This is a genomic window from Empedobacter sp. R750 (genome assembly GCF_030324345.1).
Classification (GTDB): Bacteria; Bacteroidota; Bacteroidia; order Flavobacteriales; family Weeksellaceae; genus Empedobacter; species Empedobacter falsenii_C.
The window spans coordinates 52,014-109,684 of record NZ_JACAGF010000004.1; the positions used below are offsets into that span (position 1 = coordinate 52,014).

A 57,671-nucleotide genomic window follows, 5' to 3' on the forward strand; every position below is an offset into this window, starting at 1 on the left:
TGGTGATTGTAGCTCAGTTGGTTAGAGCGCCGGATTGTGGTTCCGGAGGTCGTGGGTTCGAGACCCATCATTCACCCTAGAACTTTAGAATTAGTTTTAAAAGAAATTCAAACCAAATGGTGATTGTAGCTCAGTTGGTTAGAGCGCCGGATTGTGGTTCCGGAGGTCGTGGGTTCGAGACCCATCATTCACCCAGATTAAATCTCAATTTCAGTAGAAATTGAGATTTTTTTTATTTAATAATTTAATGTTATTTTTATTAAAATCTTAATAATTTACATGATATTATTCTCTATTTTATTATTAATAGTAGTTCCTGTACTCTTTTTTATCTATTATGCAATTGAAGATTATAGAGATGGAAATAAAGAGAAACTATACATTTTTCTAATTCTTTCTTCTCTATTATTAATATTTATATTATTCTTATATAATGTAGATGATAGTCCTAAAGACGGAGATAACACTGAACTTACAACATCATTTTCTCCAACCAAAGAAGAAATCTACAAAATACAATTTGGTAATTTTCCAGACTCTACAAATATAAAAGTATTAGAAGCTCATTATTGGGAGTCTGCACATTGGTCTTATGAATACAAAACATTTTTAAAATTAAACGTAAAAAAAGAATGGATAGATAAACAAATTGTAAAAAAACAATTAAAAATCTATTCCAAAAAAAGACCCATTACCAGAACTAAACAATCCACCAAATTGGTTCACCCCTTCTAAAAATCATATAATATATTTATCAGCTCAAAGAGGTCAATCAAATTATAGAATTTATTATGACTCAATTTCAAAAGAAGTTTTATATTTTGATATGCAACTATAAATAAATGCTTATTCAAAATGAAAAAAATATAAATTTTATTATGAATATTTTTATATCAACAATTTATATTCACTAAAAATCAATTTAAAGCACTTCATAACATTCAAAATCAAATAAAAATAATAAAAATTCATATTTGGTATATTTTTTTCTATAAATAGCATTATAATTTACTAACTATGGATTTGCATTCAGGCTTACCTTTTTGGATTGTTAAAAATGAATTTTTTGATCTTTACAATCCGCTAAGAGAAAATTATAAAATAGATGTTGCTATTATAGGATCTGGAATTACAGGATCGTTGGTGGCACATGAATTATGTGAGGCAGGAATTTCTTGCGCTATTTTTGATAAACGTACTATTGGAACGGGGAGCTCGAGTGCTTCTACTGCTCAATTGCAGTATGAGATTGATACTCCTCTTTGCGATCTTGTAAAAAAAGTTCCCGAAAAAATTGCTGTAGATGCCTATTTCAATTGCTTACAATCTATAACTGATATCGAAAATATTTTAAAGAAAACAAAAGTTGACGCTGATTTTGTTCGCGTTCCAACCGTTTTTTTGGCTAGTAACAAACAAGGCGTTGAACTATTAGATCGTGAATATGAAATCAGAACCGAAGTTGGTTTACCTGTAAATTATTTAGATGCAAAACAACTAAAAGAGTATCAAAATATTGACGGGATTGCAGCTCTACAAAACGATACTTCTGCAATGATGGATGCCTACAAAGGAGCAATAAATTTATTAAAATATCATCAGAAAAAAAATGATCTCAAATTATTTACGCATACCAAAATTGAGCAAATTCAAGAAGTGAAAGACGGCTGCGAATTAATATCTGAACACAATCATCTTATAAAATGTAAATACGTTATCATAGCTACAGGTTTTGAAGCTGGACAATTCTTACCGAAAAAAGTAATGTCTCTACTTTCTACTTACGCAATTATTTCTCAACCTATTGATAAAAAAATGATTTGGCCGCATCGCAGTTTAATTTGGGAAACTGCCGAACCATATCTTTATATGCGAACAACTTTGGATAATCGTTTGATTGTTGGAGGTGAAGATGAAGAGTTTTATGATCCGATAAAAAGAGATGATTTACTTCGGAATAAAATCAAAAATTTAGAAAGAAAGTTCAAAAATTTATATCCGGATATTGAATTTATTACAGAAATGGCATGGTGCGGAACGTTTAGCTCAACTGAAGACGGATTACCATATATGGGACCGTGGAAAAAAGGAGAAAAAAAATTATTTGCACTTGGCTATGGTGGAAATGGAATTACATTCTCTATGGTTGCGGCTCAAGTTTTGCGTAACATTATTTTAGGAAAAAATGAACCTCGATTGGAAACTTTTGGCTTTGATCGTCCTCAAAAATAAACTGTAATGAAATTGCTTTCTACCAACGAAAATGGAATTTATTGTGCACAAGGCAATTTTTATATCGATCCTTGGAAGCCAGTAAAACACGCTTTGATTACGCACGCACATGCTGATCATGCACGTTGGGGAAATCAAAAATATTTATGTCACACCTATACAGAACCTATTTTACGATTACTATTGGGAGAAAATTTGAATATTCAAACCATTGATTATTATAAAGAAATAAATATTAATGGTGTGAAAGTTTCATTTCATCCAGCTGGTCATGTGATTGGATCAGCTCAAATTCGATTAGAATACAAAGGTGAAATTTGGGTGGTCACAGGTGATTATAAATTATATGATGATGGAATATCTACTCCTTACGAGCCAGTGAAATGTCATCATTTTATAACTGAATCAACATTTGGGTTGCCTATTTATCAATTCGACTCGCCTTTAAAAGTTTTTAAAGAAATCGAAGATTGGTGGAAAGAAAATCAAGCACAAGATTTAAATACAATTGTGATGTGTTATTCATTGGGTAAAGCACAATCTATTTTAAATTCTATCGATCAATCCATTGGCGATATTTATGTGCATCCAGCTGTTTATAATATTAATCTAGCTTTTGAAAAAGTTGGATTCTATTTTAATGCACAACCAATTTTTCAAGAAACTGATAAATCTTTGATTAAAAATAGTTTAATTATTTGTCCTCCTGCAACGGATGGTTCTGCTTGGCAAAAAAAATTAGGGCCTTCAAAAAAATCGTTTTGTAGTGGTTGGATGCAAGTGCGTGGCGCTCGTCGAAGACGTGGTGTTGATAAAGGTTTTGTTTTTTCGGATCATTGTGATTTTCAAAGTTTAAATCAAGCCATTAAAAATTCAGAAGCAGAAAATATTTATGTTACGCATGGTTATGAAATTCAGTTTACCAAATGGATTAATGAAGGATTAGGTTTGAATGGTCAAGTTTTACATACATTGTTTAATGATAATGATGAGGAAGAATGAGAAAATTTGCCGAATTATTTGATGCCTTAGATAGCACAACCAAAACAAATGCTAAAGTAGAAGCTTTAACAACTTACTTTCAAGAAACTAATCAAGAAGATTTGCTATTTTCTATTGCTTTATTAATAGGATTAAAGCCTAAAAGAGCTTTTAAAACGACACACTTGCGCGAATGGTGTTCCGAACTTTCAGGAATTCCATTGTGGTTGGTAGAAGATTCTTATTACGTCGTTGGAGATCTAGCTGAAACATTAGCATTATTAATTCCTACACAACATAATCAATCTGAAAACAAATCTTTAAAAGAATATTTTCAAGAATTAACTGAGGCTAAAAATTGGGAAATTGAAGAACAAAAGAGTTATGTGTTACATCATTGGAATAATTTAAGCGGTACTGATTTATTTATCTTCAATAAATTAATTACAGGAAATCTGCGTGTTGGCGTATCAAAAACTCTAGTCGTTCGTGCTTTAGCAAAAGTGCTTAATGAAGAAACATCAACTATTTCACATTTAATCATTGGTAAATGGAATCCATTGGAAATTACATTTGATTCTTTATTTAATCAAAATGCGATTGAATCTAAAACACACCTTCCCTACCCTTTTTATTTGGCTTATCCTGTAGAAGATTCTTTTTTCGAAACAGAAAATATTAAAGATTTTATTTTAGAGAAAAAACTAGATGGAATTCGAGGTCAAATAATCGTTCGAGATGAGCAAATTTACATTTGGTCACGTGGTGAAGATGTTTTAACGGACAAGTTTCCTGAATTTGATTTACTAAAAAATCAATTGTCAAATGGAACTGTTATCGATGGAGAGATTATTCCTTGGAAAAATGATAAGCCTTTACCTTTTAGTGTAATGCAAACCAGAATCGGTCGTAAAAATGTAACGAAGAAATATTTAGAAGAAGCGCCATTGATTATGGTGTGTTATGATTTATTAGAAGATAAAGAAATTGATATTCGACAACAACCTTTACAAGAAAGAAAAAATCGTTTAATCGAAATTTTATCCGAAATCAATTCACCACTCTTATTACTTTCTGAAGAAATGCATTTTTCTGATTGGCAAGAAGCCTTGAAATTCCGAAATGAAGCAAGAAATTATCATGCTGAAGGCTTAATGATTAAACGATCAAATTCTCCCTATGAAGTTGGACGAAAAAAAGGAAATTGGTACAAATGGAAATCGGATCCTTTGAGTATTGATGCCGTATTATTATATGCACAAAGTGGTTCAGGACGACGATCTAATTTATTTACGGATTATACGTTTGCCGTTTGGGATGGTGATCAATTGGTCCCTTTTGCAAAAGCATATTCTGGATTAACAGATTTAGAAATCAATAAAGTCGATCGTTGGGTGAAACGTAATACTCTAGAGAAATTTGGTCCTGTTCGAAGTGTAAAACCTGAATTAGTTTTTGAAATTGCTTTTGAAGGTATTGCACAAAGTACACGACATAAATCTGGCGTAGCGGTTCGTTTTCCACGAATTGCTCGTTGGCGCGAAGATAAAAGTGTAAACGAAGCCAATACATTAGATGATTTGAATGACATTTTAAATAAATACGGAAATTAATGAACAGTTTTGCCGATGTTTTTTACCATAATCAGAATTGGAAACCTCATCCATTTCAGAAACAAACTTGGAAAGCCATCAAGAATGGAGAATCAGGTTTATTAAACGCACCTACGGGTTACGGTAAAACATTTGCGATTTGGTTCGGAATTTTAGATTATTATTATAACAAAAGTGTAAAAAAGAAATCTAATCGGAAAGGTTTACACACCCTTTGGATTACACCTTTGCGTGCCTTATCAAAAGAAATTTATTTGGCAACAAATCGTGTTTCAGATGAATTAGAGTTAGATTATCGAATCGAATTACGAACTGGAGATACAACGACTTCTGCTCGTCAAAAACAAATTAAAAATTCGCCCGAAGCTTTAATTACAACACCAGAAAGTGTTCATTTGTTATTAGCGACAAAGAATTGGAGAAAATTTTTCGAAAATTTAGAATTTATTGTTGTTGATGAATGGCACGACTTATTAGGTTCTAAACGTGGTGTAATGATGGAATTAGCCATTCAAACACTTCGCGAATTAAATCCAAATCTTAAAATTTGGGGAATTTCTGCAACGATTGGAAATTTAGAACAAGCCAAAGAAATTTTAATTCCACACCAAGAATCAACTTTAATTAAATCAAACATCAAAAAGAAAATAGAAGTCAAAACTATTTTTCCAGATAATGTTGAAAAATACCCATCTGCAGGTCATTTAGGAATTAGATTAATCAATAAAGTTATTCCGATTATTTTAGAACATCAATCCACATTATTGTTTACTAATACACGTTCTCAAGCAGAAATTTGGTATCAAAAATTAATTGAACATCATCCTGATTTTGCAGGACAAATTGCTTTGCATCATGGTTCTTTAAGTGATGAACTTCGATTTTGGGTAGAAGATGCTCTACACAAAGGAATTTTGAAAGCTGTAGTTTGTACTTCTAGTTTAGATTTGGGAGTAGATTTTCGTGCTGTTGATTGTGTCATTCAAATTGGTTCTGCAAAAGGAATTGCTCGATTTCTCCAACGCGCGGGACGATCAGGTCATCGACCTGGTGAAACTTCAAAAATCTATTTTCTTCCTACGCATTCTTTGGAAATTATGGAAGGATCATCCATCAAATATGCCATTCAAAATCAATTTATAGAAGAACGTATTCCCTACATAAGAAGTTTTGATTTATTGATACAATACATGATGACTTTGGCTGTTGGTGAAGGTTTGAATGTCAAATTATTGTACAATCAAATCTTACAAACACATGCTTATCAAAGTGTTTCTTATGAAGAATATATGCAATGTTTGGCTTTATTAACCCATGGAGGAAAGTCTTTAACTGCCTATGATGAGTTTCATAAATTAATTAAAGATGAAGAAGATGGATTATACAAACCGGCTTCACGAAAAATAGCAATGCAACATCGTTTATCGATCGGAGCAATTGTATCTAATCTAATGATGAAAGTTAAATTATTTAGCGGAAAATATTTAGGATCAGTAGAAGAAAGCTTCATAAGTAGATTAAAGGAAGGCGAAGCATTTTGGTTTTCTGGCAGACCTTTAGAAGTTCAACAAATAAAATACAACGAAGTTATTGTCAAACCTTCAAAAAAGAAAAAAGGAACTATTCCGTCTTGGATGGGTGGACGATTCGGAATATCGCAAAACTATGGAGAAGCAATTCGTCATATGTTTGATGAAGTGGATAAGGGAATTTCAAGAAAATATGAAGAATTACGATTTTTACATCCATTGTTTGTAGAACAAAAAAATAAATCTTATTTACCTAAAGAGAATGAATTATTGGTAGAATATATTCATACAAAACATGGCTATCATTTATTGGTTTATCCTTACGAAGGAAAATTGGTTCACGAAGGAATGGCAGCAATTATTGCATATCGAATCAGTCAAATACAACCTATGACATTTAGTATTTCGTCCAATGATTATGGATTTGAATTGTTAAGTGATCAAGAATTTCCAATCGAAGATTATTTATTTGAATTGTTTGAAGTAAAAAATCTGAGTGAAGATATTGCGCAAGGCGTTAATTTGGAAGAAATGGCAAGAAGAAAATTTAGAGATATTGCAAGTATTTCTGGCTTGATATTTAATGGTTATCCTGGTAAATCGATGAAAACAAAACATCTTCAAGCAAATGCATCTTTATTTTTTAGTGTTTTTCAGGATTATGAACCCGAGAATTTATTGTACCGACAAGCTTATGATGAAGTCTACGATTTTCAACTAGAAAGAGGTAGAATGCAACAAGCTTTTGAACGAATTGAAAGTCATGAAATAATTTTAAGAAAACCTTCAAAATTAACTCCGTTTGCATTTCCTATCTTTGCAGAATCATTCCGAGAACGTTACTCGAATGAAGATTGGGAAACAAGATTAAAAAGATTAAAAGACGATTTGACTAATGTATAATCCGTTTGAATGGAGTTATCATTCGACTAAAATTCATTTTTTACCACAAAAGTTAATGCTTTTACCAGAACACAAAACCTTGGTTATTGCAGATTGGCATTTGGGAAAAATAGAGCATTTCAGAAAAAATGGAGCATTTTTACCACAGGTTACAAGTCAAAAAGAGTATAGGTTAATTCAAGAATTAATTAATCAATTCAACTTAAAACGTATCATACTTTTAGGCGATTTATTCCATAGTGAACTAAATAACGATTGGTTTGATTTTGTCGAATTTCTTCAAATAAATTATCAAATTGAATTTATTTTAACCAAAGGCAATCATGATATTTTACCTAAAGCTTTTTACCATTTAGAAAATCTATTTGTTGTAAAATTCTATCAGATTGAAGATTTAATTTTTACACATGAAAAGTCAAAAATTGAACCTCATCAATTAAATATCATTGGTCATCATCACCCTGGAATTGCTATAAAAGGAAGAGCTAGACAATCTTATCGTTTGCCTTGTTTTTATTTAGAAAATAATATTCTAATTATGCCTGCATTTGGTGAAATGACTGGTTTGTACATTTATGAAAAAACAAATCAAAACCATATTTTTCCAATTTTAGGTCAAGAAATCATCGAATATAATCCTTAAATTTACATTACGTAAAAATTCATTTAATGAAAAAATCAATAATATTGGGATCTATTGCTTTAACATCAATATTGATGTCTTGTTCTACGCAAAAAACAGCAGCAGAAACAGCTCAAACCTCAACAGAAGTGACAAAAGAATATGCATATCAATCATACGCAAAGGTTCCGTTAACAACAGATATTTCGCATTTGACACAAAACGAAAAAGAAATTTTACGTTTAATGTTCAAGACAGCTGATATTATGGATGATTTATTTTGGCAACAAGCTTATGGAGCTAAAATAGATTTGATGGACGAAACGAAAGGTGAAGCCAAAGAATATGCAAAAATAAACTATGGTCCTTGGGATAGATTGAATAACGAAGCGCCTTTTATAAACGGTATTGGAGCAAAACCTGCTGGTGCAACTTTCTATCCTATTGATATGACGAAAGAGGAATTTGAACAAGCAAATATTAAAGATGGTAAATCGCCCTACTCTATTATTCGTCGTAATCGCGAAGGAAAATTATATTCGATTCCATACAACGAAAACTTTAAAAATCAATTATCAAAAGCCGCTGAATATTTGACAAAAGCTTCTGAATTAGCAGAAGATGCTGGACTTAAAAAATATTTAAAATTACGCGCTGCAGCTTTGATGAGCGATGATTTCTATGCAAGTGATTTAGCTTGGATGGACATGAAAAATGCAAACATTGATATGGTTGTTGGTCCGATCGAAAATTATGAAGATCAATTATTTGGATACAAAACTTCATATTCTGCATATATTTTAGTAAAAGATATTGAATGGTCGAAGAAATTGGCAAAATTTGTTCAATATTTACCAGAATTACAGAAGAATTTACCTGTTTCTGCAAACTACAAAAAAGAAGTTCCTGGAACTGATTCTGATCTTAATGCCTATGATGTTGTGTATTATGCGGGAGATTGTAACGCTGCCGGAAAAACAATTGCGATTAATTTGCCAAATGATGAAAAAGTTCAACTGGAAAAAGGAACGCGTCGTTTGCAATTAAAAAATGCTATGAAAGCAAAATTTGATAAAATTCTAGCGCCTATTGCAACTGCTTTGATTGATGAAAGCCAACGGAAAAACATCAAATTTGATGCATTCTTTTCTAATGTTATGTTTCACGAAGTGGCGCATGGTTTAGGAATCAAAAATACGGTGAATGGAAAAGGTTCTGTTCGTGATGCTTTGAAAGAAGCTAATTCTGCTTTAGAAGAAGGAAAAGCTGATATTCTTGGTTTGTATATGGTCAATCAATTATTAAAAAAAGGTGAATTGACAGGAACACAAGAAGATTATTTTGTTACTTTCTTGGCTGGAATTTTACGTTCAGTTCGTTTTGGGGCGAGTTCTGCTCATGGGCAAGCGAATATGATTGCGTTCAACTATTTTGCTGAAAATGGTGCTTTCGAAAAAACTCCAAATGGTCGTTACAAAGTAAATGTTGCTAAAATGGAAAAAGCAATGAATGGTTTATCAGAATTAATTTTGACACTTCAAGGAAATGGAGATTATGATGGTGTAAAAAAATTATATGCTGATAAAGGAATTATTCACGACGATTTACAAAAAGATTTAGATGTCTTGAAAACTAAAAATATTCCAGTTGATGTTGTTTTCGAACAAGGTCCTAAAATGTTGGGATTGTAAAAAAAATGATATTAAACAAAAAAGCGAACCAATTGGTTCGCTTTTTTGTTTATCATCTATTTTATTTTTCTATTTTTATAAAAAACTAAATTAACATTATGAAAAAATTAATAGCTATTTTGGGTTTATTTGCAATTATTTCGTGCAACGAAGACGAAATTATCATTCCCGTAGAAGATTCACCTACTGTTAATGGAATATATACATATACTAATACTAGTCCTTTTACAGATTACAAGTATTATAAAGGGCCAGACGGAGAAAATCATCCCTCAGAAGCCTTAAATTTTCTAAAAACACATTGGCCTACATATAATGAAAGTCCATACAAAAGTATTGAATTGAAAAAAGATTCTGTAATTATTACAAGTATTGATGATGAAGTTGAACGACTAAAAAGTGCATATAAAAACGACTTATTAATTGTAAATTATGATACATTAGAATTTGTTTTCGGTAAAGTTGATAAAAAAACTAACACATTCCATGTCTACAGAAATTACTTTGCTTTTAATATCATTTCTAAAACGAATGGATCTTCAGCTAATGTAGAAGGTGATTTTTTTGGATTGTGGTCTGATGCAGATTTTTTTCCAAGTCTTGTTAATTCTCCAAAAGATTTTACTCATAAAGATGAATTTTTATTTTGGGGAAATATATCTCATAATTTTAAGAAAAAATAAAGAATTTAATATATTAAAAAAGGTGAACATCATTTAATTAAAATGATATTCACCTTTTTATATTATCACTTCTCTAAAAAAGTTTCAAACGCTTTTTCGAATTCTTCTAATGTGATTAAATGTGTCATTTCAGCATCGAAAATTTGTTCGATATTCCCGTTTTGTTTTTGAAGATTTTCTACAAATTCAATCTGAAATTTTGGTTCGATCACATCATCTTTTAAACCTGTAAAAATTAAATTAGATTTTGTTGGAACTCCTCTTAATAATTGTTCTGGCAAAAATGGTTTTAAACGTTCTACCGCAATTACAGCAGGATTAAACATCAAAACTGGAACATTTAATAATAATCCCAAATAATAACTTATCATTCCGCCTAAACTTGTTCCTGCAATAAATTCGATTGGTTCTTTTGTAAAATGTTCTACCAAATCTTGAATCAAAGTTGGTGCATTATCGTAATCAATTGATGGTGCGTAACATTCTCCCAAAGAGTCTAAATATTCTCTCTTTTCATCTGTTACAAAACCTTGGTAGCCGTGTAAGTATGCAAATTTCATTTGTTTAAAATTTTATTTTTTTATTAATTTTTGTTGAATCAAAGGAAATTCATCTTCAATTCTTTTGTTGTCTTGGATATTATCATAATCATTATCACCGTATTCAAGTCCAACATTAATAAAACTAATTAGTATTGCTTTTTCATCATTTGTTAAATTATTTATAGTTTTTAAAAACTCATCTTCTCCAATCATATAAATAATTTGCGTTAATACATAACCTAAATCATAAGCACTTTCTCCTTCGACAGTATTAGATAACACTATAAAATCTCTAAAAGCATCTGATTCCATTCTAAAAGCTGAGTCAATAATTCCTTTTAACTTCCAAGACATTAAATCAGATCTATTGTTAATTGAATACGGAATTACTACTTTTCTATATTCTTTAACAGTACAACTTATTGTAAAAATAAGAATGCTTATAAATGTTATAGCTATATTCTTAATCATAAATTACAATTAAAAAGTAAAAGTACTAAAAAACCCTTTCCGAAAATTTCAGAAAGGGTTAAAAGTTATATAAAAAAATCTTTTTAGTTTACTGATTCAGTTTCCTCTACAGATTCTTCTTTTTGCGTATTTGGTAATTCTCCTTTGAATAAGAACGAAATGATTTCTTTATTCACTGTATCCAACATTCTTTGGAAAATATGGAAAGATTCTTGTTTGTAAACAACCAACGGATCTTTTTGCTCATAAACCGCATTTTGAGACGTTTTACGTAAATCATCAACATCACGTAAATGTTCTTTCCAGTTATCATCAATCAAACTTAATACAACTGATTTTTCGAAATCTTTGATTAAAGTTTTACCTTGAGATTCGTATGCTTCTTTCAAATCACAAACAACTGTCATTTGACGAATTCCGTCTGTAAATGGCACTTGAATACGAGAGAACATATGTCCTTGATTTTCGAAAACATTCGAAATTACTGGGAAAGCTGTTTCTGCAACATATTTCATACGCGCTTTGTAATCTGCTACAGCAGCGTCATACGTAATATTTGTTAAATCTTTGATTGATTTAGATCTAAATTCATCTTCTGTAACAGGAGTTCCCATTGTAAAGAATTTAATTAAATCTAATTCATATTGACCAAAATCTTCGAAATCTTTGTTTGATTTTACAACAGAAGCTGCAACATCATAAATCATGTTTGCAATATCAACTTCCAAACGATCTCCAAACAATGCATTGTGACGACGTTTGTAAATTACCTCACGTTGTTTGTTCATTACATCATCGTACTCTAACAAACGTTTACGAATACCGAAGTTATTTTCCTCTACTTTTTTCTGCGCACGCTCGATAGATTTTGTAATCATAGAATGCTCAATCACATCACCATCTTTGTGTCCCATACGGTCCATTAATTTTGCAATTCTTTCTGAACCGAATAAACGCATTAATGAATCTTCTAATGAAACGAAAAATTGAGATGATCCTGGATCTCCTTGACGACCAGCACGACCACGTAACTGACGGTCTACACGACGAGAATCGTGACGCTCTGTACCAATAATTGCTAAACCTCCAGATTCTTTAACTTCTTGGATTAATTTAATATCGGTACCACGACCAGCCATATTCGTTGCAATAGTTACAGCTCCTGGTTTACCAGCTTCTGTTACAATGTCAGCCTCGCTTTTGTGTAATTTTGCATTTAAAACATTGTGATTGATTCCACGTAATTTTAATGCTTTTGATAATAATTCAGAAATCTCAACATTGGTTGTACCAACTAAAACTGGACGTTTGTCATCTTGAGATAAACGAACAATTTCCTCGATTACTGCTTTATATTTTTCACGATTTGTTTTGAAAACAATATCATTTCTATCATGACGTAAAATTGGACGGTTTGTTGGAATAGAAACAACATCTAATTTGTAAATTTCCCAGAACTCACCTGCCTCAGTTTCCGCTGTACCAGTCATACCTCCTAACTTGTTGTACATACGGAAATAGTTTTGTAATGTAATTGTTGCAAACGTTTGTGTCGCTGCTTCAATTTTTACATTCTCTTTCGCTTCAATTGCTTGGTGCAATCCATCAGAATAACGACGACCATCCATAATACGACCTGTCGATTCGTCAACGATTTTCACTTCACCTTCCACCACTACATACTCGATATCTTTTTCGAATAATGTATATGCTTTTAACAATTGGCTTAATGTATGAATACGCTCAGATTTGATTGAGAAGTCACGGAAAAATTCTTCTTTCATTTGAAGAATTTCTTCTTTCGTTTTTCCTGAATTTTCAATCGCTCCAATATTTGTCGAAACATCTGGTAAAATGAAGAAATTCTCATCTTCCATTCCTTTAGACAAATACTCGATTCCTTTATCTGTTAAATCTGATTGATTTTGTTTTTCATCAATTACAAAGTATAAATGCTCATCAACTTTTGGCATTTCACGGTTATTATCCTGAATAAAATGCGCTTCTGTTTTTTGTAATTGAGCACGAATACCATCTTGAGATAAGAATTTGATTAATGGTTTGTATTTTGGTAAACCACGGTAAACTTGGTATAATTTGAAACCACCTTCTTTTAAATCTCCTTGTTTGAATAATGTTTTTGCTTCGTTTAATGTTTTTCCTAACATCTCACGTTGCATTTGATATAAACGATCAATTTTTGGTCTTAATACATCAAATTCGTGACGATCTCCTTGTGGAACTGGACCAGAAATAATCAATGGTGTACGAGCATCATCAATTAAAACTGAATCGACCTCATCGACAATCGCAAAATTTAATTCACGTTGTACCAAAGCATCTGGAGTGTTTGCCATATTGTCACGTAAATAATCGAAACCAAATTCGTTATTTGTTCCATAAACAATATCAGATGCATACGCATCACGACGTCCTGGAGAGTTTGGTTGGTGATTATCGATACAATCTACTGATAAACCATGGAAAGAGAAAATAGGACGCATCCACGCCATATCTCGTTTTGCCAAGTAATCATTCACCGTTACTAAGTGAACTCCACGACCTGTTAATGCATTTAAGTAAATTGGTAAAGTTGCAACCAACGTTTTACCTTCCCCTGTTTGCATCTCCGCAATACGACCTAAGTGTAAAGCCGTACCACCAATAAACTGAACATCGTAATGAGACATATCCCATGTTACTTGACGACCAGCTGCATCCCAAGAGTTTTTCCAGATTGCAGTGTTATCATCTTTAAGAGAAACGAAATCGTGTCCACGATTTACCAAAACTTTATCAAACTCAGAAGCTGTCACTTCTAATATTTCGTTTTCAGTAAAACGTTTCCCTGTTTCTCGCATTACTGCGAAAGCTTCTGGTAAGATTTCTAATAAAATCTTCTCCTCTATTTCGTAAGCTTCTTTATTGATTTTGTCGATTTTAGCGTATAAATCTTCTTTTACACCAAAATCTTCTGTTTCCTCAACTTGTTTTTTTAACTCTTCAATTTGAGCTTTAAGATCTTTTGTAGCTTCAACTAATTGAGCTTTAAATCCATCTGTTTTTTCTCTTAATTCATCAATTGTTAATGAACTAAGCTTTTGACCAGCTTCATTCGCTAAGTCAACATATTTTCGTAATTCTTTTACATCTTTGGCATTCTTATCACCTAAGAAACCTTGTAAAATTTTGTTTAAAATATTCATATTTTTCTGCGTTCTTCGTCAAAATTAGCCACAATATATTTGAGACTAATTAAGATGCAAATATACGTTAACTATGTTAGTTATAGATTATAGAATCGAAAAAAGCCCCAATTTGGGCTTTTTTATTTTTAATATTCGTCCTCGTTCCAAAGGAAATCGTCATCCGTTGGATAGTCAGCCCAAATTTCTTCAATGCTTTCGTAAGAATCTCCCTCATCCTCAATAGATTGTAAGTTTTCTACAACTTCCAAAGGTGCACCAGTACGAATTGCGTAATCAATTAATTCATCTTTTGTTGCTGGCCAAGGTGCATCACTTAAATAAGATGCTAATTCTAAAGTCCAATACATAGCTTATATTTTTTATTATTAGTAGAGACAATTAAACTCTAATTTATTTTCTAAAATTTGATTTTTTGCAAATCAAATAATCTGCCAAAGTCAAACTGTCAGTATTTATGTTAAAATTAAATTTTTTCGTTCTCTATATTTATTTAATTTTATGCCTAAATATAACGAAAATGGACACGAATATAACAAAATTATTTGCAATAAAATATCCAATTATTCAAGGTGGTATGATTTGGAATAGTGGTTGGCGATTAGCGTCAGCTGTAAGTAATGCTGGAGGACTAGGTTTAATAGGTGCTGGAAGCATGTATCCTGATGTTTTGCGCGAACATGTAAAGAAGTGTAAAGCTGCTACAAATCATCCTTTTGGCGTTAATGTTCCAATGCTTTATCCAAATATTGAAGAAATTATGCAGATTATTGTGGAGGAAGATGTAAAAGTTGTTTTTACTTCTGCTGGAAATCCAAAAACGTGGACAGAAACTTTAAAAAAAGAAGGAATAACTGTTGCTCATGTTGTCAGTAGTGCCAAATTTGCACAAAAATCGCAAGATGCAGGTGTCGATGCTGTCGTGGCAGAAGGTTTTGAAGCTGGCGGACATAATGGCAGAGAAGAAACGACTACACTTTGTCTTATTCCAAATGTAAAACGTCAAATCGATATTCCATTAATTGCTGCTGGAGGAATTGGAACAGGTTCTCAAATTTTGGCAGCATTTGCTTTAGGTGCAGATGGTGTACAAATTGGTTCTCGTTTTGCCGCAACGCAAGAATCGTCTGCGAATCAAGCTTTCAAAGATGTGATTGTAAATGCACAAGAAGGTGACACACAACTTACATTGAAAGAATTGGCACCTGTTCGATTAATTAAAAACGAATTTTATACTCAAGTTCAAGAAAAATATCAACAAGGTACAACCGCAGAAGAATTGAAAGAGCTTTTGGGTAGAGGACGTTCTAAAAAAGGAATGTTTGAAGGTGATTTGGTGAATGGAGAATTAGAAATTGGTCAAGTTTCGTCATTAATAGATTCTATTCCGACAGTTGCAGAAGTTTTTGACGACTTATTAGTAGATTATCAAGTTGCAAAAGACAAATTAATTCGATTATAATCATCACAATTTCATATTTTTACAAGGATGCTTTTGCATCCTTTTTTAATTAGCATAAATGATGAAACAACTTTTAAATATTTTATTATTCTCTTTTTCGATTCTTAGTTTTAGTCAACAATCTAATCAAGAAAAGTCAGAAAATGGAGCGACCATAAAATGGCAGAAATATGAAATTAACAATAATAAATGGGGCGAACACAAAATAAAAAAAGGTGTTTATTCGCAAACAATTTTCGCAACTGACACAGCAGCTGGTTGGAAATGGCAAACGCCTGGCAAGAAATATGGCGTGGTGGGTTATCCTGAAATTTGGTTTGGAGAAAGTGCTTGGTTTAATTTAACTGACATCAAAACTGATAATTATTTCAAGAATATAAATGAGGTAAAAACATTTGAAGTTGACTATAAAACGAAGTTAGAGGTTAATGACAAAAAATATAATTTAGCTTTTGATTTTTGGTTACACAATTCGCCAAAAGTCGCTCTACAAACCATCGGAATTGAAGTAATGATTTGGGAAGATTACAATAAATTCAAGCCATTTGGCAAAAAAGTAGGAAATGTAATAACCACATTTGGACAATATGATATTTACAGAGGTCATATTATTAAAAAAGATTTGAATACAAGCTGGGATTATATTGCTTTTGTGCGAAAAGAAAAACGAACTTCGGGAAAAGTAAATGTGATGGAGTTGATAAATGAGATGAATAAACGAGATTATATTGGACAAAACGTCTATTTATCTTCGTTTGAATTTGGAACTGAAATTTTAAATTCTACGGGAAATATTTTGGTTGAACAATATGAATTAAAAATAGAATAAAAAAAGCTGTCAAAATTTGACAGCTTTTCGTTTTATAATCTTCCTTGTTCTTTTAATTTCCAATAACGCATTAGTCCATTAACAGACATCCAGCATGGATTGGCATATTCATACACCTGAATTTGATCTTCTGTCAAACCTAAATCTTTATAATTTTTTGTGACATAATCGACAAAAACAGGCACAATTTCTTCGTTCGGAATTTGATCATCATACATTGGTTTGATATAATTTGACCAATCATCCAACGATTTTTCTAATTGATCAAAATGATTTTCTAAATCTTCGTGATAACCATAATGCGTCGGATAAATTCCTTTTGCATTAATTTTTCTCAATTTAGCAATCGATTCTTTCCACAATTCAATATTAATATCTGGCGGCGGACAAGGCGGCACAACAGGTCCGTTTTCAATCTTCACTCCTGCTACATCACCTGTAAAAATAACATCATCTAACACATAAGCATTGTGATGAACAGCATGTCCAGGCGTATAAACAGTCTGAAAAACCGCATCACCAAACTCCACACTTTGTCCATCTGCCAAACCAACCAAATATTCTTCGTCAATTGGTTTCATTTCTCCCCACAAACGATCCATATCATCGCCATAAATCATTTTTGCTGATTCCCACAATTTTTCAGGATTTTTCAGATGTGGTAAACCAATCGGATTTAAGAAAATTGTTGCGCCATGTTCTGTAAATTTCCACGCAGCACCAGCGTGATCAAAATGAATATGTGTAATTAAGATATTTTCGATATCGATTACTCGCCAACCTAACGCTTCAATTCCCGCTTTCAAATTTTCAAAAGTTGAATATGGCCCTGGATCAACCAAGATTGGTCCTTGTTCAGTTTCGATTAAATAAGATGCGATTGCTTCGTTTTCATTCTGAAAATTAAGATCGATTGTATGTATTTTTGGCATGTTATAATATTTCTTCTATGGTATAATTGATTCCATTAAATTCTAATTTATCTCCAGCTCGTTTTCCAACTAAAGCATCAAAAATAGGCGCTTGTGTACTAATTCCAACAAACTTTTTATTTTCCCATTCAAAATCTTTGAAAGATAAACCAATTACAAAATTCACTTTATCTGTAAACACAACATTTCCTTCTGTAATTTCGTCAACCAATTCAGGTTTTAACGCTTTAAAATTTTCTAAATCTTCAGTTGCTTGATTGATACGAACTCGTAAACTTCTCGCTGCATCTGTCGACTGACTTTGTTGTGCAAAATCATCTAACTCTAAACTTGATTCTTCGTCTAAATCTGCTCCTTCAGCATAAATTCGTTCAGATTCTTTTAACGCATCAATTTCATTTTGTTTCAATTGAATTAAATGTTGAATAACATCTTTTCTAATATGTTTTTTATTCATTTTTGTAGTTTTATGTTAGTATAAACTTACAAAAAATAAAAAACTCCTAAAAGTATTTTCAGGAGTTTTATCGTTTAATTAAGATATTCGGTAATGTAATCTTCTAATTCAAATTTTGTCATGGCTTGATCATGGAAAACCTTTTTCTCGCCTTTATTATAAATGATTGTTACAGGAATATTTCCTGCCCATTTCGGATCAAATGACGGAATCCATTCATTCATTCGTTTGGTATCATCCAACAAAACAACTTCTGCATTTGTCTTATTGTCAAGCATAAATTTCTTTACTTTATCGATAATTTTTGGTCGATCTAACGAAACCAACAACATCTTGAAATTAGGATTGTCTTTATATTTTTCATTAATTTCCATAAACGCTGGAATCTCCTCTACACAAGGCGCGCACCATGTTGCCCAAAAATTAACCACCACAACTTGATCTTTATAATTTGCTATTTTTTCGTGTAAAGCTTCATATTTTACCGTTTCTACAGATTGTGCATTTACAGTAGAAAAAGCCAAAATTCCCATTAAACCTAGGAAAGAAAATAGTTTCATATTTATTTTTTAAAAATATTTATTCAAATGTAATAGAACAAGAATCAATCCAAGCTATTTTTCTCGAAATTTTGTTGAATAGAATATTAAACCGATTTTTGTAAAAAAATAATCAATTTGTTTTCAAAAGAAGATGCTTATCGCATAAAAAAGGATTTTTGGATTTCGTATGGAACGTATATGAAATTGCAGATGAATGCCGAAGGAACGCGTATTAATTGGATAAATTACAAAACGGATGTAAAAGGTGTTTATTTTAGAACAGATGTCGAACGCAAGTTTGCGGAGGTTTCGATAGAGATTTCGCATCCAGATCCGTCCGTTCAACTGATGATTTATGAACAGTTTGAGGAATATGAAAATGTTTTGGAAAGTTATCTTGGCGAAAAATGGATTTGGACAAAAGAAGATTATGATGAAGATGGAAAAATGATTTCGACGATAAAAATGCGTTTAGAAAACATTAGTATTTTTAGAGAAACCGATTGGCCACAGATTATTCCGTTCCTAAAAGATCGAATGATTAATTTGGATGAATTTTGGTGCGATCACAAAGATAGTTTTGAAATTTTTAAAGAATTATAAAGCAAAAGAAGCTCAATATTGAGCTTCTTTTTTATTTCAGTTTAAGCAATTTCGCACGTGAAATTCTCGATTTCTAACAATTCATTCGTTTCTTCCAAAACTTCGTTTCGTTGTTCTTGAGACAAGTTCAATGAATCTAAAAACTTATTATTTTGTTGTAAATCTTTCACCAAAATACATTCTTTTGACAAAAGAACTTTTTCTTGCTCTGGCGTCAAAGTCGTTAAACATGTAATTGGATACAAAGCCGCATTATCAACCAAATATTTGATACTATTTGTTTCAGGATAATCCCAAGAAATCAATCCAATTCCATAATAATTTGCAAAATCTATACTATCCGTCGTTAAATACGCATTCGTTACCAAGAAACCTTTTGTTGGTTTCATATCTCGTCCAAAAAAATGATACGTATGGCTTTCTACATCTTTCATTCGCGATAAAAAATACATCGGCGTTGTCACCGAAATTTTGGCATCTTCGTCATTTCTGAATTTACATTCACAGAAAAGCAATTGATCTCCTTTAGAAGCCACCACATCAATTTCGTGCGTTACCGCATTTCCTTGTACAATTTCAGAATGCAACGATTGATATCCTGCTGCTTGCATTACTCTTCCAATCCACTTTTCAAAATAATATCCTTCTGGTCCCAAATCTCTCAAAGCTCGTTTTAGGCTATAACGCGCTGCATACGAATTTCTATAATTTTTGAGATGAGCAAAAGCAATGCGATACAATTCTCTGGTCGGAATTCCATCGTAAAGATCTTTCGAAACTAATTCGAAAACTTCTTCAACTTCCTCTTTTTTTGCACCAGATTTCGTTAACGAACGTTTTAAAGCTTTTGGATCATATGGGATTAACTCGCCCGAGTTTTTCTTTACTAACATATTTTAAGGTTGAATTTTATTCTTAACGAATTTAAATAATTCTGATTAAAATACCTCAAAAGTTTAAATTCTAAATAAAGGTTATCTTTGCAAAAGTTTTAAAATCAATACATGAAATTAGATACATTTTTACAAGAAAGAAGTGGTAACCAATGCGAATTGACGCGAGTTACAGAAAATTTGGCTATTTATGAAGTGAATCCTGATGCGAGTAGTAATCCTGATCGAAATGTCTACATTACACAAAAATGTATCAACCAAATTGAAAAGAAAGAGGAATTAGATACTTCATTTTGGGAATCATTTTTACTTTCTTCTATGTGGAGCGAAGTTCCTGCCGTACAAGTGCTTTCATGGCGAATGTTGAATCGTTTTCGTAACGAATCTTGGGCTGCTGATGCTTTGGATATGATGTATTTGGATGACGAAAATATGGAGTGGGCAAAAGCATCTGGTGATCACGAAGGTGACGGAAGTGTTGATTTGCACAAGGATAGCAACGGAAATATTTTGGTGAATGGGGATACGGTGACATTGATTAAAGATTTGGACGTAAAAGGTTCTTCTATCAATGCAAAAATTGGAACTGCTGTACGAAATATTCGTTTAGTTCATGATAATACCGAACAAATTGAAGGAAAAGTTGACGGACAATTAATCGTTATTTTAACGAAGTTCGTGAAAAAACAAGCATAAAAAAATCCACTCAGTTGAGTGGATTTTTCGTTTTATCTAATTCTTTTATAAATTTCAACTCCTTTAGCAGTCTCTATTTTCAATACATTATTATGGATATTAAACTTTCCTTTAAGAATAATTTCAGGAGTTTGATTTTCCTCTTGTATTCCTTTTAAATAAATTGAATCTTTTTCAAAATCATACATTCCTGAATTAATTGGTTTAAATGTAGAATTATTCACTTTTTGAAATGTATTTGCAGATTCAAAATAAATTCTTTCATTATTTTCTACATTTTCCCAAGCTCCAAAAAACTGATTTTGGCTTAAAAATTTATCTTTTAACGTTATAATCAAAACAAAGAATCCAATAAAAACTAGAGGAATATAAATAAATTTCAGTTTACTTATTTTATTGATTTTAACCGTTCTTTCTTCTTCAAACAAAGGAGGAGTTTTTATAAAGTATTTAATCAATTCCTTATAATCTGACAGAAAAACAAATAACGCCATCATCGTTAAAACGACTGCCATTCCTTTTGCTCCATCAATATCATAAGCAAAATCCATCAGCAAAATATTAACCATAAACGTTAAGAAAATAATGATGCCAATTCTTGTTGTTTGCCTAAAAAACAAAAGCAAAGAACTGATAATTTGGGTTGAGGCGATGATTAAACCATACCAATATGAATAACCATAATAAAACCACGTAAGCTCAAATCCTGAAAGATTTCCTATTGGTTTGTCATAGACGCTTGGTTGCGATATAAATTGAGTTTCAAAAATTTTTGCAAAAGCGTAAGAAATAATCATGGTTGCTAAAAAATAGCGACAAAATGTATAAGTAAAATAGTGAATCTTTTTCCTATTGATCATGTAAAAATAATTTATTGGCTAAAATATTTTAATAAAAAGATTCAAAATTGTAAGAATGTAAACTAATCAAAAAATTTCAAAAGTGTGTCCTTTTCTAAATCTACTTCTTTAAAAAATTGATTTGGTTTTAGTTTTGTGATTGATTTGAAATCTTTGATAAAATGTGATTGATCGTAATAATCATTTGATGACAATTCAGTTAAATTTTTACTTTCTTTTTTATTGAGTAAAGAGTTTCTGAATCGATATACTTTTCTATATTCTGAAGGAGATTTTCCTAAATGTTTCTTGAAAATTCGATTCAAATATTGCCTTGAAATTGAATATTTAGTTGAAATATCTTCAATTTTAATTTCATTTTCAACATCTCTAATTATATTTTCCATAAAAGATAAATCAACTTCTATCAACTTTGAAATCAAATATTTTTCTAACTCAATTGCCTGTTCATTCATCGTTAAATCAAATAATTTGGCAGAAAAATCTGTTATATCTTCAAACAAATTATAATCATTTAATGTCTTTTTACTTTCTGAATTAAAATCAGTTACATCAAAATGAAATATTCCTAATGGTTTAAAACAAATCGTAATTTCGTCGAACAAATGTGTATAAAAAATTCTCATCGGCTTCGAATAACTCAAAACCAAAGAACCAATAATTGTATTATCGTTAGAAGAACTAAGAAAAATATTCTCTTTTTCCTCTTTCACAATGGTATTTTTATTGATTGTATAAAAAAAATTATTATTCGGAAATGTCTCATATTCTACACTTCCAGATTGTTTATCCTCTTTTATAAAATAATACCCATCTACATATTTTTGTAAAATTTTATTTTTCGGCTTGTAGTATTCAATATTCATAATAGAAAGTCCGTAATCTCTTTAAATGTAAAGGTAATTTGAAACATTAAAAAAATCCTTAAAACTCATTTTAAGGATTTTTTGTATATCTAAAATTGAATTTATTTTTCTATTTCTTTCAAGTTTTCCATTTTCTTTGTTGCAAGAAAACCTTTGATATCTTCGAAATGTTCTTTGACACGTTTGTTCCCAAATTCGAAAACTTTTTCTGCCAACCCATCTAAGAAATCACGATCGTGGGAAACTAAAATTACCGTTCCTTCAAATTCTTTCAATGCATCTTTTATAATATCTTTTGTTTTCATGTCCAAGTGATTTGTTGGCTCATCTAAAATCAAGACATTATAAGGCTCCAACAGTAATTTTACCATTGCCAAACGTGTTTTTTCTCCACCAGAAAGCACTTTTACTTTCTTATCGATATCATCACCTTTGAACATAAATGCGCCTAAAATACTTTTGATTTGCGTTCTGATATCACCTTCAGCAATTCGGTCTACAGTTTCGAAAATAGTTAAATCTTCATCTAGTAAAGCGGCTTGATTTTGAGCGAAATATCCGATTTGGGCATTATGACCGATTTCTAATTTTCCATCGAAATCAATTTCATTCATAATTGCTTTAATCATTGTTGATTTTCCTTCACCATTTTTTCCAACCAACGCTACTTTTTGTCCTCGCTCGATGACCATATTCGCATCTTTAAACACAATATGATCGCCATATGATTTATCTAAATTTTCGACTACAACAGGATATTGTCCAGAACGTGCTGCTGCTGGAAACTTCAATTTCAAAGCTGAAGTATCAACTTCATCAACTTCGATAATATCTAACTTTTCTAACATTCGAACGCGCGATTGAACTTGTTCAGTTTTAGAGAAAGTTCCACGAAAACGTTCGATAAATAATTTATTTTCAGCAATGAATTTTTGTTGCTCATCATAGGCTTTTTGCTGATGAATTCTACGATCTTGACGCAACACTAAATAGTCAGAATATTTGGCTTTGTAATCATAAATTCGTCCCATTGTCACTTCAATAGTACGATTCGTAATATTATCGACAAATGTACGGTCGTGCGAAATCACCATAACAGCTTTGGCTTGATTTTTCAAGAAATCTTCTAACCATTGAATTGATTCGATATCCAAGTGGTTTGTTGGCTCATCTAATAAAATTAAATCTGGTTTACGTAAAAGAATTTTAGCCAATTCGATTCGCATACGCCAACCTCCCGAAAACTCAGAAGTTGATCGATCCAAATCTTCTTGCGCAAATCCCATTCCTTTCAAAACCTTTTCCACTTCGGCTTCGTAATTCACTTCTTCTATCGAATAAAACTTTTCACTAACTTCTGAAACACGCTCGATTAGCTTCATATAATCATCACTTTCATAATCAGTTCGTACAGTTAATTGCTCATTTAATTCATCAATTTCATTTTTCATTGATAAATATTCGGCAAAAGCTTTTGACGTTTCTTCACGAACAGTACAATTATCTTCTGTCAACAAATGTTGTGGCAAATAAGCAATTACCGCATCTTTTGGTGCTGAAATATTTCCCAAAGAAGGTTTATTGATTCCTGCAACAATCTTAAGTAAAGTAGATTTTCCTGCACCATTTTTACCCATTAAGGCAATTTTGTCATTTTCGTTTATCACAAAACTAACTCCACTAAACAACGTTGAAGAACCGAATTGAACGGCAATATCATTAACTGTAATCATAAATTTTATCGAATAATTGCGGCAAAGATAATCGAATGAGAAAGATTAATTATTATCAATAGGATTTAGAATCGTATTATTTTACCACTGAATCGATTAAATTGTATATTTATCTAAACATTAATACTCATTATGAATAAATTTTACATTTTAATTATAAGTTTAATCTCTGCAAGCAATGTTATTGCACAAGAAAAAAAATCGGATTTTGATAAATTTAAGGCAAATGCTGTTAAAAATAGTTGCGAATGTTTTCATAAAATAGAACAAAACCAATTATATAATCGAAAAGAGCTTTATGACAAAATCAAATCTTGTATTGATGAAGAAGTGCTGGCTTTTCAGATGATTGATAAATTAAGTGCTATTCCAATTGAAACAAACGAGAAAAAGAAAAAGGATAAAAAAGAAATCAAAATTAATATTGATACAAACGAAAAAAGTGGAGAATATCTAAAATATTACAGAGCAATCGAGTCAGATTTATTCGATAATTGCGATAATTTTAGAGATATTATCGCTTCAAGTGAAATTGGATTAGAAAATGAAATTCCTTCTGAAAATAGAAAAGCTTTGGATTATTATTCTGAAGGTTTGAAAGCTGTAAAGGAAAGTAATTGGAAATCTGCAGCAGAATTTTTTGCAAATGCGGTTAAAGAAGATCCGAAGTTTTATTATGCGTGGGATAATCTTGGGGTAAATTTGAGAAGATTGGAACGATATGATGAGGCAATAGAAGCTTATCAAAAATCTTTGCAAATCAATCCTTATGGCGCTATGCCATTACAAAATATTGCAGTGGCTTATATACATCAAAAAAATTATACTGCGGCAATAGAAGCCTATGAAAAGTTTGCAGATATTTATCCAAACAATCCTGAAACTTTTTACGGTTTAGGTCATTTGTATATCGTTGATCTTAAAGAATATGAAAAAGGGTTAGATTACATGTGCAAAGCTTATAATAAATACATTGAGAATAATTCGCCATACAGATCGGATGCAGAAACGGTAATTTCGGTTGCATATCAAGCGATGAAAAAGAATAATCAAGAAGAAAAATTTATGGAAATTTTGAAAAAAAATAATATTCACATTGGAGAATAATAAAAAAAGCTCGAGATAATCTCGAGCTTTTATATGTTGGAAAGAATTTATTAAACTGTTAAATCTTCACCAATTTCTAATAAAATCAATTGAATATGGCGCGAAAAGAAAATAGATTTTGCTTCTGCTTTATCAATTTTAATTGGCGGAAATGTATCGTAATGATAACCCAAAACCTTAGTTGCTTGTACATATTCTGCCGCAATAGAAGCACTTTTTGCACCCATCGTAAAGTTATCTCCGATTGGTAAAATTGCTAAATCAAGTTGTCCAATTGTATCTGGGATCAACTTCATTTCATAGGTTAAAGCTGTATCTCCAGCGATGTAAACACGTTTTCCTTCGCTTTCGATAATGTAACCATTCGGATCTCCTCCATACGTTCCATCAGCAAATGAACTCGAATGAAATGCAATCGTCGATTGAATCGAACCAAAATCAAAACTAAATTTACCGCCCGTATTCATTCCGTGTGCTTTCAAACCTCTTTCCGAATAATAAGAAGCAATTTCTGCATTCGAAATAATCAAAGCTCCTGTACGTTTTGCCAATTCTTCCACATCATACACATGATCTTGATGCGCATGAGTAATGACAATATAATCTGCTTTTAAAGTTTCAAAATCGATATTTTTTGCTAATTCATTTGGTGTAATAAATGGATCAACAACAATGTGTTTGCCGTTTGCTTCAATCGCAAGCGAGGCATGTCCTAAGTATTGAATTTTCATTATATATTTTTTTGTGATTAACGAATTAAAGTATCAATAAAATCGAAACCGATTAAGCTATATCCCAACAATACAGCGAAAAATAGAGCTAACATTGCTACTTGTTTCAAGAATGGATCGAAATCTTTTGGATCTTTTACTGCAAAAATTTGACGACGAATGGCGTTTGCAAAAAAGATTAAAATTAAAAATACAAAACCAGATAATTTACCTTGTTTAAGTGGTGACATCGTTACATATAATGCGCTTAATGCGAACGGAATCGTCATTAAAGCCATTTGATAATATTTACTTTTTTGAAAACCTAATTTTGATGCAACCGTAATTTTATTGTTTTTGACATCATTTTTCACATCTCGCATATTGTTCAAATTTAACACTGCTACACTCCAACATCCCATCGAAGCTGCAGGTAATAAAATTTGCCATTGAAAAACTTTAGAATATAAAAATTCTCCACCTGCAACTGCTAAAATTCCAAAGAATAAGAACACAAAAATATCTCCTAAACCAATATATCCGTATGGTTTTTTACCCATTGTATAAGCCATTGCTGCAAAAATAGACGCAACACCCAAACCAAGAAAAATGTAAATGTATTTCATATCATTTGGATAAAAAGATACATACAACAATGCTACAACGCAAGCTAAAGAAATCGCAACCATAATTCCGATGGCAACTTTCATTTGGTTTTGTGTAATCAGTCCAGATGCAACAGCACGCTGTTCTCCTACTCTATTTGCGTCTGTTCCTTTTACCGCATCGCCATAATCGTTCGCGAAATTTGATAAAATTTGGAAAGCCAAAGTTGTTAAAAGTGATAAGAAAAATATATCATTTCGAAAGATTCCTTCTGATTTTGCAATAAATCCAGCCAATAATAATCCACTCAAAGAAAGTGGTAATGTGCGAAGCCTTGCGGCTAATATCCATTTTTTCATACTGAACAAAGATAATGAAGATTTTACTTTTTTTATCATCGAAAATTGAAGTAATATTGCATAGAATTTATCTATTTCAACTACTAAAATGCCTCGTAAAAAGAAAACACAACAATCTATTTTTAATACATTAAAAAAAATCAAACTTTCGACTTATGTAATTAGTTTGCTGATTTTGTGCGTTGTTTATTTTGCGTATCGTTATCGCCATGGTATTCATTACTATTTTTCGGTTGTAGAAAAATCGTTGAAAGGCGAAAAATTGGTTGATGATAAAGTCACAAAATTTGATATCCGAAATATTGAGGTGATGGATAAATATTATCTCAAAACTTTTGGTGTTGATGTTTCGCATTATCAAGGAAAAATTGATTGGACGAAAATGCATACGATTTACAATTTGTATCCGATAAATTTTGCTTTTATCCGTTCTACAATGGGAACTTCGTCTATTGATGAGACTTTTGAGGATAATTGGGAAGGTGCAAAAGAAAATAATATTTTACGTGGTGCTTATCATTTTTATCGTCCAGACGAAAATTCGACTTTACAAGCACAAAATTTTATTGCAAAAGTAAAATTAGAAAATGGCGATTTGCCTCCAGTTTTGGATATTGAAACCTTGCCGAAAACACAATCTATGGATCGTTTGGTGGAAGGAATCAAGAATTGGTGCAAAATTGTTGAAGAGCATTACGATATCAAGCCGATTATTTATACGTCGGACAAATATTTCGAAGATTATTTACAAAACCATTTTGATGGTTACATTATTTGGATTGCCAATTACAATTTTTGGGTGCAAGAAATGAAAGGTCATTGGGATTTTTGGCAATTTACCGAAAAAGCAACCATAGATGGCGTAAAACGTTATAAAGTTGATGTGAATATCTACAACGGAACCATTGATGATTTGGAAGGATTGACGCTTTAGTTTTCTGGATAAAACTTCTTATAATCCTCGTGATAAGCGCTATCCCAATTTACTTTAGAAAAATCTTCGGAAGTATTATTGAATTTCGCATCGGCTACCAAACGTTCGCGCGTTGAAAGCGGACGAAAAACATATCTAAAATCTGTATTGATCAAATATTTTCTTAATTTTTGAAGCTCTTTGCTTTTAATTGAATCTTTATTTATTCCTATAATAATAGATTTTGGAATTCTTTTATCTTTTTCAGTTTTCTGTTCTATTCTTTTAATAAAATCAATTATTGTATCTGATTTTATTAGAATTAGATCTTTCTTTTTAACTTTAAATTCTTCATAAATTTCTTTATTCCTTTCAGCTTGAAAAGAAGGAGTTCCACAAAAATCATCATAAGGAAACTCATTATTATAATAGTAGATTAAAGTATCATTATAAAATATAAATTGATCTTCAGCAAAATCAAAAGGAGGTTCTGGCATTAAAGAATCTTTACTATAATAATCATTTAAAGCTTTGTTATACTTTCTATAAGAAAACGAAGAATCTGCATTCATTCCCATTGCTAAAATCTTTTGATGAATAGAATCTTGACGCAATTTATCGCGTTCATCTTGCGATAATTCTCGCTTACAACTCAACAAAACAAATCCTAAAAGTAAAAAGTAAACAATAGATTTCATTGATAATTATTTTCTTAAAGATAACAAAAAAGCGAATCAATTGATCCGCTTTCCTTTATTTTAAAACCTTTACTTCTTTTTATATGAATATTTTATTCTAAAGTTACTTTTCGAATAGGTTTGATGAAAAATGCAATTAAAATTACGGTTAAAATTGTCATCGTTCCGCCAAAAATAATTCCAGGAACTAACCCTAAAAATGTTGCAGCAATTCCACTTTCTAAAGCTCCTAATTCGTTAGAAGAACTCACAAATATTGAATTAACAGATGAAACACGACCTTTCAAATTTTCGGGCGTTTTGATTTGTAAAATACTTTGACGAATTACCATCGAAATTGCATCAAAAGCTCCTCCAAACATCAAAATCACAAAACATAAATACAGATTTTGACTAAATCCAAAAGAAATAATACAAACTCCAAACATTGCGACTGCTCCCAATAATTTTGGTCCAACATTTCCTTTCAATAAACTTGGAATCATCGACAAGAAAAACATCATTATAATCGATCCAATTCCATGTGCTGAACGTAATAATCCAAAAGCTTCAGAACCTTGATTCAGTACTTTTTCTACAAAAGCTGGCAACAACGATTCTGCTCCACCAAAGAAAACCGCAAACATATCCAAACTCAAAACAGCTAAGATAATTGGTGTTCCCCATATAAATCTCAATCCTTCTTTGATACGTGTCATTGGCGATTCTGTTGATTCTGATTCAGATATTTCTGCTGGTTTTTTAGAGATCAACAATATCATCACCATCGAAATACACATAATTATAAAAGCGGTTATCAAAGCAGCTTCAATACCAAATTTTGCTAAAATAACTCCTCCTGCCAAAGGCCCTAAAACTGATCCAATCATAAATGCAGACGAAGAAACTGGAATTGCTTTTGTATAGTTTTCTTTACGGACAACTAAAGCTAAAAGTGCAAATAAAGCTGGACCACTAAAAGATCTTGTCAATCCTAAAATAAAAAATGCGAAATAACAAATACCCAAATAAACAGGAATTCCGATTGCTTGCCGAACTGATGGAAAATTAACAATCATCAACACAAAAGAAGCGGTCATAAAACAACCAATACTTCGAACTAAAATCATCCTTTTATCCAATTTATCAACCAATTGTCCTGCATAAAAAGCAGTTAAAAGAATTGGTAAAAACTCGGCTAAACCAATTAATCCAAGAAAAATTTCTTTCTGAGTGACTTTAAAAATTTCGTACGCAACAGATGTACTCTGAATAAATAAAGCAAAGATTAAGGAAAACCTTAAAAATATGAATGGAATAAATTCTTTATTTTTCCAAACGGATGGAACTTTCTCCTCTGATGTCATTTTGAATTTGAATTTTAAGTGTTTAAATGTACATTGATTTTATTCAAAACCCACTTGATTTGAGTTAATAAATTTGTATAAAATCAAAAAAAATCTTCGCGTATTTCTACCGAAGATTTTTGAAAGTTTATGATGTATTTTATTGTTTAATTTAAGCGAATTCTAATTGTTTTTTCTCCTCTAATTGCAGACGATATTCGTAAATATCTTCAATTGTTAAAACAGTCATTTCATGTTTTTCGGCAAAATCTATAATTTGCGGAACTTTCGCCATTGTACCATCAACATTTGTCAATTCGCACAAAACTGCCTCATTTCCCAAACCTGCCAATTTCACAATATCAATGCTTCCTTCTGTATGTCCACGTCGCTCCATAACGCCTTTTGGACGAGCAATTAAAGGAAAAACATGTCCGGGACGATTAAGATCAGTCGGTTTTGCTTGAGGATGAATTGCCGTTTTTATCGTTTGTACACGATCCGCAGCAGAAACACCAGTTGTTACACCTTCTTTTGCCTCAATCGTAACTGTAAATGCCGTATGAAAGCGCGAATTGTTGTTCTCAACCATCGGATTTAGCTCCAATTCGTTTGCTTTTTCTTGCGAAATACACAGACAAACAATTCCACTACATTCGCGAATCATCAAAGCCATATCTGATGCTTTAATGGTGGAAGCAGGAAAAATGATATCACCTTCGTTTTCGCGATTTTCATCATCAATTAATAAAATTCCTTTTCCGTTTTGTAGATCTTTAATTGCATTTGCAATTCTTTCGTTGGTTGTTGAGCCAAATTGTGTGATTGTTTTCATTTGATTTTTGTTTTTATCATGAAACATCACTTCAGGGCGAAACACGCGTTTGTCATTCTGAATTCATTTCAGAATCACATCATATATAGAATGCGACACTGAAACAAGTTCAGTGTGACAAGTTGTGTTCAATTTTCTTCTCTCATCCAGACTATACTGTCGGTTTTGGAGTTTCACCAAATCAGTCCCATAACAAAGTTAAAGGAGTCGCGGACTATAACCGCCGGTAAGGAATTTCGCCTTGCCCCGAAGAAAATTTCGTTTGTTAATACTAATTTTTTATTTGAAAAATTACCATAAACTTTCACGAACAAAGTTACAAAACCAAAATGAGTTATTTATAATGAATAAAGATTATTTTGTTTGCTATCAATTAAAATCATATCTTTATTAAAATACTAATTAAATGAAAAACAAAGCATTAAAAACAATTCTAAAATTTAGTTATTACGCTTTATGCGGATATTTAGTTGGGTTATTAATTTCTTATATCTCACCAACAGGAACAAGCCAAAACGCGCCAACTACTTGTTTATTTGGGTCGATTTCATTTCTATTTTTTAAAGATTATTTGATTCCATATTATAGAAGTCAAATTCAACAAAAATAGATTTTACAAATATTTTTCAACAATCGGTTTGATTTGATTTGCGATAAATTGATATCCTTTTTCATTTGGATGAATACCGTCTTTTGAAAGAAATTCTTCTTTAGTTAGATTAAAACGTGAGAAAATATCAATAAATTCTATTTGATTTTGAAGCGCTAAATCTTTTAACTTTTGATTGAATAATTCAATTTTCTGAGTTGTACGAAATTTACGTTCAGGAACTTTTATTCCATCAACCGTTTTAGAAATTGGTAAAATACTTACCACATAAATGTTAGCTGTAAATTCCTTAGCTTGAGAAATTACTTCAAAAAGATTAGATTCGAAATTAGCGAGTGAAACCAATTCTACATCATTTTTTTCGGCCAAATCATTTGCACCATAAAAAAAGAAAATTAGATTTTCATCAGGAGAAAGACGTGCTTTTATCTCAATTTCAAATCGTTTTATTAACCCTTCTGTTGTCTCACCTCCTATTCCGAGATTAAAACAATTGACTTCATTTGCATTGTTGTTATAAAATTCTGCATGACAATAACGTTTCAAAATTTCTACATAACCTCCCAAAATTCCGTCATATTCGCCGTAGGTAATACTATCACCAAAAAATAAGCAGTTTGTCATCATCACTAAAACAATACTTTATCCTCTTTTCTCAACTCTTCTAAATAAGCAGCTTTTTCGTCGCGATAAAATAAATTCATTGTTTCGAATGGAATTAATTTCAAATCTTTGTTGACGATATGTACGCAAGATTTTTTAACAGCGCGAACATCAAAATCATGTGCATCCATAAAATTCATAATGATTATTCGGAACAAATTATCGTAATCTAAATCCAATTCGGGCGCACAAACTTCTGGTAAACAACAAAGTAATTGATTCACTTTTGGTTGCACTTTATCAACCGAAATTCCTGTACTAAAAATGTCTAATAATTGTACTTTCAATTGTTCATCTTGTTCGTAGACAATTGTATTTTTCGATTCGTTATTCAACAAATCCGCAGGATTAATATAACGTGTAAGCGGAATTACCTCATCATTCAATTTCAGCATATAACCCATCGCCAAAGCATCTGGATTACATGGAACTGGAATAATATCATCTGAATTAAAAAGTGGATATTGATCAATAATTTCTTGACGAACTTCTGTCAATGTAATTTTTTCGTGAGCCGAATCATCTCTATTTCTTCCCGCAATTTCGACAGGTTGAAACGTCACGCCACGCACACATTTTTGTTTAAGCGCAAAATCAATAATCTTCCCTATTTCATCAATATTTTTATCTTTTTGCAACACAACAACCAAAGTTGTAGAAAGATTTAATTCATTCAATTTTTCTAAAGCTTTCATTCGAACATCTGTCAAATCTTTTCCTCGAAAATCTTCTAAAACTTCTTTTTTGAATGAATCAAATTGCAGATAAATTTCAAATTCAGGCGCATAAGTTGCTAATTTTTCGGCAAAACCAGGATCATTTGCAATTCTAATTCCGTTTGTATTCAACATCAAATGTTTAATCGGTTTTGATTTGGCAATTTCCATAATCTCAAAAAACTGCGGATGAATTGTTGGCTCACCGCCACTAATTTGCACCACATCTGGCTCGCCTTCATTTTTTACAATTGTATCAAACATTGCTTCAATCTGCTCCAAACTACGATGAGAACCGTAATGTGGCGACGACATGGCGTAACAAGTTGGACATGTTAAATTGCATCGATCTGTCACCTCAACAATTGATAAACACGAATGTTGCTCGTGATCGACACACAAACCGCAATCGTACGGACAACCATATTCGACATCCGTCCCAAAATGCAAAGGCATTTCCGAAGCTTTGTTATAATTTCTGATGTTTTTGTAATAATCGACATCAGTTGCAATTTTTGTTTTGAAGAAACCGTGATCTGGACAACGTTTTGTCATAAAAACATTTTCGTCTTCAATGATAATTTTTGCACCAACTCGTTTCAAACATTCTGGACAAAGACTTATTGTATAATCGTAATAGGTATAATTTCTAACCGGCATAGTATGAATTTGAAAACATGAAATCTTTTATAACAAAAAATAAAATAGTTGATATCAAGATGATTAAACTAATAAATAATATAAAAAATAATACTATTAATCGTTTTCGATTAACATTTTTCTGAATTAATTTATAAATTAAAGTAATAAAACTTGAGCCTATAAAAGCTATAAGAATTACAGCTAATACAGCAAGAAAAAAAATAAACTCTATAGTTCCTTCACTTATAAAATTTTGTAAAAAAATAACTGCTAACATTGGCTAAGATTTACATTGAACCACAAACCATTCCCGAAATAATAAGTGTTATCAAAGCACACATTCCGAAAACCATTAAATAATATTTTGTTTCTTTTTTATGTCCAGAAATTGAGTTAATAATTAGTGAAATTAATGTACCAACAGCACCACCAATAATCGCAATCACTAACAAAATCGCAATGATAATATAAATAAAATCACTTCCAAGACCGCCTTCTGCAAAAATAACTGCGTAGATCATTTTATGTATTTAGGTTTAGTTTGTAATAACTTAAAGATATAATAAATTATGACACAAACGCATGTTAATTGTATAGAACTTAAACCTAAAAATAATGGATGAATTGGTTTGATAAAATCTAAACAAAAACGAAATAAAAAATAAGCCAACATAAAGATTTGAAACAAATATCCAGAAGGATAAATATATTTTTCCTGAATAATCTTCAAAACTATCCAAAGCAAAAGAAGGTAAACAATTTCGTACAAAGCAACAGGATGACGCATCAATCCATCGCCTAAATTCATTCCAAAAATTGAAGTTGTTTCTATTCCATACGTTTGTTCGTAAACACCTGTTAAAAAGCACCCGATTCGACCAATTATCATCGCTAAAATTAATGGAAAAACAATCAAATCGCCTGTACTTTCTTTGTGACCAATTATTTTTTTTGTTAACTCAACACCAATTAAACCAAGGGTCAATCCTCCTACAATTGTATTACTTGTCCAGAAAAAGAGAAATTGATTTTCTGCATCCAAAAAAGCTTGAGGATTTTCTAATGTTCCAATTATTTTGGATCCCAAAAGTGCACCAACTAAAGCGCCAATAATAATACCGAAAGATTGAATTGTAGACAAACTTGATTTGTTACGTTTTCGAAGAAATGCATAATAACGCATCGCAATAAAAATTCCGACCGATTCGAGAATAGGATGAATTAAGACCGAATGTCCAAAAATTTCGATGGATACAGGAAAATCTATTGTCACAAATTAATTAGGTTTTGAGTAAAAGTAATTGATTTTATAGAAATAAAAAAAGCGATGTTGAACATCGCTTTTCGTTTATATTTTGAAAATTTTCTTATCTAAATTTAGAAAAATCTCTTGGACGTTTTTCTAAGAATGCATTACGACCTTCTACAGCTTCTTCTGTTCCGTATGCAAAACGTGTTGTTTCTCCTGCAAAAATTTGTTGTCCAACTAAACCATCGTCCACTAAATTGAATGCATATTTCAACATTTTAATTGCCGTTGGCGATTTTGTTAAAATCTCTTGTGCCCAATCAAAAGCAACTTGTTCTAACTCATCATGTGGAACAACTAAATTAACCATTCCCATATCGTAAGCCTCTTGTGCAGAGTAATTCAATCCTAAGAAAAAGATTTCGCGCGCACGTTTTTGACCAACTTGTTTAGCCAAATAAGCCGAACCGTAACCACCATCAAATGAAGCTACATCAGCATCAGTTTGTTTGAAGATTGCGTGCTCTTTGGAAGCTAATGTCATATCACAAACCACGTGCAAAGAATGTCCTCCACCTACTGCCCAACCGTTTACCACAGCTACAACAACTTTAGTCGAAAAACGAATCAAACGCTGAACTTCTAAAATATTCAAACGTCCAACACCATCTTGTCCTTCATAACCTTTTGCACCACGAACTCGTTGATCTCCTCCAGAACAGAAAGCCCAACCACCGTCTTTTGCAGATGGTCCTTCTCCTGTCAATAAAATTACACCAACTTCACGGTCTTCTTCTGCTAATTGAAAAGCATCTAATAATTCGAAAACAGTTTTCGGACGAAATGCATTACGAACTTCAGGACGATTAAATGCAATACGCATTACACCATCACATTTCTTGAACGTGATATCTTCGTACTCCTTTACCGTTTGCCAATTGATTGTTGCCATTATATATTTTGTTTTTTGATTAAAAATTTAACTTTTCGAAATTAAGGCTTTTCTATTAATTAAGAATAAAGTTAATAAAACTATAGGTTATTTTTTAATTTGATTTCACCAACAACTCTCCTATTGTTTTTGATTTCAATTCTGTTTCTCGCCATTCATTTTCCGGAATAGAATCAGGCATTATACCTCCTCCAACATATAAATTAACTTTATTCGAAAAGATTTTCGCACATCGAAGATTCACAAAATACTCTGATTCTGTTTTATTTTGAAAACCCATAAAACCTGCATAAAAAGTACGATCATATCCTTCATTTTTTAGAATAAAATCTTTTGATAAATCTTTTGGCATTCCTCCTACAGCAGGTGTTGGATGCAAGGCTTTCAACAAATCATACAGTTGTGATTTATCTTTTAATTGAGCTGAAATAAATGATTTCAAATGTTCAAAAAAACCAGCATTTACAGAAAATGGACCATCAACATCGATGTAAGATGTATAAGGTTCTAAAGTTGACGAAATATAATCGGTTACCACTTGTTGTTCGTGATATTCTTTCTCTGTCCATTCATCTTCTTTTGCTTTTGTTCCAGCCAAAGAAACAGTTTGTATAAATTGGTTATTTTCTTTCAATAAAAGTTCTGGCGAAGCTCCAATCCAACAACCTTCTTCTGCATCAAATCGCAAATACACATAGGCATTTGGATAATGTTGATGTAAATTTTTGAAAGTTTCAACTAAATTAATATTCGTTTCTGGAAGTGAATTGATTCGACTAATTACAATTTTTTTAGTTGGTGAATCACTTTGTAATTCTTGAACTGTTTTTTGAATTAAATCAATATAATTTTCATACGAAATAGCTTCATTTTGATCAGATTCTGGTAGAGAAAGTTCGAAATTTGGTAATTCATCAATCGAAATTTCTATAACCTCATCATCATTAAATTCAACCAATTTTGTATTATCGAAACTATTACAAATAAACTTATTATCCGATTCAGAATCTTTATTTTCCCACAACTCCACTTGTGTAGAATTTGGTTTTCTAAAAAGAAGAAATTGTTTTTGATTCTGAATTAATCTTTCAAGTTTATCTTGAAATTTTTTAAACATGTTTTTTAGAAATAATGGCGTTTGTTAAATGTGTATAACAGATTAATTTATCGTTTTCATCTTTGATTTCGATCTTAATCAAATGCGAAGTACGACCTTGTTTTACAACTGTTGCATGCCCAAAAATTATTCCTTCCTTCTTTGGACGAAGATGATTTGCGTCAACATGTTGACCAACCGCCACAAAATCATCAGAATTTAGAATAACATTAGACAAAGTACTTCCCAACGTTTCTGCCAAAACGATAGAAGCGCCGCCGTGCAACAAACCAAAAGGCTGATGAACTTTAGGTGTTACAGGCATTTTTCCTGATAAAAAATCTTCTCCAACTGCCGTAAATTCTATATCTAAAGTTTCAAGTAATGTATTTTTCGACATTTCGTTGAACTTCTGTAAAATATCTTGTTCGTTCATGATTTAATGTATTTTTGGGTTATAAAGTGCTGGATGTTTCGCCGTAACATCTTTGTAAAAATCTTGAATTTCATCCATCACATCTTCTAAAGTTCTGTTTTCTGTATCCACAATTTTTGAAATTCCAGCTCGTTTTTTCTTGAAATCACAATAAGCCAAAACAATCGGAACATCTGCTTTTTGTGCGATATAGAAAAATCCATTTTTCCATTTTTCTGCACGAGAACGTGTTCCTTCTGGTGTATTGATTAAATATAATTTATCTGATTTTTTTAAAATATCTGAAGCAAAATCAACCATATTATGTCGTTGTGAACGATCAATTCCGATTCCGCCCATTTTCTTGATAAAATATCCATACCAAGGCTTTGTCCAAGCATCTTTGATAAACATTTTCATTGGAATTCCCATTTGCCAAAAAGCCAAAATAGTGTAGTAAAAATCCCAATTGGAAGTGTGCGGAGCGCAAACCAAAACGCATTTATCTACTTTCGATAAATCGAGATGATTATCTAATTTCCAACCACCTAATGAGTACAAAAGTTTACCTAAAAATTTTTTCATAAAATGATGCTTTATGCATTTGCAAACATACAAAACTCGAAACGGATATTAGTCAAAGTAACCAAAAATAAAAAGAGACATTCCGAAATGAAATGTCTCTTTTTGAATATTATTAATTAAAATACTTCTTAAGTCTATGCAAAGAAATCAACGATTATTTGAATGATTTCTGTAGTTAATGTTAATAGAATCTGTATCATCTTTATAGTGTATTTCTTGGTTTGATTTTTCTTTTTTGTTTTCAGTTCTTGGTAAATTTAGTCCTACTGAACCGTCTTTACTTTCGACACGAATACCATTTTTATCAATTCTAACTCTCGCCGAATCGTTTCCGTCATTTACATTTATGTTTAGATCCTCTGAATCAAGATTGATATCGTCCTCAGAATCTGAATCTTTTTGACAATTCAAACATACGAATTTTTTTCCATTATATCCAAAATAATTGTTATTCACATCGTTAATATAATCTGTATCATATTGTCCAGAACGCAGATTTACTGAGTTAGATTTTTTAACAAATACTACTTTATTTTTAGGAACATAAATTTTGATATCAACTGTTTGCTCTCTAAACTTACCATCTTTAGGAATTTTAACGAAATTATCTAAATTTAACTTGTTTCCATTCAATTGATAATTGTATTTAATCGACTCTAAATTACGCTTCGCTTCTTCCTTGCTTCCTCCTTTTGATGAGTAACGAATTTCTAAATGAATGTTATTATCATTGCTTTCTTCGATATCAAAAGTTTTATAAATCGGAATAACTAAATTTCCATTTTCATCAATCAATTGTTCTAATTTATTAAAACCGCTGTATTTGTAATTACCGTCTTCGTTATTTACAAATTGAATTTGAAGTGTATCTGATGGAATATTTAAAATTTTATCCTCAGTCATTTCAACATTACTTCTAAATTTACTTGCTGTACTTACCGAAATTCCAATGATTGCAAATAATGCAACAAACCAAAGAGCGATTGATCCAAAGATAACTGCTTTGCTTACTTTAACTTTATTCCAGAAACATTTTACACCTAAAATTGTCAATAAAACACCTGGAATTACCATTAATATTCCTCCAAATATTTTGGCTGCCATACTCATCCATTCTTCTTCAACAAGGTAACCGAATAATTCTGTTGGCATTTCTGTCCAAGTTGTAAAGAAGAAAAAGAATCCTCCAATGATTAATCCAATTCCTGAACTTAAAATGATAAATCCGATGAACCAAAGTAAAATTCGACCAAAAACGCCAAAGGCTCCACCTAATTTATTACTTAATTCTTTGCTTCCGCTTACTACAGCTTCACTGGCTTGTTCTACGTTTTTTTTTAATGTATCAATGTTTGCTGGTTGTCCGTACATCTGTAACTTCTCTGATGTAGTTTTTGCTTTTGGAACAAAAATTAACAAGATAAAGTAGCAAAACAAAACCAATAAAAATGATACACCAGCTGTGAAAATTCCTAAAATTCCCAGAACTAACCAAATAGAACGTACAAACCAAGGATCTACACCTATGTAATGCGCCAAACCAGAGGACAATCCTGTTACAATTGTATCATCTGGATCGCGGTACAAACGTTTCGCACCAGTTTGTTGTCCTCCATACGATTGATTATTTGACGAATAATTGTACGATGAATTTGTAGACGTTTTTTCGTTCTCTTCATCTTCTTCAACTTTGTATTGATCTGGATGTCCCATCGTAGCAATTACAAAATTGATATCATCTTCGTTTACGACTTCTCTAAATTTTAATCGCTCACGAAATAATTCAGAAATACGGATTTCTACATCTTCAATAATATCTTCTACACCTTCCGTTCCTCTCAACGAAGTTTTTACATCTTGTAAATAGGTCTTTAATTTATTATAGGCGATTTCGTCTAACACGAAAGAAAATCCTCCTATACTTATTGATACTGTTTTATCCATTTTTGTGCGTTTCTGTGGTTACTTTATTCACGGCTTCAATTAACTGTTCCCAAGTTTCAGCTAATTCTTTTAAAAAATTTTCACCTAACTCTGTAAGTGCATAATATTTGCGAGGTGGTCCTGACGTTGATTCTTCCCAGCGATACTGTAAAAGGTCATCATTTTTAAGTCTTGTCAAAAGCGGATATAATGTTCCTTCAACAACAATCATCTCTGCTTTTTTCAATTCGTCTATGATATCAGATGCATACGCATCTCCTTTTTTGATAATGCTGAGAATACAATATTCCAGTACACCTTTTCGCATCTGAACTTTTGTTTTCTCTATATTCATAAGAACGGCTTGTTTTATTTTGTTATACAAATATATATAAAAGTTTTAGTATTATGTAAAACAAAGTACTGAATTATTTTTAGTATTATAAATAAAAAACACAACAATCGGTCTGTTTATCAAGGTTGTTGAATTAATATTTTTTAAAAGTTTTTTAAGAATCTTTTAAAATCGATATTTTTTTGATGAAAAAGAGCCTTATTTTATTTTGAAAATTATTAACTATCATTTAAAAATCACCTTCAAAAATCACTCATTCTACTTGAATTAGTTTTATTACCTTTGTCAAAAATCGAGCTCACACAATGAAAAAAATTATAGGAAGTGCAATGCTTTTAGGTGCATTTTTAGCTTCAGAAAGTGCTTTAGCTTGGGGATTAACAGGTCACCGAGTGGTTTCTCAGATTGCAGAACAACACATTAGCAAGAAAACTCGTAAAGAAATTACAAAAATTATTGGTCCACAAAAGTTAGCTTATTGGGCAAACTGGCCAGATTTTATCAAGTCTGATGATTCTTGGAAACATGCAGATTCTTATCACTATGTTAACATTCCTGGAGATTTAAATCGTCAACAATTTGATGCTGCTTTAGAGCAAACTTCAGATGAAAACATGTACAAAAAAGGTTTGTTTTTAATGAATGAATTAAAAAACAATAAAAACCTTACAATCGAGCAAAAACAACACGATTTATATTTCTTGATTCACATTCTTGGAGATGCACATCAACCACTTCACGTTGGTCGTCCAGATGATTTGGGAGGAAATCGTATCAAAGTTGAATGGTTCCGTGATAAAGTAAATATCCACACCGTTTGGGATTCTAAATTGGTAGATTACGAAAACTATTCGTACACAGAATATTCTAATTTATTGGATATTGCGTCAAAAGAACGTCAAAAAGCAATGAAAGAAGGTACTTATGCTGATTGGATTTATGGTTCGTACATTCTTGCAAACAATATCTATGCAGGAGTAAAAATGGACGATAAATTAGGTTATCGTTACCATTTTGATAATAAATTTATCATCGAAGATCAACTGTTAAAAGGAGGAATTCGTTTAGCAAAAGTTTTAGACGATGTATTCAAATAAAATAGATTTTTAGATCATTCTAAAATAAATTCAAATCCTGAAAAGTCAATTTTTCAGGATTTTTTATGCGTTAAATTTAATATTCGGACTTTTTGACATTTAATAAATTACAAAACAAGTCATTTTGTCCGATAAAATCATTTTGCATGTAATTTGAAAAGAAGTAAGCATGAACAATGAAATCAAAAATTTAAACATACAAGACATGAATACAGTTAGAAAAAACAGAGCAAATTATTTTCCTTTTGGATTTGAAAATGCAATGCGTCCAAAATTTGAAACTTTTGTAAATTCTCAAAATCAATTTCCTGCAGTAAATATCAAAGAAAACGAAGATAGTTTCGAGATTTTATTAGCTGCACCAGGTTTAAACAAAGAAGACTTTTCAATTGAAATTGATGAAAATATTTTGAAAATTTCATCAGAATTTAAACAAAATGAAGAAGTAAAAGATGAAAAATTTTCGAGAAGAGAATTTAATTTTTCAAGTTTCAAAAGAGCATTTACATTGCCAGAAACCATAAACGAAGACAAAATAGAAGCTTCTTATGTAAACGGAATTTTACAATTAGTTTTACCTAAAAAAGAAGAAGCTTTACCAAAAGAAAAACGTAGCATACAAATTTCATAGATATAGTTAATTTTAGTTGGTTATTAAATCCTCAATTCTTCGGAGTTGAGGATTTTTGTTTAAATCAAATTTATAATTTTATCATTTCCTCAAAAACAATGTTCAAAAAAGTAACTATTTTATCGAAAACGGAATGAAAAAGTTCTTAACAAAAACACTTAATAATTTTTAGAAAAAAGTGCTTTTTAGTGAAAATTATTAAAAACTAATCTTTTACATTTACAAAAGACTAAAATTCAACTATGCACAAAAACATTTTATCTACAATAACTTACGTTGTAAAAACACGTTTTTGCACAAGCTCAAAAGAATTTCAAATAACTGAATTTAATTCGGATAATGGATTAAAAAACAGGTTGGATGCTTTTAGTTTTCTTCAAAATTACATCGAAATTATTTCAAATGAAGGTTTACTACAAATCGAAAGTAATTTCATTCAACCAAAAGCAATTGATCGAATAAATACTGAAATCAATTTTCCTAACGAAAATAATTATAAACGTTTAAAACTAGTTAATCAAGAAGCTATTTTTATCACTCCAAATGAAACTATTTTTCCTTACGGAATTAGTTTGTCTTTTGTTTTAAATGAAGATTTCGATACTTTAAAAAAAGACAACGAATATGAAATTTATTCTTTAAAAAATTTTGAACAAATTAATTATTCTGAACAACTTAATCATTTAATAATCGAATATAAATTACTGAAAAACTTAGGTTTTGAAGAACAAATAGATGCAATAAAATTAAATAAATATCTATTCTCAAATTTTGATATTGAAGATAATCATTTTGAAATTTTAGACACACCTTTTTTGTGGAATAACCCAACAAGACAATTTTTTATAAATAATATTTCGAACCGCGAATTTATTCTAGATTGTCTTTACGATCATCTTTTTCATTATCAAGATTTTGATTATGTTCAGTTTTTAGAAAAGAATTGTCCGAAAGAAATTGAAAAAAATATTTATGCAATGCTGCATGGTCAGGGAGGTTTATTATTTGTTGGTTATCATCCAGAAAATTTAACCGAAAGTATTATGAGCGATATCGAATTAATTAATTATTACAATTTACTTGATGCAAATTTTTCTCAGGACGAATATTTGTATAAAAATATTAATTTACAAATATTTAGTTTCAATGATTTTCCTGTTTTAGCAATTACGGTTTTTCCATTAAATGAAGAATCAAAAAAGAGTCATGCGTATAACCCTGATAAAATATTTGTACTGCAAAATAATCGATTCATTAAGATGAAAGATAATTAAAAAACAATATTATATTTTCAAAAAAACACAAATACATGAAAGACATCTACGGATGTCTTTTTTTATTTCACAAAATATTCTATTTTAGACCTAATTTGTAAAATTTATCACACGAAATTACTTTAGTTATGAAATTGATTAACACATTAACCTACTCTACAATCGTATTATCGTCTATTGCAGTGCATGCGCAAGCACAAGAGAAATTAGATCCAACTGTACAAAGTTTTGTAACCGAAATTCAAAATAATTCGCAGTTGAAGAAAATTTCGCACGAATTATTAGATGGAATCGGACCTCGTTTAGTAGGAACTCCGCAAATGGATCAAGCAGGAGAATGGGCAATTAAAACGTTGAAATCTTGGGGAATTGATGCACGCCGTGAAGATTATGGAACATGGAAAGCATGGGAGCGCGGAATAACGCATGTTGATATGACGTATCCAAGAGCAAAATCTATCGAAGCTACGCAATTAGCATGGTCACCATCAACTAAAAAAGCTGTGAATGCAGATGCTATTGCAATGCCAGTTTTCAAAACAAAAGCCGAATTTGATGCGTGGTTACCTTCTGTAAAAGGAAAAGTTGTTTTGATGTCTCAAAACCAATCATATGGACGTTCTGATTATCAATACAAAGATTTTGGTTTAGAGGATTTGTATAAAAAAGTTACTGAAACAAGAAAAGCTGAAGCTGAAGCTTGGGCAAATTCTATCAAAGTAACAGGTTACAACAACAATACACTTCCAGAAGTTTTTGAGAAAAATGGAGCTGCAGCAGTTGCAATTTCTTATTGGACAGGAATTATGGGTGCAAATAGAATTTTTGGTGCAAAAACGAAAACGATCCCAATGTTAGATATTTCTAATGAAGATTACGGAATGTTATATCGTTTAGCTGAAAATGGAACTGCTCCGAAATTGACTGTTAATGCACAATCTAAACACAATGGAGTTGCGAAAACATTCAATATTATTGGAGAAATTAAAGGAAAAGAAAAACCAAACGAGTACATTATTCTTTCTGCTCACTTCGATTCTTGGGATGGTGCGCAAGGTGCGACAGACAACGGAACTGGTACTATCACAATGATGGAAACGATTCGTACAATCAAAAAATTATATCCAAATAACAAACGTACAATTTTGATTTGTTTATGGGGAAGTGAAGAACAAGGATTGAATGGTTCTCGTGCTTTTGTAGAAGATCATCCAGAAATTATTAAAAACACTCAAGCTGTATTTAATCAAGATAATGGAACTGGACGTGTAGTAAACATCAACGGTTCTGGATACGAAAAATCATACGAATATATGACGCGTTGGTTACAAGCTGTTCCTAATTTTATTACGAAAGAAATCAAGACAGATTTCCCTGGAATGCCAAGTGGTGGAGGTTCGGATCATGCATCTTTTATCGCTGCAGGAGCGCCAGCTTTCGGACTTAGTTCGTTAAATTGGGGTTACGGTACGTATACTTGGCACACAAACAAAGATACGTATGATAAAATCGTTTTTGAGGAAGTACAAACAAATGCAATTTTGAGTGCAACTTTAACTATGATGGCAGATCAAGAAAAAGATTTAGTAAGTCGTGAGCGTCGTGTTTTACCTACTGGTAAAGATGGAAAACAGCAAGAATGGCCAGAGGTTAAAAGCCCTGCAAGAAATTCTGACACTTATTTAAAATAAAATATTTTCAAATAAAAAGTCCGCTTTCAGTGGACTTTTTTATTTTATCTATTTAACTTTCTCTATAATCAACAAACGTAATTGGTTTTCTACTTTCTGGTTTGAAAACAATTGGTTGTAATTCTTCAAAAGTTTCAAATTTAATAGAAGGCGTTACGCGTAATTTTGCTCTGAAATAATCTTTTATTTTCGCTAAAAAATCATCGGTTTCATCTGTCGAAACTAATCGAATTAAAATTTCATCTGTACCAAATTCATTCGAATAAATTTCGATTAAATGTAATTTGATTTCATCAAAATGATTCAAAATATCATGTAAAGCTGGCGGATACAAAGTTGTCCCTTTGTACTTTATCATATGTTGTTTTCGTCCTTCAACTGGTCCTAATCTATACGAATTACTTCCACATTTACATTTATCGGAATGTTTTCGTAACAAATCACCTGTTTTAAAACGCAACAAAGGCATTCCTTCTATTCCTAAAGTTGTAATTGTCAATTCACCCAATTCGCCATCTTCTACAACTTCATTATTCTCGTCTAAAATTTCTGTGATAATCAAATCTGGCTGATGATGTCCTCCTACCGATTCATTACATTCTGTAAACGCAGTTCCCATCTCAGTTGAAGCATAAGTCGAAAAAAGTTGAATATCCCATTTCGAATTTATTTTTTGCGTCAACAAAGACGGATTCAAATCTTTATCACGCAACGACTCACCAATACACAAAACCGCTTTTACGGATGAATTTTGATAATCGATGTTATTTTTTTCTGCGTAATCTAACATTTTTAGCAAAAAAGATGGAACAGCAACCAAAAATTTAGGTTGATATTTTAAAATAGAATCCCATTGCAATTGCGGAACTCCAGCGCCAACACGAATAACCCCTGCACCTATTTTTCTCAAACCAAGAAAATACGCCAAACCAGCCATAAAACGACGATCAATCGTTGTCATCAATTGTACAACATCACCTTTTTGAACACCAATTCGTTGAAAAGAATTCATTTCATTTGTAGCCAAACGATCCAAATCTTTATCCGTCAAACCAAATGTTACAGGATCACCCAACGTTCCAGAAGTTGTGGAATAATCAATAATTTCAGTTGGCGGAACACACAAAAAATCAAAATTATATTGCTGCAAATCATTCTTCGTTGTAACAGGAATTAATTTTAAATCTTCTGTTGTTTGAATAGATTGCCAATCAATTTGATGTTTTTTGAATAAATCTTGATAAAATTTGGAATGCGTCGCAAGATATTTAATCTGTTCTTGAAGCTTCTGATTTTGAAATTCTTTAATCTCTTCTATAGATTGAAGTTCTATGGATGTTAACGCATTTTTCGAGAACATTTGGATAATTTTTTCTGAATTTTATTTCGATCAGGAACTGTAGTCACCTCCTTTGTCAATGCTAATTTATAATAAAAACTCGCTTGTTGATAATCTTTCTGCTGAAAATAATAATCGCCAACTTTGTCATAAACCAACCAAAAATCAGGATTATTCTGAATATAACTTGTTAAAAAAGTTTCCTCAATCTTCTTATTTTCTTTTATCAACTTGTTGATTTCATGCGTTTGCTCACGATATTTTTCATAATTAGAATAATCATCAGATAAGACAAACGTATCTTTTTCAATTCTCAAACTATCTACATTTAACGTATAATTTGAAATAGAATCATTAAAAATTTTATTCAAATCATAAGCTGTAAATTCGCCTAATTGATATGGATTTGACGAAACCCAAACCAATCGTTTATCTGGTTGAAAAACAACTGCGTGATGCGCCAATAATTGATTCAAAGCCTTTTCATTTCCGTAACCTAATTTGGTATTTTTCAAACCATTTGTATCTCGTAACAATTCAATCATTTTAGTTGGATTCAGTTTATTTTCATTCGAAAGATGCTCTTCAATTTTTTCGAAACGATAAACCGAATGACTTTCCTCTTTCTGCGTATTATTTCGCTTATCATCCGAATAAACATCACTCTGAAAATGGTTCGTACAAGCTAAATAAGGTTGATTTTGAACTTCATAAACACCAAACTTTTTAGGAGAAATTTCTATCAACACCACACGATGATCTTTTGCACTACCAATCATCATACTCTCAGAGACGAAAACCTTTTTAGTTTTTGCTATTTCAACCGCTTCATCAATCGTTGAGGCATATTGTAAAACTTCTAAAGCAACGAGAGAAATGGGCGTTTTTGCTTTAAGTGGGATAGAAGATTTTCCCGCATTTATCGTTACTGTAAGCCCTTCCAAATTCATTCCAGACGAAACACCAATCATTCCGCCCCAAGTCACCGACATATAGGGATAACCAGAATTTGGCTTGACAAACGAAATTATTTTATTCTTGGCAAAATCATCATTTGCATAAAAATCAAAATTCCGACCAATCAATAAACCTCCGTCTTCAGATTTATTATCCCAAACAGCCAAAGATGAACAACCAACCAACATCAAATCATGCATAGCATGTCCTATATCGTGCGCTCCATGCAAAAAAAGATTGCGGTTATATTTGTCTATTAACGAATCGTAGCGGCTATTTGCAGACTCAGAAAGTCCATAAATTTGTGCTTTATATTCATTATTGACATATTTATGTAAATCTCGATTATAATATTTGAGTACTTTGAAAAGAAATTTTCTACGCTTTTCAGAAGGAATAAAATCAGTTATCAAATTCATAAAAGATTGCTCTTGAAAAGCATATAATTCTTTCGTTAAAACACCTGTTTTTTGACCAATTTCTAACGGATCTCCGGAAACAAAAAGTTCCCAATTCTGGGTTTTATTTTTCTTTAAAAAATTATTATCAATGTAAAAAAGTGAATCATTGATTTCATTTCTACTGTATTGTTTTGATTGAAAAGTAGACAAATCAGGACGATTTTCTAAACTTTTTCGAACACCACAAGATATAAGCGTAAAAAAAATAAACGTAAAAAAGTAAATGGTTTTATTCATTCGCATTTAGTTTTATTTCACGATGAACTTTGTTCATTAAATAGTCAGCGCCAAGGATTTCGCAACAAGTTACAAATGCACCAACCGTCACACCCAAAACTCCATGAACACGGACATTTTGACCAGTAAAAAACACATTTTTCACTTTAGATCTTGGCGAGATAAATGTTTTCATCGGATGATTACTATCTTTCAAATACCCATACATATTTCCTTTTTCAGAACCAATAAAATCGCGATAAGATAAAGGCGTAGAAGTATGAATTGAAGAAATTTTTTCTCTAATATCAGGAAATTTTTTCTCTAATTTACGAATGATTAATTCCGTTTTCTGACGTTTAAATTCCTCATATTCCTCTCCTCTTTTCCCATAATTATCGTTAGTCTCAACATTATACGATTCTTCCCATTTTTGTACTTCATCAAACGTCATATACGTCATAACCGTCATACTTTCTGAATATTCTTCATCTTTTTGATCCATACTAAATGTTGCAATGTATGTATTTGGCCAATCATTTGTAGGTTTATCGTAACTATCCCACACATCATTTATTGAGTTAAAATGATAAATATTATGATTAATATAGGAAAAACTTTTTGGCTTAAAAACAATATAAATAGTAAATGCAGACGGCGTTACTTCCAAGCTTTTGACACGTCGAGAAAATGGTTTACCAAACTTACGCTCTCCTAACATGTCTATTGTTTTTTTAATGTCAATATTCGAAATGAATAAATCGCCAAAGAAACGTTTTCCTTTTGTTGTTTCACAACCAATTACTTCTTCATTTTCGTTCTGAACAAATGATTTTATTTCTTGATATTTATAAATTTCTCCGCCATATTTCTTCAATTCTTTGATCAAAAGTTTTGCAATTTGACTTCCTCCATTTACACATCGCCAAGCCGAATGTATATAAGAGTTAACCGAAAGCGCATGAATATACAAAGGTGTTTTCTCTGATTGCCCTACATAAAGAAAATTATTTCCCACCAAAACCGCTTTCAAACGCTCATCTGTAAAAACAGAATCAATATATTCTTTCGCATTAATCGACAAAAAATCTTCTTCATCTGCAAAGGTTCCAATATTCAAATTATACATTGGAAAAGCAGAACAAATTTCCTCTAATTTTTTGCTATATTGGATTAAATTTTCTCGCTCTTCAGGAAAAAAAACAGCTAATTGTTCTACAAAATTCTGATATGTTTGCGCAATTGGATATTCTTGAGAATCATCATCAAACGAAATCATATCAAAACCATTTTTATCCAACTGACGCAATTTCAATTTATCGGATATATTCAAATAACTGAAATAGTTATACAAATTTTCTCCTTTATCTAAACCTCCAATATAATGAACACCAGTATCAAAAATTGTCTTGTTTCGAACAAAAGTTTGTAAGTTTCCTCCAAACTGATTATTCTTTTCCAACACCACAACTTTTTTCCCTTCTTTTGCCAAAATAAGCGCAGAAACAAGTCCACCTAAACCACTACCAATCACTACTACATCGTAATGAGGTTCAGAATTATTTTGTGTAAACTGTGTATTCATTTGTTTCGGTTTGTTGGGCAAAACTTGTAAAAAGTGATTCGTTAATATTTCTATTCTTTAAAACAACAATTTTCACAAATTGATTTATTGTTTCTTGATAAATATTTTCAATATCAGTTGAAATTAAAAGCGTCATATATTCATCTATAACGTCAAAGTTAGGACGATATTCTAACGAACGGATTTTTATAATATAATTTGTTCCAGCAACCTCTCGCTTTTCTTCCTCTTTTACAAACGTTATTATTTTTCGGTTGAATTGTTGCATCAACAATAAAAAATCAATTTGTCCAAAATCATTCGAAAAATGTACAATTCTTTCATCTTTTGTAAATGCATTATTTAATTGATGATAAACAGATTTATTTAATTTAAAATCCTTTTTTACAGCTTGAATAATTTCAGATTCTTTGTATAAAAAACTTAAAAATAATTTCTGTTTCCAATAATTTTCATCTTCATATTGATTTCGAATTTCTTGAAAATTAGCTTTAAATTCTTTACTGATTTTTTTCGTTCGCTCCGAATAATTCAAACCACAATTTTCATCATTCCAAGCAATTCTTTTACCTATTATTGAATAAATATGTCCATCAAAAATTAAAAATTCTCCTTTTGGAATAATTTCAGAATTCCCATGAATATAAATTGGTAAAATATCAAGTTGTAATTTCTCCGCCAAATAAAATGCACCTTTGTGAAAACGATTTATATTATTCGTTCGAGAACGCGTTCCTTCAGGGAAAATCATTAACGAAAACTCATTCCCAATTCGAGTTTTAATCTCTTCAATATTATTTTCAACACCATTTGAAACAGGATAAAAACCAGCCATTTTCACGGCACGACCAAAAATTGGCGATTTGTAAACCCAATCGTTCACTAAGAACACAATTTTAGGCGTACACATTCCAATCGCCAACGTATCCAAAAACGAAGTGTGATTCGCGATTATGATTGACTGTTTCTTAAAATCTTCTTGATTTGGATTAATAATTTTCTTGACAACCGTTGGTTTTAACATCAACACAGATTTCATAAAAGTTGACATTCCCCAACCAAAAAGTCCATATTTTTTTTCTTTCGTGATTGGTAAAATAAGCATCAAAAATCGAAGAATTAAAGACGTTATTGTACCAAATAATCCAAAATAAATGAAGAAAATCCCACTTTGAATTGCCAACCACAATGTCATTGGAGATTTACCTATTTTAGGACGATTCGAAATAAAAAATCGAAATAAAATTGGGTAGAAAATAAACGTAATCACTAATGCTGCAACTACTCCAACCAAAGAAACTGATGCAATTGATTTCAACGCTGGATGTTTGGCAAAAATTAACGCTCCAATTGCTAAAATTGTCGTGATAACTGCTAACAAAATCGAAGTTCGATAAGTAGGCATTTCATCTTTTCCAGTCGTATATTCTTTTTGTAAAGCACTCGTCATAAAAATACTAAAATCGACACCATGACCAAAAACCAACGTACAAACAATACTACTGAAAATATTGAATTTGATATCAAAAAGTCCCATCAATCCAGCTGTAACCAAACCTGATAATGCGATAGGAATCGCGCTAATAATAACCAATTCTATACGTCGAAAGAAATACCACAATATTAATAAAACAGCAATAAACGAATAATTGACAAGGTTATTAAAATCAGTAACTAAATTTCCTAAAAAGTTTTCGTTTAACTGTTTGCGATCAATTACAATTGTTTCTTTATTATGATATTGTTTGATGAAATTTTCTCGGCTTTCTTCCTTTAATTTGACTAAAGTAGAAATCGTATAAAAACCATTTTTTTGCGAAACAAATTCTTCAAAAAGCGATGGATTAAACGCGCGATAATCTTCTAATTTTAAAGGTTGATATGCTTTATCAAAAATTGAGAAAAATTGATTATAAATTTCTTCTTTGAAACCATATTTTTTTCCATCCTTGATAAATTCATTCTTTACAAAATTCACTTTTTCTAAATTCCAGAAATTTTCCCAATCTTTTATTTTTTCTTGTTGAACAGAAGTTGGTAAAACCAATGATTGAATCGAATTATAACTTAAAATCTCATCCTTATTTTCTGCTTGCTCAAGCTTATTTGTTAACGCAATATTTTGATTTAAAACATCTTCTACATTATTTCCATAATTAACTACATACAACGATTTTGAGATAGAATTAGACGAAGTCTCTAACTTTTGTTCCGCTATTTTTTGATCGGTTGGAACGTAATTTAATTTAGATAAATCTTTGTCAAAATTGACATTATTAAACGTAAAACAACTCACTATAATCAAAAGAACACAAGCACCAATCAATATCTTGTTATTATGAAATGAAAAGAACGCTAACTTCTCTATTATTGAAGAATTATTTTCAACAGCATCTTCTTTCGGATGATACAAATGTGGAATAATCAATAAAGAAAAAACACCAGAAACAATAACTGTTATTCCAGCAAAAATTCCTAAATCTTTCAACACATCCGATTTCACAAAAAGTAAACACAAAAATGCAATCGCTGTAGTTGTACAGCTCATGATAAGCGGTTTTGTAATCTCCTTAAACAATGTTTTAGAATCGCTATTGTGCTTATAATGCGTCATGATATGCAACGAATAATCAATCGTTATTCCTAATAAAACTGCTCCAATACTCAAAGAAATTGCAGAAATTGTACCTTGAATAAAATACAAAAGTGCCAAAGCAAAGAAAAAACCAAAAACGGAAGGAATAAAAATAATTATCGGAATGTAAATTTTTCGATAAAATACAATTAAAATGACCATTAATGTAATCATCGAAATCAAAACAGTTGTAATAATATCTTGTTTAATTTGCTCTGCATTTGCTACCGCAATAAAACTTGAACCGAAATAACTTAATGTTGATTTTCCGCTATATTCAGGATTTAAATGCTGTTGAATTTCCTCTAATCGATTGACAAATTCGGTATTATGTTCTGTTTCACTTCCTGAAAATTTAGGATTGATAAAAAGAAATAATTTCGAATGATCTTTCGTTACAATAAATCCATTGTAAACCTCGAAATCATCCGTCAAATTCTTTTCTTTTAAACGATTTAACGCAACAAAAGTCAATCCAAGCGGATCTTTCAACATAAACTCTTTCGAAACTATTCCAGTCGGCGTAATTAAGCTTTTGTAATTACTTTCAACAATAGAAGCTATCGAATCTTTAGACAATTTTTGCTCTAACGTTTTATAATCTTCTTTCTCTAAAAAAAGCGGTAAATTTTGATGAACAAAATCAAAAGTAGAAGCAAAATTATCTAAATCATATTGCCCCTGAATATCATTATAATAGTTATTTAACGGTTGAATACTATCTAAAAAATCAGTTGCCTGTGCCGTCATATCATCAAGCGTTCCAGCTTTATCTTTTTCGATAATCACCGCAACTTTATCCGTAAATTTTAATTGAGCAATAACCTTTGCCATTGCATCATTTTTCTCATCTTTCGGAATGATTCGCGTAATATCTTCTTCAAATTTTAGTCGATTTGCAAAAAATGCACAAGCAACTAAAAAGAGAATAAAAAACAATACACTCAACCATTTATTCGCTTTGATTTGTAAAAATATGTTATAGAAAAATTTATGCATTCTTAACCTTCTTTTGACTGAAATAAGTTAACAAAAAATAACTTACAATTCCACTAACAATACTACAAAAAGTTGCTAAAACTAGGCTTCCGACAATATAACGAAGCAGATTTTTTTTAATAATTTCGAAAGAAACTAAACTCAAATCTAAATGAAAATTGTCCTGCAAAATAAATCCACCTGTCAACAAAGAAAGATAAATAATTATCGGAATCATTGGCGGAATACTAATATTGGAACAAAAGAAACTGATCACTTTATTTAGGCGAAACATTGATGCTAAAAAAATGGATAAAAAAGTTTGAAAGCCCCAAAATGGTGCAATTCCAAGGAAAATCCCCAAAGCAATTGAAAGCGCTTTTACTTTATTACTATCATTACTTCCTAAGATATCCTCTTTAATGAATGTTCGAATATTTTTTTTTTTGAAACTGAAGAAAAAATTACGAGGTTTAATGTAAAAAATCGTCAAAAAAACCAGAAAAGTATTCAAAATACTAATTCGTGTAAAATCTTGAAATGGACGAAAATGAGATACGCGTTCGTTTGGATCGTACAAAATATCAATTGGAATATTCGTCACCTCAATTCCTTTCCAAGCTGTTCGCACAATGATTTCAATTTCAAATTCAAATTTATTTGTCCAAAACTTTTTCGGAATAAATTTCAACGGATACAAACGATAACCAGATTGCGTATCATTCAGCTTAATTCCTGTCTCAAACCAAAACCAAAAATTAGAAAACTTATTTCCAAAACTACTTTTCTTCGGAATGCCATCTTGCTCCATTTGACGACTTCCAATAATTAAAACAGGCTTATTTTTTTGCTCTAATTCTGTAATAAAATTTGGAATATCATGCGGAAAATGTTGACCATCCGAATCGATTGTCAATGCATAATGGTAGCCTTTTTCTCGCGCAGTTTTGAAACCAGTACGCAATGCATTTCCTTTTCCTTTGTTTTCGGGAAGTTCAACTACAATAAACTGTTTATGGTAATCTTTTAAAATTTCGGAAGTAGAATCCGTCGATCCGTCATTTATAACTATAATTTGATTCGCGTACTCCAAAACTCCATCAATCACACGCTTCAATGTTTTATGATTGTTGTAAGTCGGAATAAGTACACAAACTTTTTGTTCGTCTATTTTATGTCGAATAATCGAAAAATCCATTGATTAATTTAGTTTTTTCAGCTGTTGCGCTGTAAAAGTATTGTATTTTTTGGCGTAAGATTTCACCAAAGTTTTTACTTCTTTTGGCGCAGAACTATAATTTTCGACAATAAATGTTTTATCTTCTTGTATATTTTGATTGTATTTGATAAATTTTGGAATATTCTCTTGCACAATCAATCGAATTAAACGATTTTCAACATCTTTCGAGTCTTTTTTTATCGAATTATTGATCAAAGTTGCACCATCTGTAAAATATTGTTTCTTCGTTTCCTTATCTTTTATATACCTTGCTTTCAGAATTTTAGACGCTCCTTTATAGGCAATAATTGTTTGATTATCACCTGAATAATCATCTAATTTATTATACAAAATAGATACATTATTTGATGATTTCGAAGCGTTTTCAAAATCTGTTCTCAATTCGGATAAAGTTAATCCAAAAAAAAATGAAGCCGATAAAAAGATAGATAATAGAGTTTTCATTAATCCAGAACTTTATAAATTGCACTAAATTTCAACGCATTTGTCGTTTCAAAAAATGAAGAATTTTTCACTTTCACTTCATTATTTTCACAAACAACATTCAAACTCAAATCCAAAATAGGATTGATAAACGGATTTATTGTCGCCATAAATTTCACATTCGAAACTTTGGACAAAAACAAATCTTTTAAAACAAAACCTTCTGTTACTTCCTTTATAATCTGCATCATGCAAACACCAGGTGTAATTGGATTATTTGGAAAATGACCTTCGAAAACTTGATGATTTGGATTCAATTCAATTTGAACTTTAAAATTATTTTCATCAATTTTCTCAGTATTTTTAATGGTATATAGATTAGGAATAAGCATTTGTAATAGTTTTGAATTACAAATATAATCTAAAAAAAGATGATTTGTACGTTAGTTTACTCTTCCTCTAATTGTATATTTACTTTTGTAAGTGTAATACTTAAATTGAAGTGATTATGTTTAATTGAAATCTGTTTTGGAAAATCTGTTAAATCTGTCGAAAATTGGTTAATTGTTTTTATTTTATTATTCTTTAAATGAACCAATTCATTGAAATAATTTGATTCTTTCTTAGCAAAAATTAAACTCACTTCTTTTGATTTTAAAATCGTTTGATTTGTCGTTTTTATACACTCATCAACTGGAAAATCATTTTTAAAAATAGCTTGTAAATCTTCTGCAAGAGTTTTTACAACCACTTTTTTATTCAAATCTGGCATCGCATAATTCAATGTATAATCGTGGTCCGTGACTGACAAATCGAATAACGTATTCCCAAAATCAGACGTCATCACCACACGATGCGAGTTGTAACCCAATTTTTTCACAACAAAATTACCTTTCATTTCCTTTTTCATGAACGTAATCTTGAAACGGTAACTATATTCTTTATCAATTGAACTAAAATATGGATTCAAAAACTCTCTTTCATCCTTTTGTTGTTCTTGTATATCAGCAATTTTGTAAGTCGTTCCACAAGAGGTTAAAATGAAAAAACTAAGGATTAAAAACAGACGCATTTATTGTTTTATTTAAAGATTTGTTGGTAAATAAAATTTTTGTGTAATCATCCGAAGGTTCAATTAATTTGACTTCCGTAACTGTCGATTGACCTGAATAAAACGTCAACTGAATTTCTTTAATGTACTTTTTTACATCCTTTATTTTTGGTTGTAATTTCGCAATTCGAGATTTATCTGTTTTTACATAAGTTATTACAAAATCGTTTGTATCAAACAAATTTCCACTTACACTTCCTACGATTAATTGATTTAATTTTTCAAATTTTTTATTTCCTTGTAAATCTACACTCGATTTTTTTCCTTCATCATTAATATAGATTTTTCCATTGTTAAAAATCACATTATAATCAATTGGTTGAGTATAATTCCAACGCATCGCTTTCGGATTTTGCAAGTACAATTTTCCTTTCGAAACAATTGGTTTATCCAAGAAACTCATTACTTTATATTGCGTAAAATCAGCCGTCAACGTCTGTATTTTCTTAGAATCAGCTATAATATCTTTTTTGAAATTTTCAATTTCAACATTACTCATTTTACTTTCTTGCGCAAATATTGTCAAGTGAAAAAAAGTAAATAAAATGAAGATTTTAGTTTTCATATACATCAATTTTCAAGAGTTCATTTAACGGAACTACTTTATAATTTTCCTTTTGTAAAAATACGAATAATTGCTCTAAAACATTCGCCGTTTTGTCCGAAGTATCATGCATCAAAATAATCGAACCAGGCTTTATTTGACCAGTAATTCGATTCAATAATTTTTTTTCATCATTGATAACTGTATCCAAAGAACGAATGCTCCAACCAATTACATTATGTTGAGTTTTATTTAAAGCCTTTGCTATATGTGGATTCGTTACACCAAAAGGTGGTCTAAAAATTTTAGTTGTAACGTTTATTTTTTCTTTAATAAGTTGATTGGTAGAAACAATTTCTTCAACAATTTTTTCAGCAGAATAAAATCCATTTTTAGAAGAATGATGAAATGTATGATTTCCTATCAAATGCCCTGACTGATGAGTTTTTTGAAGAATTTCAGGATACTTTTCGATTTGTTTTCCAATGCAAAAAAAAGTTGCTTTTGCATTATTTTTTTCTAATATAGATAAAATTCTTGGCGTAAATTCTGTAGGTCCATCATCAAAAGTTAGAGAAATTATTTTCTCTGTATGATTATTTCCTCGATGATAAGCTTTCAAAAAATAGTTAAATCGAATTTCAAAAGCACCAAAAATCGTCAATGTTAACCATACAAAAAAAGGTTTCAATAAATAAAAAAAAGACAAACCTTTTGTAAAACAACCAATTGATAAGCAGATTAGTATAATTACAAAAAGGATTGTAGCAACTCTGAATTTCATATCGATTGAAGCAATACTAAACTTAAATCCTTGCCTTTATGCTCATTCACCAAAAGTACGTTTTTATAACTTTCAGCTTTTACATCATTCATTTTGAATTGATTTGGTAAAGTTTGATTTTTCAGCAATTCACATCCTAACACAAATCCGAAAGCAGAAGAAGTTCCAAACTCTCCAATAAAATCTTTGTATTCAAATAACTCAATTTTATTTAAGTCATTAATATTCAATAAATTTTCACCAGAAATAATCGCATCAACATCGGTTAAATTCATATGATTCAATTGAATAAATTTTAGAATTTCGGAATACAAATCTTCATATTGATTTAAAATAAAAACATCTAAAACTTTCGCATAAGAGTTTTCATTTCTCTCATTAGATAAAACACAAAAATGTGCGCCTTCACTATATTTAATTCCTTGATTATCTTTTGATTCAATCTCACCAATTAATTGTAACAACTGATATGTTCTTTCTCCAATTTCATCAATTCCACCAACCAAAACGTTATTTACTTCTTGATTTTCTACTTGTAAAAAACCATCTAAAAGCGTATTTTCAAAGGAATTAAAACCATTTGTATACGTAAAATTATAC

At 31.0% G+C, this 57,671-nt stretch carries 56 protein-coding genes, 2 tRNA genes and 1 riboswitch (1 of these 59 only partly in view); of the genes, 21 read left to right on the forward strand and 37 right to left on the reverse strand.

Annotation, left to right across the window (positions count from 1 at the left end):
* Nucleotide 1 precedes the first annotated feature (1 nt).
* From HXZ74_RS05745 to HXZ74_RS05790, 10 genes are all read left to right on the forward strand, one after another.
* Nucleotides 2-77 (forward strand) — tRNA-His (locus HXZ74_RS05745).
* A gap of 41 nt (nt 78-118) precedes the next feature.
* Nucleotides 119-194 (forward strand) — tRNA-His (locus HXZ74_RS05750).
* 85 nt (nt 195-279) lie between these two features.
* A complete protein-coding gene (locus tag HXZ74_RS05755; RefSeq protein WP_286474274.1) occupies nt 280-735 on the forward strand; it encodes a hypothetical protein in 456 nt (151 codons plus the stop codon).
* 282 nt (nt 736-1,017) lie between these two features.
* Nucleotides 1,018-2,232, forward strand: a complete 1,215-nt coding sequence (locus HXZ74_RS05760; protein WP_114999732.1) for an NAD(P)/FAD-dependent oxidoreductase — start codon at nt 1,018-1,020, stop codon at nt 2,230-2,232.
* A 6-nt stretch (nt 2,233-2,238) separates the two neighbouring features.
* Nucleotides 2,239-3,234: a ligase-associated DNA damage response exonuclease gene (locus HXZ74_RS05765; protein ID WP_114999731.1), complete on the forward strand. Its 996-nt coding sequence runs from the start codon at nt 2,239-2,241 to the stop codon at nt 3,232-3,234.
* Nucleotides 3,231-4,826, forward strand: a complete 1,596-nt coding sequence (locus tag HXZ74_RS05770) for an ATP-dependent DNA ligase (RefSeq protein ID WP_286474279.1) — start codon at nt 3,231-3,233, stop codon at nt 4,824-4,826. Before HXZ74_RS05765 ends, HXZ74_RS05770 begins: the two co-directional genes overlap by 4 nt.
* Nucleotides 4,826-7,258: a ligase-associated DNA damage response DEXH box helicase gene (locus tag HXZ74_RS05775; protein ID WP_280061691.1), complete on the forward strand. Its 2,433-nt coding sequence runs from the start codon at nt 4,826-4,828 to the stop codon at nt 7,256-7,258. Before HXZ74_RS05770 ends, HXZ74_RS05775 begins: the two co-directional genes overlap by 1 nt.
* Nucleotides 7,251-7,901, forward strand: a complete 651-nt coding sequence (gene pdeM, locus HXZ74_RS05780) for a ligase-associated DNA damage response endonuclease PdeM (protein ID WP_280061690.1) — start codon at nt 7,251-7,253, stop codon at nt 7,899-7,901. The genes HXZ74_RS05775 and pdeM overlap by 8 nt, the downstream gene beginning before the upstream one ends.
* A gap of 26 nt (nt 7,902-7,927) precedes the next feature.
* Complete coding sequence (locus HXZ74_RS05785) at nt 7,928-9,571, forward strand: DUF8614 domain-containing protein (protein ID WP_280061689.1); 1,644 nt, start codon at nt 7,928-7,930, stop codon at nt 9,569-9,571.
* Nucleotides 9,572-9,669: 98 nt separating this feature from the next.
* Nucleotides 9,670-10,254 carry a hypothetical protein gene (locus tag HXZ74_RS05790; protein ID WP_038332172.1) on the forward strand — a complete coding sequence of 195 codons (585 nt, stop codon included), beginning with the start codon at nt 9,670-9,672 and terminating at the stop codon, nt 10,252-10,254.
* Between the two features lie 65 nt (nt 10,255-10,319).
* On the opposite strand, the gene HXZ74_RS05795 is transcribed toward HXZ74_RS05790, so the two are convergent.
* The 4 genes from HXZ74_RS05795 to HXZ74_RS05810 form a co-directional block, all read right to left on the reverse strand.
* Nucleotides 10,320-10,814, reverse strand: a complete 495-nt coding sequence (locus HXZ74_RS05795) for a YqiA/YcfP family alpha/beta fold hydrolase (protein ID WP_280061688.1) — start codon at nt 10,812-10,814, stop codon at nt 10,320-10,322.
* A gap of 12 nt (nt 10,815-10,826) precedes the next feature.
* Nucleotides 10,827-11,267, reverse strand: coding sequence for a hypothetical protein (locus HXZ74_RS05800; RefSeq protein ID WP_280061687.1), 441 nt, complete (start codon nt 11,265-11,267; stop codon nt 10,827-10,829).
* An 83-nt stretch (nt 11,268-11,350) separates the two neighbouring features.
* Nucleotides 11,351-14,473, reverse strand: coding sequence for a preprotein translocase subunit SecA (secA, locus tag HXZ74_RS05805; protein WP_286474281.1), 3,123 nt, complete (start codon nt 14,471-14,473; stop codon nt 11,351-11,353).
* A gap of 128 nt (nt 14,474-14,601) precedes the next feature.
* Nucleotides 14,602-14,823: a DUF2795 domain-containing protein gene (locus HXZ74_RS05810; RefSeq protein WP_019976296.1), complete on the reverse strand. Its 222-nt coding sequence runs from the start codon at nt 14,821-14,823 to the stop codon at nt 14,602-14,604.
* 170 nt (nt 14,824-14,993) lie between these two features.
* Here HXZ74_RS05810 and HXZ74_RS05815 point away from each other — a divergent pair, with 170 nt between their 5' ends.
* Together HXZ74_RS05815 and HXZ74_RS05820 are read left to right on the forward strand one after the other, a co-directional pair.
* Entirely contained in the window at nt 14,994-15,935 is a 942-nt protein-coding gene (locus HXZ74_RS05815; RefSeq protein ID WP_114999721.1) for an NAD(P)H-dependent flavin oxidoreductase, read from the forward strand.
* Nucleotides 15,936-15,993: 58 nt separating this feature from the next.
* Nucleotides 15,994-16,764 carry a GH12 family glycosyl hydrolase domain-containing protein gene (locus tag HXZ74_RS05820; RefSeq protein WP_114999719.1) on the forward strand — a complete coding sequence of 257 codons (771 nt, stop codon included), beginning with the start codon at nt 15,994-15,996 and terminating at the stop codon, nt 16,762-16,764.
* Between the two features lie 32 nt (nt 16,765-16,796).
* Here the strand turns inward: HXZ74_RS05820 and HXZ74_RS05825 are convergent, their stop codons facing one another.
* The 3 genes from HXZ74_RS05825 to HXZ74_RS05835 all read right to left on the reverse strand — a co-directional run bounded on the left by HXZ74_RS05825 (nt 16,797) and on the right by HXZ74_RS05835 (nt 18,713).
* Nucleotides 16,797-17,696 (reverse strand): MBL fold metallo-hydrolase, encoded by a 900-nt coding sequence (locus tag HXZ74_RS05825; protein WP_114999717.1) that lies wholly within the window; start codon nt 17,694-17,696, stop codon nt 16,797-16,799.
* Between the two features lies 1 nt (nt 17,697).
* Nucleotides 17,698-18,153 carry a hypothetical protein gene (locus HXZ74_RS05830; protein WP_038332187.1) on the reverse strand — a complete coding sequence of 152 codons (456 nt, stop codon included), beginning with the start codon at nt 18,151-18,153 and terminating at the stop codon, nt 17,698-17,700.
* Between the two features lie 74 nt (nt 18,154-18,227).
* Entirely contained in the window at nt 18,228-18,713 is a 486-nt protein-coding gene (locus HXZ74_RS05835; RefSeq protein WP_280061685.1) for a TlpA family protein disulfide reductase, read from the reverse strand.
* Nucleotides 18,714-18,830: 117 nt separating this feature from the next.
* On the opposite strand from HXZ74_RS05835, the gene HXZ74_RS05840 reads away from it, so the two are divergent.
* Complete coding sequence (locus tag HXZ74_RS05840) at nt 18,831-19,298, forward strand: DUF4268 domain-containing protein (RefSeq protein ID WP_052217563.1); 468 nt, start codon at nt 18,831-18,833, stop codon at nt 19,296-19,298.
* A 41-nt stretch (nt 19,299-19,339) separates the two neighbouring features.
* Here the strand turns inward: HXZ74_RS05840 and HXZ74_RS05845 are convergent, their stop codons facing one another.
* On the reverse strand, nt 19,340-20,191 hold the full coding sequence (locus HXZ74_RS05845) for an ATP cone domain-containing protein (protein ID WP_038332197.1): 852 nt from the start codon (nt 20,189-20,191) through the stop codon (nt 19,340-19,342).
* A 111-nt stretch (nt 20,192-20,302) separates the two neighbouring features.
* Here HXZ74_RS05845 and HXZ74_RS05850 point away from each other — a divergent pair, with 111 nt between their 5' ends.
* The gene (locus HXZ74_RS05850) at nt 20,303-20,887 is read left to right on the forward strand and encodes a PhnA domain-containing protein (RefSeq protein ID WP_038332200.1); all 585 of its coding nucleotides are present in this window, start codon (nt 20,303-20,305) and stop codon (nt 20,885-20,887) included.
* A gap of 32 nt (nt 20,888-20,919) precedes the next feature.
* On the opposite strand, the gene HXZ74_RS05855 is transcribed toward HXZ74_RS05850, so the two are convergent.
* From HXZ74_RS05855 to HXZ74_RS05865, 3 genes are all read right to left on the reverse strand, one after another.
* Nucleotides 20,920-21,684, reverse strand: coding sequence for a hypothetical protein (locus HXZ74_RS05855; RefSeq protein ID WP_052217565.1), 765 nt, complete (start codon nt 21,682-21,684; stop codon nt 20,920-20,922).
* A gap of 125 nt (nt 21,685-21,809) precedes the next feature.
* Entirely contained in the window at nt 21,810-22,613 is an 804-nt protein-coding gene (locus HXZ74_RS05860; RefSeq protein WP_286474284.1) for a helix-turn-helix domain-containing protein, read from the reverse strand.
* Nucleotides 22,614-22,714: 101 nt separating this feature from the next.
* A complete protein-coding gene (locus HXZ74_RS05865; RefSeq protein WP_280061680.1) occupies nt 22,715-24,346 on the reverse strand; it encodes an ABC-F family ATP-binding cassette domain-containing protein in 1,632 nt (543 codons plus the stop codon).
* Between the two features lie 132 nt (nt 24,347-24,478).
* On the opposite strand from HXZ74_RS05865, the gene HXZ74_RS05870 reads away from it, so the two are divergent.
* Complete coding sequence (locus HXZ74_RS05870) at nt 24,479-25,453, forward strand: tetratricopeptide repeat protein (protein ID WP_280049774.1); 975 nt, start codon at nt 24,479-24,481, stop codon at nt 25,451-25,453.
* Between the two features lie 50 nt (nt 25,454-25,503).
* Here the strand turns inward: HXZ74_RS05870 and HXZ74_RS05875 are convergent, their stop codons facing one another.
* Both HXZ74_RS05875 and menA read right to left on the reverse strand, forming a co-directional pair.
* Nucleotides 25,504-26,184: a metal-dependent hydrolase gene (locus HXZ74_RS05875; RefSeq protein ID WP_280061679.1), complete on the reverse strand. Its 681-nt coding sequence runs from the start codon at nt 26,182-26,184 to the stop codon at nt 25,504-25,506.
* A 17-nt stretch (nt 26,185-26,201) separates the two neighbouring features.
* Complete coding sequence (menA, locus tag HXZ74_RS05880; protein WP_286474287.1) at nt 26,202-27,128, reverse strand: 1,4-dihydroxy-2-naphthoate octaprenyltransferase; 927 nt, start codon at nt 27,126-27,128, stop codon at nt 26,202-26,204.
* 88 nt (nt 27,129-27,216) lie between these two features.
* Here menA and HXZ74_RS05885 point away from each other — a divergent pair, with 88 nt between their 5' ends.
* Complete coding sequence (locus HXZ74_RS05885; RefSeq protein WP_286474290.1) at nt 27,217-28,062, forward strand: glycoside hydrolase family 25 protein; 846 nt, start codon at nt 27,217-27,219, stop codon at nt 28,060-28,062.
* Here HXZ74_RS05885 and HXZ74_RS05890 read toward each other — a convergent pair.
* The 3 genes from HXZ74_RS05890 to ribB all read right to left on the reverse strand — a co-directional run bounded on the left by HXZ74_RS05890 (nt 28,059) and on the right by ribB (nt 30,899).
* Nucleotides 28,059-28,739: a hypothetical protein gene (locus HXZ74_RS05890; protein ID WP_286474292.1), complete on the reverse strand. Its 681-nt coding sequence runs from the start codon at nt 28,737-28,739 to the stop codon at nt 28,059-28,061. The two genes, HXZ74_RS05885 and HXZ74_RS05890, sit on opposite strands and share 4 nt — an antisense overlap.
* A gap of 92 nt (nt 28,740-28,831) precedes the next feature.
* Entirely contained in the window at nt 28,832-30,085 is a 1,254-nt protein-coding gene (locus tag HXZ74_RS05895; RefSeq protein ID WP_286474294.1) for an MFS transporter, read from the reverse strand.
* A gap of 151 nt (nt 30,086-30,236) precedes the next feature.
* Nucleotides 30,237-30,899: a 3,4-dihydroxy-2-butanone-4-phosphate synthase gene (gene ribB, locus HXZ74_RS05900; protein ID WP_286474295.1), complete on the reverse strand. Its 663-nt coding sequence runs from the start codon at nt 30,897-30,899 to the stop codon at nt 30,237-30,239.
* A gap of 130 nt (nt 30,900-31,029) precedes the next feature.
* Nucleotides 31,030-31,157: riboswitch (FMN riboswitch) on the reverse strand.
* 148 nt (nt 31,158-31,305) lie between these two features.
* Here ribB and HXZ74_RS05905 point away from each other — a divergent pair.
* On the forward strand, nt 31,306-31,509 hold the full coding sequence (locus HXZ74_RS05905) for a hypothetical protein (RefSeq protein WP_286474297.1): 204 nt from the start codon (nt 31,306-31,308) through the stop codon (nt 31,507-31,509).
* A 3-nt stretch (nt 31,510-31,512) separates the two neighbouring features.
* Here HXZ74_RS05905 and HXZ74_RS05910 read toward each other — a convergent pair whose 3' ends face one another.
* From HXZ74_RS05910 to HXZ74_RS05955, 10 genes are all read right to left on the reverse strand, one after another.
* A complete protein-coding gene (locus HXZ74_RS05910; RefSeq protein ID WP_286474299.1) occupies nt 31,513-32,136 on the reverse strand; it encodes an SGNH/GDSL hydrolase family protein in 624 nt (207 codons plus the stop codon).
* Nucleotides 32,137-32,138: 2 nt separating this feature from the next.
* The gene (locus HXZ74_RS05915; protein WP_180904794.1) at nt 32,139-33,548 is read right to left on the reverse strand and encodes a radical SAM protein; all 1,410 of its coding nucleotides are present in this window, start codon (nt 33,546-33,548) and stop codon (nt 32,139-32,141) included.
* A 269-nt stretch (nt 33,549-33,817) separates the two neighbouring features.
* Entirely contained in the window at nt 33,818-34,051 is a 234-nt protein-coding gene (locus HXZ74_RS05920) for a hypothetical protein (protein WP_180904795.1), read from the reverse strand.
* Nucleotides 34,048-34,803 (reverse strand): prolipoprotein diacylglyceryl transferase, encoded by a 756-nt coding sequence (locus HXZ74_RS05925; protein ID WP_286474302.1) that lies wholly within the window; start codon nt 34,801-34,803, stop codon nt 34,048-34,050. The genes HXZ74_RS05920 and HXZ74_RS05925 overlap by 4 nt, the downstream gene beginning before the upstream one ends.
* 94 nt (nt 34,804-34,897) lie before the next feature.
* Entirely contained in the window at nt 34,898-35,731 is an 834-nt protein-coding gene (locus HXZ74_RS05930; protein ID WP_114999699.1) for a 1,4-dihydroxy-2-naphthoyl-CoA synthase, read from the reverse strand.
* A 94-nt stretch (nt 35,732-35,825) separates the two neighbouring features.
* Nucleotides 35,826-36,848 (reverse strand): isochorismate synthase, encoded by a 1,023-nt coding sequence (locus HXZ74_RS05935; protein ID WP_286474305.1) that lies wholly within the window; start codon nt 36,846-36,848, stop codon nt 35,826-35,828.
* Complete coding sequence (locus HXZ74_RS05940) at nt 36,841-37,263, reverse strand: PaaI family thioesterase (protein ID WP_180904798.1); 423 nt, start codon at nt 37,261-37,263, stop codon at nt 36,841-36,843. Before HXZ74_RS05940 ends, HXZ74_RS05935 begins: the two co-directional genes overlap by 8 nt.
* 3 nt (nt 37,264-37,266) lie before the next feature.
* Complete coding sequence (locus HXZ74_RS05945) at nt 37,267-37,827, reverse strand: 1-acyl-sn-glycerol-3-phosphate acyltransferase (protein WP_286474307.1); 561 nt, start codon at nt 37,825-37,827, stop codon at nt 37,267-37,269.
* A gap of 147 nt (nt 37,828-37,974) precedes the next feature.
* Nucleotides 37,975-39,771, reverse strand: a complete 1,797-nt coding sequence (locus tag HXZ74_RS05950) for a PspC domain-containing protein (RefSeq protein ID WP_038332241.1) — start codon at nt 39,769-39,771, stop codon at nt 37,975-37,977.
* Nucleotides 39,764-40,105, reverse strand: coding sequence for a PadR family transcriptional regulator (locus HXZ74_RS05955; protein ID WP_038332243.1), 342 nt, complete (start codon nt 40,103-40,105; stop codon nt 39,764-39,766). The genes HXZ74_RS05950 and HXZ74_RS05955 overlap by 8 nt, the downstream gene beginning before the upstream one ends.
* A 305-nt stretch (nt 40,106-40,410) precedes the next feature.
* Between HXZ74_RS05955 and HXZ74_RS05960 the strand changes: the two genes are divergently transcribed.
* From HXZ74_RS05960 to HXZ74_RS05975, 4 genes are all read left to right on the forward strand, one after another.
* Nucleotides 40,411-41,202 carry a S1/P1 nuclease gene (locus tag HXZ74_RS05960; RefSeq protein ID WP_038332246.1) on the forward strand — a complete coding sequence of 264 codons (792 nt, stop codon included), beginning with the start codon at nt 40,411-40,413 and terminating at the stop codon, nt 41,200-41,202.
* A 205-nt stretch (nt 41,203-41,407) separates the two neighbouring features.
* Nucleotides 41,408-41,833 (forward strand): Hsp20/alpha crystallin family protein, encoded by a 426-nt coding sequence (locus HXZ74_RS05965; RefSeq protein WP_280045364.1) that lies wholly within the window; start codon nt 41,408-41,410, stop codon nt 41,831-41,833.
* Nucleotides 41,834-42,075: 242 nt separating this feature from the next.
* Nucleotides 42,076-43,107, forward strand: a complete 1,032-nt coding sequence (locus tag HXZ74_RS05970) for a hypothetical protein (RefSeq protein ID WP_286474310.1) — start codon at nt 42,076-42,078, stop codon at nt 43,105-43,107.
* Nucleotides 43,108-43,235: 128 nt separating this feature from the next.
* Entirely contained in the window at nt 43,236-44,798 is a 1,563-nt protein-coding gene (locus HXZ74_RS05975; protein WP_114999691.1) for a M20/M25/M40 family metallo-hydrolase, read from the forward strand.
* 52 nt (nt 44,799-44,850) lie between these two features.
* On the opposite strand, the gene flxY is transcribed toward HXZ74_RS05975, so the two are convergent.
* The 11 genes in view from flxY to HXZ74_RS06030 are tightly spaced (at most 56 nt apart) and all read right to left on the reverse strand, a layout consistent with a single transcriptional unit that may run on beyond the window.
* A complete protein-coding gene (gene flxY / locus HXZ74_RS05980) occupies nt 44,851-46,158 on the reverse strand; it encodes a flexirubin biosynthesis putative acyl-CoA ligase FlxY (RefSeq protein ID WP_286474313.1) in 1,308 nt (435 codons plus the stop codon).
* A complete protein-coding gene (locus tag HXZ74_RS05985; protein ID WP_286474316.1) occupies nt 46,137-47,798 on the reverse strand; it encodes a C45 family autoproteolytic acyltransferase/hydrolase in 1,662 nt (553 codons plus the stop codon). The genes flxY and HXZ74_RS05985 overlap by 22 nt, the downstream gene beginning before the upstream one ends.
* The gene (locus tag HXZ74_RS05990) at nt 47,785-49,356 is read right to left on the reverse strand and encodes a phytoene desaturase family protein (RefSeq protein WP_286474319.1); all 1,572 of its coding nucleotides are present in this window, start codon (nt 49,354-49,356) and stop codon (nt 47,785-47,787) included. The genes HXZ74_RS05985 and HXZ74_RS05990 overlap by 14 nt, the downstream gene beginning before the upstream one ends.
* Nucleotides 49,331-52,990 (reverse strand): MMPL family transporter, encoded by a 3,660-nt coding sequence (locus HXZ74_RS05995; protein ID WP_286474322.1) that lies wholly within the window; start codon nt 52,988-52,990, stop codon nt 49,331-49,333. Before HXZ74_RS05995 ends, HXZ74_RS05990 begins: the two co-directional genes overlap by 26 nt.
* On the reverse strand, nt 52,983-54,167 hold the full coding sequence (locus tag HXZ74_RS06000; RefSeq protein WP_286474324.1) for a DUF2062 domain-containing protein: 1,185 nt from the start codon (nt 54,165-54,167) through the stop codon (nt 52,983-52,985). The genes HXZ74_RS05995 and HXZ74_RS06000 overlap by 8 nt, the downstream gene beginning before the upstream one ends.
* 3 nt (nt 54,168-54,170) lie before the next feature.
* Nucleotides 54,171-54,653, reverse strand: a complete 483-nt coding sequence (locus tag HXZ74_RS06005; RefSeq protein WP_280061657.1) for a hypothetical protein — start codon at nt 54,651-54,653, stop codon at nt 54,171-54,173.
* Nucleotides 54,653-55,024: an ApeI family dehydratase gene (locus tag HXZ74_RS06010; protein WP_280061656.1), complete on the reverse strand. Its 372-nt coding sequence runs from the start codon at nt 55,022-55,024 to the stop codon at nt 54,653-54,655. Before HXZ74_RS06010 ends, HXZ74_RS06005 begins: the two co-directional genes overlap by 1 nt.
* Nucleotides 55,025-55,080: 56 nt before the next feature.
* Entirely contained in the window at nt 55,081-55,704 is a 624-nt protein-coding gene (gene lolB2, locus HXZ74_RS06015) for a flexirubin biosynthesis protein LolB2 (protein ID WP_114999676.1), read from the reverse strand.
* Nucleotides 55,682-56,308, reverse strand: coding sequence for a flexirubin biosynthesis/transport protein LolA2 (lolA2, locus tag HXZ74_RS06020; protein ID WP_375730943.1), 627 nt, complete (start codon nt 56,306-56,308; stop codon nt 55,682-55,684). The genes lolB2 and lolA2 overlap by 23 nt, the downstream gene beginning before the upstream one ends.
* The gene (locus tag HXZ74_RS06025; RefSeq protein WP_286474326.1) at nt 56,298-57,071 is read right to left on the reverse strand and encodes a polysaccharide deacetylase family protein; all 774 of its coding nucleotides are present in this window, start codon (nt 57,069-57,071) and stop codon (nt 56,298-56,300) included. Before HXZ74_RS06025 ends, lolA2 begins: the two co-directional genes overlap by 11 nt.
* Nucleotides 57,068-57,671: the 3' portion of a beta-ketoacyl synthase chain length factor gene (locus tag HXZ74_RS06030; RefSeq protein WP_286474328.1), read on the reverse strand. It continues 386 nt past the right edge of the window; 604 of the gene's 990 nt are visible here — the last part of the coding sequence; its start codon lies off the right edge, out of view; the stop codon is at nt 57,068-57,070. The genes HXZ74_RS06025 and HXZ74_RS06030 overlap by 4 nt, the downstream gene beginning before the upstream one ends.

Coding starts and splice junctions, on each gene's coding strand:
- HXZ74_RS05755 (WP_286474274.1), top strand. CDS start 280: ATGATATTATTCTCTATTTTATTATTAATAGTAGTTCCTGTACTCTTT.
- HXZ74_RS05760 (WP_114999732.1), top strand. CDS start 1,018: ATGGATTTGCATTCAGGCTTACCTTTTTGGATTGTTAAAAATGAATTT.
- HXZ74_RS05765 (WP_114999731.1), top strand. CDS start 2,239: ATGAAATTGCTTTCTACCAACGAAAATGGAATTTATTGTGCACAAGGC.
- HXZ74_RS05770 (WP_286474279.1), top strand. CDS start 3,231: ATGAGAAAATTTGCCGAATTATTTGATGCCTTAGATAGCACAACCAAA.
- HXZ74_RS05775 (WP_280061691.1), top strand. CDS start 4,826: ATGAACAGTTTTGCCGATGTTTTTTACCATAATCAGAATTGGAAACCT.
- pdeM (WP_280061690.1), top strand. CDS start 7,251: ATGTATAATCCGTTTGAATGGAGTTATCATTCGACTAAAATTCATTTT.
- HXZ74_RS05785 (WP_280061689.1), top strand. CDS start 7,928: ATGAAAAAATCAATAATATTGGGATCTATTGCTTTAACATCAATATTG.
- HXZ74_RS05790 (WP_038332172.1), top strand. CDS start 9,670: ATGAAAAAATTAATAGCTATTTTGGGTTTATTTGCAATTATTTCGTGC.
- HXZ74_RS05795 (WP_280061688.1), bottom strand. CDS start 10,814: ATGAAATTTGCATACTTACACGGCTACCAAGGTTTTGTAACAGATGAA.
- HXZ74_RS05800 (WP_280061687.1), bottom strand. CDS start 11,267: ATGATTAAGAATATAGCTATAACATTTATAAGCATTCTTATTTTTACA.
- secA (WP_286474281.1), bottom strand. CDS start 14,473: ATGAATATTTTAAACAAAATTTTACAAGGTTTCTTAGGTGATAAGAAT.
- HXZ74_RS05810 (WP_019976296.1), bottom strand. CDS start 14,823: ATGTATTGGACTTTAGAATTAGCATCTTATTTAAGTGATGCACCTTGG.
- HXZ74_RS05815 (WP_114999721.1), top strand. CDS start 14,994: ATGGACACGAATATAACAAAATTATTTGCAATAAAATATCCAATTATT.
- HXZ74_RS05820 (WP_114999719.1), top strand. CDS start 15,994: ATGATGAAACAACTTTTAAATATTTTATTATTCTCTTTTTCGATTCTT.
- HXZ74_RS05825 (WP_114999717.1), bottom strand. CDS start 17,696: ATGCCAAAAATACATACAATCGATCTTAATTTTCAGAATGAAAACGAA.
- HXZ74_RS05830 (WP_038332187.1), bottom strand. CDS start 18,153: ATGAATAAAAAACATATTAGAAAAGATGTTATTCAACATTTAATTCAA.
- HXZ74_RS05835 (WP_280061685.1), bottom strand. CDS start 18,713: ATGAAACTATTTTCTTTCCTAGGTTTAATGGGAATTTTGGCTTTTTCT.
- HXZ74_RS05845 (WP_038332197.1), bottom strand. CDS start 20,191: ATGTTAGTAAAGAAAAACTCGGGCGAGTTAATCCCATATGATCCAAAA.
- HXZ74_RS05850 (WP_038332200.1), top strand. CDS start 20,303: ATGAAATTAGATACATTTTTACAAGAAAGAAGTGGTAACCAATGCGAA.
- HXZ74_RS05855 (WP_052217565.1), bottom strand. CDS start 21,684: ATGATTATTTCTTACGCTTTTGCAAAAATTTTTGAAACTCAATTTATA.
- HXZ74_RS05860 (WP_286474284.1), bottom strand. CDS start 22,613: ATGAATATTGAATACTACAAGCCGAAAAATAAAATTTTACAAAAATAT.
- HXZ74_RS05865 (WP_280061680.1), bottom strand. CDS start 24,346: ATGATTACAGTTAATGATATTGCCGTTCAATTCGGTTCTTCAACGTTG.
- HXZ74_RS05870 (WP_280049774.1), top strand. CDS start 24,479: ATGAATAAATTTTACATTTTAATTATAAGTTTAATCTCTGCAAGCAAT.
- HXZ74_RS05875 (WP_280061679.1), bottom strand. CDS start 26,184: ATGAAAATTCAATACTTAGGACATGCCTCGCTTGCGATTGAAGCAAAC.
- menA (WP_286474287.1), bottom strand. CDS start 27,128: ATGAAAAAATGGATATTAGCCGCAAGGCTTCGCACATTACCACTTTCT.
- HXZ74_RS05885 (WP_286474290.1), top strand. CDS start 27,217: ATGCCTCGTAAAAAGAAAACACAACAATCTATTTTTAATACATTAAAA.
- HXZ74_RS05890 (WP_286474292.1), bottom strand. CDS start 28,739: ATGAAATCTATTGTTTACTTTTTACTTTTAGGATTTGTTTTGTTGAGT.
- HXZ74_RS05895 (WP_286474294.1), bottom strand. CDS start 30,085: ATGACATCAGAGGAGAAAGTTCCATCCGTTTGGAAAAATAAAGAATTT.
- ribB (WP_286474295.1), bottom strand. CDS start 30,899: ATGAAAACAATCACACAATTTGGCTCAACAACCAACGAAAGAATTGCA.
- HXZ74_RS05905 (WP_286474297.1), top strand. CDS start 31,306: ATGAAAAACAAAGCATTAAAAACAATTCTAAAATTTAGTTATTACGCT.
- HXZ74_RS05910 (WP_286474299.1), bottom strand. CDS start 32,136: ATGATGACAAACTGCTTATTTTTTGGTGATAGTATTACCTACGGCGAA.
- HXZ74_RS05915 (WP_180904794.1), bottom strand. CDS start 33,548: ATGCCGGTTAGAAATTATACCTATTACGATTATACAATAAGTCTTTGT.
- HXZ74_RS05920 (WP_180904795.1), bottom strand. CDS start 34,051: ATGATCTACGCAGTTATTTTTGCAGAAGGCGGTCTTGGAAGTGATTTT.
- HXZ74_RS05930 (WP_114999699.1), bottom strand. CDS start 35,731: ATGGCAACAATCAATTGGCAAACGGTAAAGGAGTACGAAGATATCACG.
- HXZ74_RS05935 (WP_286474305.1), bottom strand. CDS start 36,848: ATGTTTAAAAAATTTCAAGATAAACTTGAAAGATTAATTCAGAATCAA.
- HXZ74_RS05940 (WP_180904798.1), bottom strand. CDS start 37,263: ATGAACGAACAAGATATTTTACAGAAGTTCAACGAAATGTCGAAAAAT.
- HXZ74_RS05945 (WP_286474307.1), bottom strand. CDS start 37,827: ATGAAAAAATTTTTAGGTAAACTTTTGTACTCATTAGGTGGTTGGAAA.
- HXZ74_RS05950 (WP_038332241.1), bottom strand. CDS start 39,771: ATGGATAAAACAGTATCAATAAGTATAGGAGGATTTTCTTTCGTGTTA.
- HXZ74_RS05955 (WP_038332243.1), bottom strand. CDS start 40,105: ATGAATATAGAGAAAACAAAAGTTCAGATGCGAAAAGGTGTACTGGAA.
- HXZ74_RS05960 (WP_038332246.1), top strand. CDS start 40,411: ATGAAAAAAATTATAGGAAGTGCAATGCTTTTAGGTGCATTTTTAGCT.
- HXZ74_RS05965 (WP_280045364.1), top strand. CDS start 41,408: ATGAATACAGTTAGAAAAAACAGAGCAAATTATTTTCCTTTTGGATTT.
- HXZ74_RS05970 (WP_286474310.1), top strand. CDS start 42,076: ATGCACAAAAACATTTTATCTACAATAACTTACGTTGTAAAAACACGT.
- HXZ74_RS05975 (WP_114999691.1), top strand. CDS start 43,236: ATGAAATTGATTAACACATTAACCTACTCTACAATCGTATTATCGTCT.
- flxY (WP_286474313.1), bottom strand. CDS start 46,158: ATGTTCTCGAAAAATGCGTTAACATCCATAGAACTTCAATCTATAGAA.
- HXZ74_RS05985 (WP_286474316.1), bottom strand. CDS start 47,798: ATGCGAATGAATAAAACCATTTACTTTTTTACGTTTATTTTTTTTACG.
- HXZ74_RS05990 (WP_286474319.1), bottom strand. CDS start 49,356: ATGAATACACAGTTTACACAAAATAATTCTGAACCTCATTACGATGTA.
- HXZ74_RS05995 (WP_286474322.1), bottom strand. CDS start 52,990: ATGCATAAATTTTTCTATAACATATTTTTACAAATCAAAGCGAATAAA.
- HXZ74_RS06000 (WP_286474324.1), bottom strand. CDS start 54,167: ATGGATTTTTCGATTATTCGACATAAAATAGACGAACAAAAAGTTTGT.
- HXZ74_RS06005 (WP_280061657.1), bottom strand. CDS start 54,653: ATGAAAACTCTATTATCTATCTTTTTATCGGCTTCATTTTTTTTTGGA.
- HXZ74_RS06010 (WP_280061656.1), bottom strand. CDS start 55,024: ATGCTTATTCCTAATCTATATACCATTAAAAATACTGAGAAAATTGAT.
- lolB2 (WP_114999676.1), bottom strand. CDS start 55,704: ATGCGTCTGTTTTTAATCCTTAGTTTTTTCATTTTAACCTCTTGTGGA.
- lolA2 (WP_375730943.1), bottom strand. CDS start 56,308: ATGAAAACTAAAATCTTCATTTTATTTACTTTTTTTCACTTGACAATA.
- HXZ74_RS06025 (WP_286474326.1), bottom strand. CDS start 57,071: ATGAAATTCAGAGTTGCTACAATCCTTTTTGTAATTATACTAATCTGC.